The sequence below is a fragment of the Janthinobacterium goodfellowi genome (genome assembly GCF_051380695.1).
GTDB lineage: Bacteria > Pseudomonadota > Gammaproteobacteria > Burkholderiales > Burkholderiaceae_D > Janthinobacterium.
Genome location: NZ_JBNYXN010000005.1, coordinates 57,096 through 112,553 on the forward strand (window position 1 = coordinate 57,096; position 55,458 = coordinate 112,553).

The following is a 55,458-nucleotide window of genomic DNA, read 5'->3' on the forward strand; positions in this document are numbered from 1 at the left end:
TTTTTCTTGCGCGGCAAGGGCGACCGCGAGGGGCAGGTACGGGTGCGCCCGGAACTGCGCCAGATGATCACCTTCAAGCCGCTCAACCTGCTGGCCGACAGCTGGCCATTGACGGGGCAGTTCGACGTCATCTTTTGCCGCAACGTGATGATTTATTTTGACAAGGCGACGCAGCGCAAGATCCTGTCGCGCTTTGTGCCATTGATGAAGCCCGATGCCCTGCTGTTCGCGGGACATTCGGAGAATTTTCTGTACGTGTCGGATTCATTGAAGCTGCGCGGTAAAACAGTCTATGAGCTCGATCAGCCTCGGGGCGCCGCGCCCAAGGTATCGTCGCATCGTACATGAGAGTGAAATATGAGCCTGGAATCCAAAGAGCAATTCGCCACTAACGTCTATTACGACAGGACGTTCAATTGTGACGCCGCCAAGATCTTGCCTGGTGAGTATTACTTCACCAACAAGGACATGCTGATCGTCACCGTGCTCGGCTCCTGCGTCTCGGCCTGCATCCGCGACCGCGTGACGGGCCTGGGCGGCATGAACCATTTCATGCTGCCCGATGGCGGCAGCGATCCGAACAGCCCGATTTCCGCGTCGATGCGCTACGGCACCTACGCCATGGAAATCCTGATCAACGATTTGCTGAAGGCCGGCGCACGGCGCGAGAACATGGAAGCGAAAGTGTTCGGCGGCGGCGCCGTGCTGCGCGGCTTCACGGCGATCAACGTGGGCGAACGCAATGCGGCCTTTGTCATCAATTACCTGAAGGCGGAAAAGATGCGCGTGGTGGCGGAAGACCTCAACGACATCCACCCGCGCAAGGTGTATTTCTTCCCCCGCAGCGGCAAGGTGCTGGTGAAAAAGCTGATGCAGACGCATAACGACACGCTGGTGCGCCGCGAACTCGATTACGCCAGCCGCCTCAAGGTCGCGCCGGTGGGCGGCGAGGTCGAGCTGTTCTGATACATATCGGACCAAACCTGCTGCGCACCGCGTTGTGCGGGGTGCGGCGGTGTGGTCCGGGTACTAATTTAATAAGAAACAAGGGCCGCAAGGCCTGGAAGGATAACTATGAAGATCAAGGTATTGATCGTGGATGACTCGGCGCTGATCCGCAGCGTCATGACGGAAATCGTGAACAGCCAGCCCGACATGGAAGTGGTGGGGGCGGCGCCCGATCCGCTGGTGGCGCGCGAGATGATCAAGCAGACCAACCCCGACGTGCTGACCCTCGACGTCGAGATGCCGAAGATGGATGGCCTGGACTTCCTGGAAAAGCTGATGCGCTTGCGCCCGATGCCGGTGCTGATGGTGTCGTCGCTGACCGAGCGCGGTTCGGAAATCACCATGCGCGCGCTGGAACTGGGCGCCGTCGATTTCGTCACCAAGCCGAAGATTTCCATCCAGAGCGGCATGCGCGAGTACACGGACATGATCGCCGACAAGATCCGCGCCGCCTCGAAGGCGCGCATCCGCGCGCGCACCCTGCCGTCGGCCGGCGACAAGGTCGCCGCGCCGCTGCCTGCGCTGCGCAGCCCGTTGACGTCGAGCGAAAAGCTGATCATCGTGGGCGCCTCGACGGGCGGCACGGAAGCGATCCGCGAATTCCTCATGCAGATGCCGTCCGATTGCCCCGGCATCCTGATCACGCAGCACATGCCGGAAGGCTTTACGCGCTCGTTTGCGCGCCGCCTCGATTCGCTGTGCAAGATATCGGTGCAGGAAGCGGCAGGCGGCGAACGCGTGCTGCCCGGCCACGCCTATATCGCGCCCGGCCATTCGCACCTGACCCTGACGCGCAGCGGCGCCAACTACATGACCAAGATCGACCAGGGCGAACCGGTGAACCGCCACCGTCCGTCCGTCGATGTGCTGTTCCGTTCGGCCGCGCAATCGGCTGGTAAAAATGCCGTCGGCGTGATCCTGACCGGCATGGGCAAGGATGGCGCGCAAGGCATGTTGGAGATGAAGGCCGCAGGAGCGTATAATTTTGCGCAGGATGAAGCCAGTTGCGTGGTGTTCGGCATGCCGCGCGAGGCGATCGCCGTCGGCGCTACGCATGAGGTCGGCGCTCTGACGGCGCTGCCTGGCATGGTGCTGGGACACCTGGCGGCGCACGGCATGCGTGCTTTGCGCGTGTAAGCCACGTTTTATATGATCTGAGGCAAGTTTGTTCGCCTAAAAGCAACGAAAATGCTATCCTACAACTTGCTGCCGTAGTGTCGACCATAATGTCGGCATTCATGTCGATATTATTAACAAACCGCTACAGAAACAACGGAGTTATTCATGGCTGATCCAAAGATGAAATTTTTAGTCGTTGACGATTTTTCGACGATGCGCCGCATTGTCCGGAATCTGTTGAAGGAACTGGGTTATGCCAACGTCGATGAGGCGGAAGACGGCGTGATGGGCCTGGCCAAGCTGCGCGCGGAATCCTACGATTTCGTCGTCTCGGACTGGAACATGCCGAACATGGATGGCCTGACGATGCTGCAGCATATCCGCGCCGATCCCGCACTGGCCAAGCTGCCCGTGCTGATGGTCACCGCTGAAGCGAAAAAAGAAAACATCATCGCCGCCGCGCAAGCTGGCGCCAGCGGTTATGTCGTCAAGCCGTTTACGGCCGCCACCCTCGATGAAAAGCTGAACAAGATTTTCGAGAAGCTGGAAAAAGCCGGCGCCTGATCACGGTTTGATACGCATCAAAAAAACGCTGCCAGTGCGAACTGGCAGCGTTTTTTTTGTTCACCTCGCTTACACCAGGCCGCCATTCGCGCGCAGGGTTTGCCCATTCACCCAGCGGCCGTCGGGGCCCGCCAGGAAGGCCACGGCGGCGGCGATGTCGTCCGGCGTGCCCAGGCGTTCCAGGGGCGCCATCTTGCTCATGCGTTCTATCGTCTCTTCCGTCTTGCCGTTCAAGAACAGGGCCGTGGCCGTGGGGCCCGGGGCGACGGCGTTGACGGTGATGTTCTTGCCGCGCAATTCCTTGGCGAAGATAGCCGTCATCGTCTCGATGGCCGCCTTGCTGGCGCCGTAGACGGCATAGCCGGGCAGGGCCAGCCCGATCACGCTGGTGGAGAAGTTGACCACGCTGCCGCCGTGGCGCAAGCGCGTCGCCGCCTGGCGCATGGTGTTGAAGCTGCCCTTGACGTTGATGGCGAACAGGCTGTCGAAGGTGGCGTCGTCCGTGTCGGCCAGGGCCGGCAGCGCGGGCGGCATGATGCCGGCGTTGTTGACCAGCACGTCGACGCCGCCGAAGGCCGCCTCGGCCGCATCGAACAAGGCTTGCACCTCACCCGCATCGGCCACGTTGGCCTTGAGGGCGATGGCGGCGCCGCCTTCGGCCGCGATGGCCGCCACCAGCGCGTCGGCCGCCTCCTGGCTGCTGGCGTAATTGACGACGACCCGCATGCCGTCGCGCGCCAGGCGGCGGGCGATGGCCGCGCCGATGCCGCGCGAGGCGCCCGTGACGATGGCGACCTTGGCGGAATGGGATGCTGTGTTCATGGTGTTCTCCTGTCGTGGTGGAGGCCCGCATGGGCCAGTGCAGCCATTGTGATCTTTATCGATACATGGATAAAGATGGGGATATTGATTTCAATGTGCAAATTCCATTAACAATGATTGTTGGCCTCGCTGGTATGGACAGGCGTGGTGCCGCTGAGCATAAGTAATTGCGCAAAGGAATTAAATATTTCCCAAAGTTAACTTTACACGTCAAATAATTTGGCCCATGATCGCTGCAGTATTGCCCTTTGTCCCCGACCCCGACAAGAAGGAGCGCAACATGCGCCGAGCACCCGTATTATTTTTTGCCCTGAGCACGGCCTTGCTGGCAGCTTGCGGCGTGAGCCTTGAACAAACCGCAGTCGTGCCTGTCGCGTCCGTCGAGATGCAGGAGCCGGCCGCGCAGTGGCCTGCCGAAGGCGATGGCCGGCATGCCTATCTGCACCGTGTGGGGGGCCGCGATTATGTCAGCCTGAGCCAGCATGGTCCCGAGGGCGGCTTGCCGATACTCACGGGGACGCAGCGCCATGCGCACGCCATCCGCCTGCTGGCAGCCGATCCGGCCCAGGTGCGCGCCATCCTGCGCAGCCTGAGGCTGCCTGCGCACCAGCGCAAGCTGTGGGCGGGAGAGGAAATCGTGCTCGATGCGGCCAGCTATGACATGTTGCAAGCGGCACGCGGCAGCAACAAACCGCTGTTTGCCGAGCTCAAGCTGGTAGGGATGGAGAAGTAATAAAAGAAACGGGGCCGAACGGCCCCGCTGTGACTGCGTTTAAAACATCTAACAAAACCGTAGCGAGCGGCAGAGAGTTGTGGCCGAGAAGCGCAACCGTGCTGAAGCACGGTGAGCATCGCAGGCCGCAAATCGCGACGCGCAGTAGGTTTTGTTGTATGTTAAATTTCCAAGTTGTCGATCAAGCGAGTCTGTCCCAGCTTGGCGGCGGCCAGCACCACCAGCGGTTCGCCCGCGGCCAGTTCGGCGGCGCTCGGCGCCTGCAGGTTGGCGCGCTTGCGCACGGCGATGTAGTCCGATTTCCAGCCGCGGCTGTTCAATAGCTGCATGCTGGCCTGTTCCAGTTCGCCCACGGCCAGGTTGCCCTTGCGCACTTCCTCGGCCACGAAATTGAGGCCCTTGAACAGTTCCGGCGCTTCCGCCCGTTCGCTTTCCGACAAGTACATATTGCGCGAGGACAGGGCCAGGCCGTCGTCGGCGCGGTAGGTTTCGGCGGCGATGATTTCCGTCGGCAGCGCGAACTGGCGCGCCATGTTGCGGATGATCATCAGTTGCTGGTAATCCTTCTTGCCGAACACGGCCACTCGCGGACCCACGCACGAGAACAGCTTGGTGACGACCGTGCACACGCCTTCGAAGAAGCCGGGGCGGAATTCCCCTTCCAGGGTATTGCCCAGGTCATCGGGCGGGCGCACGCGGTATTCCTGCGGCTCCGGATACAGTTCCTTTTCCGTCGGCGCGAACAGCACGTACACGCCTTCCTTTTCCAGCTTGGCGATGTCGGCCGCCATGGTGCGCGGATATTTCTCGAAGTCTTCGTTCGGGCCGAATTGCAGGCGGTTCACGAAGATCGAGGCGACGACGGGGTCGCCATGCTTGCGCGCCAGGCGCATCAGCGACAGATGGCCTTCGTGCAGGTTGCCCATGGTGGGGACGAACGCCGTGCGCAGCTGTCCGCTGAGCTGGTCGCGCAATTCTTCAATGTCGGAAATAATTTTCATGGATTGCTTTCGCTAAAACCCCGTTGTACGGTGGTCAGTGACAAAGGGAAGGATATCAGGCGGGCGAATAGGCCAGCCGGACGTAGATGGGGGCAAACGGTTCTGCCTGCGTGATTTCGATCAGGGTTTCCTTGGCCAGTTCCAGCAAGGCCACGAAGTTGACCACGACCACGGGCACGCCGCCGGCAATGTCGAACAGCTCGCTGAATTCGACGAAGCGCGACGACTGCAAGTGGCGCAGGATGCTCGACATGTGCTCGCGCACGGACAGTTCCTGGCGGCTGATGCGGTGATGCTGGGTCAGCTTGGCGCGCTTCAGCACGTCGAGCCACGCCTGCTGCAAGTCCACCGGCTCCACGTCGGGCCAGGTGGGCGTCAGGCTTTGCTCGATGAAAATCTGCGTGCGCACGAAATCGCGCTCGAACTGGGGAATGGCGTTCAGGTCGTAGGCGGCCAGCTTGATCTGCTCGTACTCGAGCAGGCGGCGCACCAGTTCGGCGCGGGGATCGCCGCCATCTTCCTCGACGTCGCTCTTGCGCGATGGCAAAAGCATACGCGACTTGATCTCGATCAACATCGCCGCCATCAGCAGATACTCGGCGGCCAGTTCCAGGTTGCGCACGCGGATCTGGTCGACATATTTCAGATATTGCAGGGTCACCTGCGCCATCGGGATGTCGAGAATGTTGAAGTTTTGCTTGCGGATCAGGTAGAGCAGCAAGTCGAGCGGGCCTTCGAAGGCTTCGAGGAAGATTTCCAGCGCGTCCGGCGGAATGTACAGATCCGTCGGCATGCGCAGCATGGGCTCGCCATACAGGCGGGCGATGCCCAGCGGGTCGGCGGCGGGCGCCGCGTCCGTGGTTGCGGATGCTGCAGGGTCGCCGCTGCCGTCGCCATCGGCGACAGGTTCGGGCGACTCGATGACTGCGCCGGCACCGGAAGCGTCGGCTTCCGGCGTGACTGCAGACTCTTCAGGCAACATCGTGCCGGTTCCAGATCTTAGTTCTTGTTCTGGTAAACGTAAGCCTGTTGCTTGACGGCCGACGCCAGCTGGCGCTCCTGCTCATCGATGCTGACGGCCGGCTTGTCCCACAGCAGGGCGCGGCCCGCTTGCTGGCCCGCTTCCATGCCAGGGTTCTTGGCCTTCAGTTCGGCGATGAACAAGGTGTGGTCGGATACGTAGTTGTTGTGTTTTGCAGGCAGTTTCATATTCTCTTCTGAGTGTCTTATGGGTAAGGTCAGCCGGCCGTATTTTACCGCGCCGTGCGGCTTGGCGGGTTGTTGTATCGGCAAGTCCGGGGCGAAATTGCTAAAAATCAATAACGCAGCAGGCGTCGCATCACCATCGGCGCCGGTTCGGCGGGGTTGGCGTGCGAATATTCCAGTTCTTCGGCCAGCTCGAATTCGAAGGCCGCATAAAAATCGATCAGCTTGCGCTGGTCGCGCCGCACGGCCAGGCGCAATTCCTCGGCCTGGCACGACAGGCCGTGATGAATGATGGCTTCGAGCAAGTGCTGCGAGACGTGGCTGCCCCGGTAAGCGGGCAGCACGCCCATGCGTGAAATCTTCCAGATGGCGGGGTCGCTGTCGAGCGGCATCCAGCGCAGCGAACCGGCTGGAATGTCGTCGATCAGCAACAGAAAACCGCCGCCGTGGCGCAATTGCGCTTCCACTTGCTGCGCTGTCTCGTGGTGTCCACTGGACGAGGCCGCGACCTTGCCGGCCCACGCGGCGCGGGTCAGCTCGGCCATCAGCTGTGCATCGGCATTTGTTGCTTCGCGCACCACGATATTCATCATCGGTCCTTGTGCGGGCTTAGCGGATGCGCATGCCAGGTTCGGCGCCCGGCCATGGGTTCAGGATGTAGATGCCCGGATTGGCCTTCTCGTCGGCGGCGGAGGCGGCCATGACCATGCCTTCCGAAATGCCGAACTTCATCTTGCGCGGCGCCAGATTGGCCACCAGCACCGTCAGCTTGCCGATCAGTTCTTCCGGCTGATACGCCGAACGGATGCCCGAGAAGACATTGCGCAAGCGGCCTTCGCCCGCGTCCAGGGTCAGGCGCAGCAGCTTGTCGGAGCCGTCGACCAGTTCGCAGTTGACGATCTTGGCGATGCGCAGGTCGACCTTGAGGAAGTCGTCGATCTTGATCTCGGGCGCCAGCTCCTCGATGGCGGCAGCAGCAGGGGCCGCGGCGTCGTTCGCGGCGTCGCCAGCCGGCGCCGCGATGGCGGCGGCTGCTTGCGGCGCGTCAAACAGCGCTTCGATCATCTTCGCATCCATGCGCGTCATCAAGTGGCTGTAGGCGCCGATGGTGCGGCCCAGCATGCTGTTCGAGACGGCGTCGCCGAACACTTGCGTATCGGCCCAGGTGAACTCGGCGTCGTTAAGGAACGATGCCACGTTCTTCGCCACGCCCGGCAGGACCGGCGACAGCAGAATCGTCAGCTGGCGGAACAGGATCAGCGCCGTCGTGCACACGTCGTGCAGTTCGGCCGTCTTTTCGACGTCCTTGGCGAGGATCCACGGCTTGTTTTCATCGACATACTGGTTCGTGATGTCGGCGATTTCCATGATCTCGCGCAAGGCCTTGCCGAATTCGCGGTTCTCGAAGTGCGCGGCGATGCTGGCCTGGCGCTCGACGATGACGCCGTTGACGTCCACCGTCAGCGCGCGGTTGATCCAGCTTTGCGCGCCTTCCGACAGCGTGGATGCCAGCTTGCCGTCGAAACGCTTGGCGATGAAGCCGGCGCAGCGGCTGGCGATGTTGACGTATTTGCCGATCAGGTCGCTGTTCACGCGGGCGACGAAGTCCTCGCCGTTGAAGTCCAGGTCTTCCACTTTCGAGTTCAGCTTGAAGGCGATGTAGTAGCGCAGCCATTCCGGGTTCATGCCCAGGTCCAGGTAGCGCAGCGGCGAAATACCGGTGCCGCGCGACTTCGACATCTTTTCGTTGTTAACCGTCAGGAAGCCGTGCACATTGACTTTCAGTTTGTCGATCACCGGGTGATTGGCAAATTTCAGCATGGCAGGCCAGAACAGCAGGTGGAAGGAAACGATGTCCTTGCCGATGAAATGGATCTGTTCCGTCGTCGGATCGTTCAGGAAAGCGTCGAAATCGATGCCTTTCTTGTCGCAATAGTTTTTCAGGCTGGCCAGGTAGCCGACGGGCGCGTCCATCCATACATAGAAGAACTTGCCCGGTGCATCGGGAATCGGGATGCCGAAGTAGGGCGCGTCGCGCGAGATATCCCAGTCGGCCAGCTTTTCGCCCGCCTCGCCCAGCCATTCGCTGACCTTGTTGACCATTTCAGGCTGCAAGCGGCCTGGCGTGTTGAGCCAATCCTTGAGGAATTCGAAGCAGCGCGGGTCGGACAGCTTGAAGAAATACTGCTCCGACGGCTTCATCACGGGCGTCGCGTTGGTGAAGACCGAGAACGGGTTGACCAGGTCGGTCGGCTGGTAGGCTGCGCCGCACACTTCGCAATTGTCGCCGTACTGGTTCTTGGCGCCGCATTTCGGGCATTCGCCCTTGATGTTGCGGTCGGCCAGGAACATGCCCTTGACCGGATCGAAGAAGCGGTCGACGGTTTTCGTGACGATCAGGCCCGTATCGCGCAGCTTGCGGTAGATCGATTGCGACAGGTCGACGTTTTCCGGCGAATCGGTCGAATACCAGTTGTCAAAAGCGATATGGAAGCCATCGAGGTACTGGGCGCGGCCAGCGGCGATGTTGGCGACGAATTGCTGCGGCGTGATGCCTTCCTTTTCGGCGGCGATCATGATGGGCGTGCCATGCGTATCGTCGGCGCCCACAAAGTGCACTTCACGGCCGGCTTCGCCATCGCGTTGCATTCGCTGGAACCGGACCCAGATATCAGCCTGGATGTATTCCATGATATGGCCAATGTGAAAAGCGGCGTTTGCGTAAGGCAGGGCAGTGGTGACGAACAGCTTGCGAGTCATGATTGATGCACTTTTGGGATGGATAATAGGACATTTTAACAGCGGAAAGGCAATATGAGCAGATGCAGCGCCGGCAAGTGATGCTTTTGCCGCCATCGCACCATGCAAATTTGCGCTAGACTGCGCGTATTGCACATATGTAGTACACACGGAGATTTACATGAGCATCACAGTAGAAGACGTCAAGGCCGCGCTGGCCCAGGTTATTGATCCAAATACACATAAAGATTTTGTTTCCAGCAAAACCGTCAAGAATCTGAAGGTCGATGGCAGCGACATTTCGCTCGACATCGAACTGGGTTACCCCGCCAAGAGCCAGATCGACCTGATCCGCAAATCCGTGCTGGCCGCGTTGCGCGTGCTGCCGGGCGTGGGCAACGTCAGCGTGGGCGTGTCGTCGAAGATCATTTCGCACACGGTGCAGCGCGGCTTGAAGCCGATGAGCAACGTGAAAAACATCATCGCCGTCGCTTCCGGCAAGGGCGGCGTTGGCAAATCGACCACGGCCGTCAACCTGGCCCTGGCCCTGGCCGCCGAGGGCGCCACCGTCGGCATGCTGGACGCCGATATCTATGGCCCCTCGCAGCCGATGATGCTGGGCATCAGCGGCCAGCCGAAGACGCTCGACGGCAAGAGCATGGAACCGATGGAAAACCACGGCCTGCAAGTGTCGTCGATCGGTTTCATGATCGATCCGGACGAGCCGATGGTGTGGCGCGGCCCGATGGTCACGCAAGCCTTGCAGCAACTGCTGGACCAGACCAACTGGCGCGACCTCGATTATCTGATCGTCGACATGCCGCCAGGCACGGGCGATATTCAATTGACCCTGTCGCAGAAAGTGCCCGTCACGGGCGCCGTCATCGTCACGACGCCGCAGGACATCGCGCTGCTGGACGCGCGCAAGGGCCTGAAAATGTTCGAGAAGGTCGGCATTCCGATTTTGGGCGTGGTGGAAAACATGAGCACGCATATCTGCTCGAACTGCGGCCATGCGGAAGAAATCTTCGGCGCCGGCGGCGGCGCGAAGATGTGCGCGGACTTCGGCGTGGAATTCCTCGGCGCCTTGCCGCTGACCATGGCGATTCGCCAGCAGACGGATTCGGGCACGCCCACCGTCGTGGCCGAGCCGGAAGGCCCCGTCGCCGTGATCTACAAGCAGATCGCCCGCACCATCGCCATCAAGGTGGCGGAAAAGGCGAAGGATATGACCAGCAAGTTTCCGTCGATCGTCATCAAGAACGACTAGTGGCTGGGTGGCCTTGCAAACCTACTGCGCAGCTCACTTTCGGGTCGGCGTTACTCACCGTACTAAAGTACGGTTGCGTTACTCAACCCGACATTGAGCTTGCTCGCTACGGTTTTTAAGGCCACCATGGCACCATTGGATTTATCCATTGGCTTAACTCTTCCCTGGCGCCACGACCGCCAGGAATATGGTTTCATGCAGTCCGTGTTGTTATTAACAAGAGGAGACATCATGCAATTGACTACCGTATTCCTGCGCCAGGCCGCAGTCCTGCTCGCCGGCGGCCTGCTGGCAGCCAGCGCCTTCGCCCAATCCGTTTCCTTCGTCGAGCCAGCCGATGGCGCGACGGTGACGAGCCCGTTCAAAGTGAAATTTGCCGTCAGCGGCATGGACGTCAAGCCGGCCGGCGACATGACGGCCAAGACGGGCCACCATCATTTGCTCATCAATACAGGGCCGATGAAGGCGGGCGAGATGATACCCATGGATGACAAGCATTTGCATTTCGGCAAAGGTCAAACGGAAACGGACGTCACCTTGCCGCCGGGCCAGTACACGCTCACCATGCAGTTCGCCAATGGCGCGCACCAGTCGTATGGGCCGGAGTTAAGCAAAAGCATCAAAGTGACGGTCAAGTAAATCGGGTAAATAAATCCGGCATACTCATCTGTTCGCAGAAGGCCGGGTTCCAGCGATGGAGCCCGGCCTTTTCATATTGTTGCTTCTTGTCATTGTTGTGTCATATAGTCGGCGTATGCTGCCCGGTGGCCTAACTTTTGATGAGTGGATATGACGAAACATTTCTCCCTTTCCCGGCAACTGGCGCAGGCGCTGCTGCTGGTCACTAGCGTGGCGGCTTGCCAGGCATATGCGGCCAAGGCCGTACCCTCGGCTGCGGCGCAGCCGAAGCTGGTCGTGGTGCTGGTAGTGGACGGCTTGCCGCAAGAGCAGGTGACGCGCTACCGCGAGCAGTTCGGCCAGGGCGGTTTCCGCCGCCTGCTGGAGCAGGGCGCGTGGTTCAGCGATGCGCACCAGGCGCATGGCATCACGGTCACCGCCATCGGCCACTCGGCCGTGCTGTCGGGTGCCTACCCGTACCAGCATGGCGTGATCGGCAATAACTGGATCGATCCCGTCACGAAAAAATCCGTGTATTGCACCGAGGATGGCAATTTCCATTACATCGGCGAGGAGACGAAGCCGGACGACGGCACCGCGCCGACCAAGCTGCGCGTGAGCACCCTCGGCGACGAGCTGCGCTATGCCACGGGCGACAAGGCCAAGGTCGTCACCGTGTCGGGCAAGGACCGCGGCGCCATCCTGCTGGCCGGGAAAACGGGCACGGCCTATATGTACATGGAAAAGACGGGCAACTTCGCCAGCAGCACCTATTACATGCAGCAGCACCCGCAATGGGTGCAGCGCTACCAGGCGGCCAAACCGCAGGACCGTTATTACGGCAAGAGCTGGACGCCGCTGCTGGCCGACGGGGCTTATGTCAACGATGCGCGCGACGATCTGGTGGCGGCCAAGCCGGGCACGCGCAATACCTTCCCGTTCGCCTATTACAGCGACAGCGGCCAGCTCGATGGCGAGTACTACAGCCGCTTGAAGTCCGGTCCCTTCCTCGATGAACTGACCCTGGAATTTGCCCGCGCCGCCGTCGAGGGCGAGAACCTGGGCCGCAACCCGGCTGGCGTGCCCGACATCCTGGGCGTGAGCCTGTCCGCGCACGACTATGTGAACCATGCCTACGGCCCGGAAAGCAAGATGTCGCACGACCACCTGCAACGCCTGGACCGCATGCTGGCCGGCTTCTTTGCCGACCTCGATAAAAAAGTCGGCATGGACAATGTGCTGGTGGTGCTGACGGCCGACCATGGCTTTGCCAACGTGCCGGAATTTACGGAAGCGCGCGGCGGCTTTACGGCCAAGCGCATCGACGGCGACAAGCTGGTCGCAAGCCTGAACCAGCACCTGGCGACAAGCCTGGGCATCGATAAGCTGGTGACGACGTCGTCGCTGCCGAATATCTACCTCGATTACGCGCTGGCGGAAAAGGGCGGCATCCATCGCGCCGCCCTGGAAGACGCGGCGGCCCGCTTCCTGCTGCAGCAGGACGGCCTGGCGCAAGTCTATACGCGCACGCAGATGGAAACAGGGGCCGTCGCCACGCGCATGGACACGCTGATGCGCCGCGCGTGGAACCGCCAGCTGTCGGGCGACCTGATGGTCGTCACAAAACCGGCCTGGTATTTCGGCAAGGGCAGCGGCGGCACCTCGCACGGCACGCCGTACACGTATGACACCAACGTGCCGCTGATGGTCTTCGGCCCCCGCTGGATCAAGCCGGGCGCCTACGGCCAGTACGCGGAAGTGGTCGACATCGCCCCGACCCTGGCGCATCTGCTGCGCATACGCCAGCCATCGGCGTCGGAAGGGCGGATCTTGACGGAAGCGGTGCGGTAAAGGGCGGTGCTGCGCGCTTGTCGGCTTACGCGCTTTGCGCTAACCCGACCTACGATGACCTTGTGGGTCGGATTAGCGGGGCGCAGCCACGCGTCATCCGACAGCATCGTCGGCAAAACCGCTTACAGCAGCCAGTCTATCGGCAGCACCGACAGAATCGCCACCCCCATGCGCTTCCATACGCTGGTGCCCGGTTCCGTGTCGTAGCGCGTGGTGGCGCCGCTGGCGTCGCGGGCGATCCAGTACAGCGCGCCGTCGTCGCCAAGCAGGACCTGATAGGCGCGCTGCGGGATGGTGGTGCGCATGGCTTGCCCCAGCTGGCTGGCCAGCGCGGGGCTGTCGATGACGAGCCCCATTTCCGTGTTCAATTCGATCGAGCGCGGGTCGAAATTGAACGAGCCGACAAAGATGCGCTGGTCGTCGACGGCAAAGGTCTTCGCATGCAGGCTCGATGCGGAGCTGCCGAAGCGGCCCGTCTGCTCGCGCGCGTCGCCGGCTTCCCACGAGCGGCGCGATTCGTACAGCAGCACGCCCGCTTCCAGCAGCGGCTTCCTCCACTTCGCGTAACCCGCATGCACGGCCGCCACGTCGGTCGCTTCCAGCGCATTCGTCAGGATGCGCACGCCCACGCCTTTTTGTGCCAGGTCGGCAAAGGCTTGCGTGCCGGCCTTGCCGGGCACGAAATACGGCGACACCAGGTCCACTTCCTTTTCCGGCACGCCCAGCAGGTTTTGCAGGTTTTCCGCCACGCCCGTGCCGGGCCTGGCCTTGTCCAGCACCTTGGCCGGGTCGTCGCTGACCATGCGCGTGCGCGCCCATTCGAAGGGCAGGGTGCGTTCCATCATCTGCTTGACGAAGGGCGAGGTGCGCAGCGCCTGCACGTATTCCTCGGCGGCCCTGGTGTCGTCGATGCGGTCCGCCTCGGCGGCGATGGTGGCCGCGTCGCCATCGACAGGGCTGGTCAGCAGCAGGCTGGCCGGGTAGGCCGAGGCGCTGTTCCAGTAGCGGTCGAATTCCTGCGACACCTCGCCGACGACGGGGCCGACGGCCAGCACGTCCAGGTCGGCAAACAGCACGTCGCCGGCCGCGCCAAAATATTCATCGCCCACATTGCGCCCGCCAACGATGGTGGCCTGGTTGTCGGCCGTGAACGATTTATTGTGCATGCGCCGGTTGAGGCGCGAAAAATCCGTGGCAAAGGCCAGCGCGCGCGGCGCGCGGGGCACGAAGGGATTGAACAGGCGGATTTCCAGATTCCGCTGCTTGCCCAGCATGGACAGGGTCGGGTCCAGTCCCGCCGTGTTGTTATCGTCGAGCAGCAGGCGCACGCGCACGCCCCGTTCCGCCGCCTGGCGCAGGGCGTCGAACAGCAGCGTGCCCGTGATGTCCTTGTGCCAGATGTAGTACTGCACGTCCAGGCTGCGCTGGGCGGCGGCGGCCAGCAGGGCGCGCGCGGCAAAGGCGTCGCGCCCGTCGACCAGCGGATAGATGCCGGACACGCCCGGATGCTGCGCCACCATGGGCGCGATGGCCGTGGCCAGCCGGGTATCGGCCGTATCGGTGATGATGGTGGAGGGGATGCGGCCGTCCAGCGAAGGCAGGGAAGCGCAGCCGGCAAGGACGACGGACAGCAGCAAGGGCAGCAGCAGCCGGGTGGCGCTGCGGAAGGGAAGTACTTGAGCGGGCATGGCGGGCTTTCATCGAGTTGCCCCGATGTTAGCAGATGCGCATGCCCGCACGGGGCGCGCCGTTGAAGCGGCTTAGAGTTGTTCCAGCGCGATCAGCTCGGCCACCGTCTGGCGGCGGCGGATCAGGCGCGACGGGTGTTGATCATCGGCGCCATCGACCAGGTATTCGGCCGCATGCGGGCGGCTGTTGTAGTTCGACGACATCGACGCGCCATACGCGCCCGCGCCTTCGAAGACGACGTAGTCGCCCACCTGCGCTGCCGGCAGCAAGCGGGTTTCCACCACGCCGCCATCGCGCTGGGTGAAGACGTCGCCCGATTCGCACAGGGGGCCGCCGACGACGGTGGCGCGCTGGGCGTCCAGGGCGCGGCCGTCGTGCGCGATCACCGACATTGCATGGTAGCTGCCGTACATGGCGGGGCGCATCAGTTCATTGAAGCCCGTATCGAGCAAGGTGAAGTGGTTGCCGCCCATTTGCTTGGTGGCGCGCACTTCGGCCACCAGCAGGCCCGCGTCGGCCACGAGGAAGCGGCCCGGTTCGATTTCCAGGTGCACGCGATGGCCCAGGTGCGCCTCGATCTGCTTGCGCGCCGCATCCCACAGCTGGAAATAGTGGTCCGTGTCGACCGGTTGCTCGCCTTCGCGGTAAGGCACGGACAGGCCGCCGCCCGTGGAAATGGCTTCGATGTCGTGGCCCATGTTTTTCACCAGGTCGACCATGGTGCCGCAGACGGTTTTCAGGTGGCTGTAGTCGACGCCGGAGCCGATGTGCATGTGCAGGCCCACCAGGTGCAGTCCATGCGCGCGGATGACGGCCAGCGCCTCCGGCAGCTCTTCGTGCCAGATGCCGTGCTTGCTGTTTTCGCCGCCCGTATTGGTCTTGTTGCTGTGGCCATGGCCATAGCCGGGATTGATGCGCAGCCAGACGCGGTGGCCGGGCGACACGGGGCCCAGCTGGCGCAGCATGTCGACGGAGCCGCAATTGACTTCAATTTTTGCTGCCGCCACGCGCGCCAGGGTGGCGCGGTCGAACAGGTCGCAGGTGAACACCACGCCGGCGGCGCCATTCGTTTGCGCCGGCGTAAAGCCCGCCTGCAGCGCGCGTTCGATCTCGCCCAGCGAGACGGCGTCCACGTGCACGCCCGCTTCGCGCATCACGGTGAGCAGATGGATGTTCGAATTGGCCTTTTGCGCGAAGCGCACGGTGTCGAATTGCGCCAGCTGCGCGATGCGCGCGCGGATGGTGGCCGCGTCATATACCCACAGGGGCGTGCCGTGTTCCTGGGCGAGTTGGGCGAGGGTGGCGTCTGGCACTGGTTTCATGGCGGTGGTCTTTGTCATTTTATGGAGGGGTGTCGGATTACGCGCTTTGCGCTAATCCGACCTACGTTCCGATCATGATGCGGGTTTTCTTCGCAAACATAAAATATCCATTTAAGGTGACCTTATTCATTTATGATATGGGTATGACCATCTCATTGCGCCACATCGAGGTTTTTCGGGCCATCATGACGACGGGCAGCGTGACGGCCGCCGCCGCCATGCTGCACACCTCGCAGCCCACCGTCAGCCGCGAGCTGGCGCGCCTTGAGCACTTGACGGGCCTGACCCTGTTCGAGCGCGAACGGGGGCGTCTGCGCCCCACGGCCCAGGCGCTGCAGCTGTTCGAGGAAGTGCAGCGCGCGTATTTCGGTCTGGAGCGCATCGTCAGCACGGCGGCGGCCCTGCGCCAGTTCGACCAGGGACAGTTGTCGATCGCCTGCCTGCCCGTGTTTTCCCAATCCTTGCTGCCGCAGGCGTGCAAGCGCTTCGTCGCCGATTTTCCCAAGGTGAGCATCAGCATCACGCCGCAGGAGTCGCCGCTGCTGGAAGAATGGCTGTCGGCGCAGCGCCACGATATCGGCCTGACGGAAGTGGGCAATGCGCCGCCCGGCACCGTGCTCGATGCCTTGATGTCCGTCGATGAAGTGTGCGTGCTGCCCGACGGTCATGCGCTGGCTGGCAAAACCGTGCTGGCGCCGGCGGACTTCGCGGGCCAGCCTTTCATCAGCCTGGCCGCCGTCGACCCCTACCGCCAGCAGATCGACGCCATCTTCGCGCAGGCGGGCGTGGAGCGGCGCATGGCGCTCGACACGCACAGCGCCGCTTCTGTGTGCGCGATGGTGCGCGAAGGCGTGGGGCTGGCCATCGTCAATCCGCTCACGGCCCTCGATTATGCGGGGCAGGGCTTGCAGATCCGCCGCTTTGCCGTATCCCTGCCGTTCACCGTGAATCTCGTGAAGCCTTTGCACCGGCCCCTGTCGCAGCTGGTGGCCCTGTTCGAGCAGGCGCTGCATGCGCAGGCGCACGAGGTGAAAAGGCGCTTGCTGCAGCTGTGACGGCGCTTGTGGAGCGGCGGCGGTCAACAGAGTAAAATGGCGTTTTACTTATTCAAGCCTGATTACTTCGATGACCACAACCGCTACTCCCGTCCGTACCCGTTTCGCTCCCAGCCCGACCGGCTATCTGCACCTGGGCGGCGCCCGCACCGCTTTATACAGCTGGGCGTATGCCCGTCACTTCGGCGGCACCTTCGTGCTGCGCATCGAAGACACGGACGTGGAGCGCTCCACGCCGGAAGCCGTGCAAGCCATCATCGAAGGCATGACGTGGCTGGGCCTGGACCATGACGAAGGCCCGTTCTACCAGATGCAGCGCATGGACCGCTACCGCGAAGTGGTGGCGCAGATGCTGGCCGAAGGCACTGCATACCACTGCTATTCGTCGCCGGAAGAAGTCGAAGCGATGCGCGAGCGCATGCGCGCTGCCGGTGAAAAGCCCCGCTACGACGGCACCTGGCGTCCGGAACCGGGCAAGACCCTGCCTGCCGTGCCAGCGGACCGCAAGCCCGTCGTGCGCTTCAAGAATCCGCTCGATGGCGACGTGACGTGGGACGACGTCGTCAAGGGCACGATCACGATTTCCAACCGCGAGCTGGACGACCTGGTGATCGCCCGCCCGGACGGCACGCCAACCTATAACTTCTGCGTGGCCGTCGATGACTGGGACATGCAGATCAGCCACGTGCTGCGCGGCGACGACCACGTCAACAACACCCCGCGCCAGATCAACATCCTGCGCGCCATCGGCGCGCCGCTGCCGCTGTACGGCCACCTGCCGATGATTCTGGGTTCGGACGGCCAGAAGATGTCGAAGCGCCGCGATGCCGTCAGCGTGATGGATTATCCGGCGCAGGGCTTCCTGCCTGAATCGATGCTGAATTATCTGGCGCGCCTGGGCTGGAGCCATGGCGACGATGAAGTCTTCTCGGTGGCGCAGTTCTGCGAGTGGTTCAACCTCGAGCACCTGACCAAGTCGGCCGCGCAGTTCGACCTGGAAAAACTCAAGTGGCTCAATAATCAGTACATCAAGCAGGCCGACAATACCCGCCTGGCCGACCTGGCGCGTCCGCAAATGGCCGCCGCCGGCGCCGTCTTCGAAGGCGCGCCTGATCTGGCGCAAGTGCTGGGCATGATGAAAGAGCGCGCCAACACCGTCAATGAACTGGCTGACGCTTCGATGCTGTTCTTCCGCGAGCCGCAGCCGGAAGCGGAACTGGTGACGCAGCACATCACGGATGCCATCAAGCCCGTGCTGGCGCAGTTTGCCGAGCGTATCGCCACGGTGGAGTGGAGCAAGGAAGCCGTCGCCGCCATGATCAAGGAAGTGCTGGCCGCCAACACCATCAAGATGCCGCTGCTGGCCATGCCCTTGCGCCTGATTTTGACGGGCCAGCTGCAGACGCCGGCCATCGATCAGGTGGTGGTCATGTTCGGCCGCGATACCGTGCTGGCGCGCCTGACAAAGTGGCTGTAATCGCCGCGCTTGAATAGTCGTAAAAATAGCGTGCAGAAACCGCCCCTATGAAAAGTTGCTCATAGACGAAAAAGGGTATTTGCAGAGTGAAACTTCTTTGCTATACTCTTGTTTCTGCACCAACGGGGGTATAGCTCAGCTGGGAGAGCGCTTGCATGGCATGCAAGAGGTCAGCGGTTCGATCCCGCTTACCTCCACCAGCAGCAAAATCGCAGTCAGGTTTTGTTAGTCGTTGAAGTGGTGCAGATGTTGTTTGGAAGTTCCGCGGTCCCCATCGTCTAGAGGCCTAGGACATCACCCTTTCACGGTGAGTACAGGGGTTCGAATCCCCTTGGGGACGCCAGGTAGTTGTGGTATAGTAGTGGCAGTTGTTTGTACTGATTGTTGTAAGTTCAGGTCCGTAAAAAACGGAATCTGGATGGAAAGCAAGTAGTGGAACAAAGTCGCCAAGTGCGGCTTTTATTATTTCTGCGCCCGGGGGGTATAGCTCAGCTGGGAGAGCGCTTGCATGGCATGCAAGAGGTCAGCGGTTCGATCCCGCTTACCTCCACCAACAGCGCAGAAGTAAGGCCACAAATTGTAGAAGTAAAAGTGCAGTACCGAGGTCCCCATCGTCTAGAGGCCTAGGACATCACCCTTTCACGGTGAGTACAGGGGTTCGAATCCCCTTGGGGACGCCAGTTCAGTCTGGTGTTTGGTAGTAAAGAAGTAGCAGTGTTTCTGCGCCCGGGGGGTATAGCTCAGCTGGGAGAGCGCTTGCATGGCATGCAAGAGGTCAGCGGTTCGATCCCGCTTACCTCCACCAACAGCGCAGAAATCACGTGATAATCAAAGTCGCCTCGGGCGGCTTTTTTTATGTCCGAAATATTTCCGCCATACCCGACAGGGGAGTGTGGCGTAGGTCGGATTAGCGTAGCGTAATCCGACAGCAGCATCTTCTGAAGCCAACATCCGTATCCATGCCGCCTCCACCAACAGCGCAGAAATCACATGATAATCAAAGTCGCCTTGGGCGGCTTTTTTTATTTCCGTGGCACTTATCGCCATACCTGACAGCGGAGTGTGGCGTAGGTCGGATTAGCGTAGCGTAATCCGACAGCACCATCTTCTGAAGCCAACATCCGTATCCATGCCGCCTCCACCAACAGCGCATAAATCACATGATAATCAAAGTCGCCTCGAGCGGCTTTTTTTATTTCCGGGCCAATTTCGCCATACCCTTCGGCGAGCGTGGCCAAGCTGTTAGCGCGCTTGCATGGCATGCAAGACGTCAGTGCTTGGCTCCCGCTGATGCCCATGCATGCGTTGCTGGAAGTCGAGGTGGCCAGCGGGCGGCGCATGGCCGGCAGTTATCAGCGTTCCGTTATGCTGCCCAGCGGTCGCGATAGATCGGCAGTGAAGTCGACATATTGGGTGGAAAGCCCGCGTAGCTGCTCGATCAGTGGACGGTTGTCTCCGCGCCGCCACTGAAAAGAATAGATTACCGGCGCTGGCATTTCGGCGGCGGCGAGCGGGAGCAGCAGACCCTGGTCAACCAGCTTTTGACTCCAGCCAGTGGGCAGTATGCCGATCCCGACAGAGGCAATCAGCATGCCGGCAATGGCCCCCCAATTATTGCAACTTATACGCTCAACGGCAGCGATGCCGTGAGCCAGTAGCCAGTCATCAATCACTCGCGTGGTGCCAGCTGATGGCGGTAAGGCAACGATGGGCTGTCCAGCGTCAAGTAAATCGGCGGCACCACGTAAGCCAGGCGGGCTGTCAGATACAGCCAGGGTTGGCGCGGCAAGCCAGATGAATTGTGCTTGGCTGACTGGTTGCGACAGGATGCCGTGGTGCGATGAGCGTCCGGCAATGATCGCAAAATCGAGCTCGCCCTTGGTGACACGGCTCTCCAGAACTGAGCCCACGTCGACATAGGGTTCGAGCGTCAATTTGGGATGCAGTGCCCGGACTTGCGCAATGAACTGCGGTAACCAGGTCAGCGCGCTGAGTTCGCCAACACCAAAGGTGCAACGGCCAACTAGCCCGGCAGAGGGTGCGAAGGCGGTACGTATTGCGGCGGCGTCATCGAGCAGCGCCAGCGCGCGTGGCAGCAATGCCTGGCCTGCATCGCTGAGTACGGCGCGGTGGCCACTCCGGTCGAACAGATTGATGCCAAGCGCTTCCTCCAGTTCTGAAATGCGCTTGGAGAGAGACGATACGGACAAATGCAGGCGTTCGGCGGCAATCGCAAAGTTGGCGCAGGTGGCGGCCCAGTAGAACGCTTCGAGTTGCTTTAAAGTCATGGACATCACTTGTTCTCTTTTTTCGAAATTAATTGTACATAATTTTTCGCTTTTATCTAAATTGTGGTTGATCAAAAATGCTTAACAGGGCAAATCGCGTTGGTGCCAAGCGTTGGGCGGGCGGCCTATGCAGGCCCTCACCCTTCACCAAAGTGATGCATGTAGCAGTGAAATGACGAGTTTGCCATTTTTTTGAGAGGCGCAATGAACAAGAAGCGTTATGCAGTTATCGGCGGGGGGATAAATGGCCTCGCAGTCGCACGTCAGTTATTGTTGGATTTTCCCGACGCCACGGTGGTGCTGTTCGAAAAGGAGGCGAGTGTCGCCAGTCATCAGTCCAGCCACAATTCGGGTGTGGTCCATGCCGGTCTGTACTATGAGCCGGGGGGGCTCAAGGCACGACTTTGCAGGCGCGGGGGCGAATTGATTGGCAACTATTGCCGCGACAATGCGATTCCCTACGACGAGTGCGGCAAAGTTGTCGTCGCGCTACAAGAGGAAGAGTTGCCTCGCCTAGAGGCGATTTATCGGAAAGCGCAGGCCAACGGTGTGCCTGGCGTGCGGCTGATCGGCTCAAATGAGTTGCGCGAAATCGAGCCCAACTGCATCGGCCTGGGCGCCTTGCATTCACCGAAAACGGCGATTGTCAGTTACGGTCAAATTGCGGCCCGAATCGCCGATGAAATCAGGGAACGTGGCGGGCGCATTTGTCTGAATTCGCCGGTTGGGCGCCTGCTTGAGCAAGGCGGCGAAGTACGGGTCGAACTTGCAGACGGAGAGGTCTTCGATACGGTATTCGATCAGGCAATTGCCTGCGCGGGTTTGCAGTCAGATCGCCTGGCAGAGCGCTCGGGCGATCAGGGCACGCCACGCATCGTACCGTTCTTCGGCCAGTATTACGTGATCGACGAGGCTTTCAAGTCGCATGTCAAAGGCTTGATCTACCCGGTGCCGGACCCGCGCTTTCCTTTCCTCGGGGTGCATTTCACAAAGCGTATCGACGGACAGATGACGATCGGCCCGAATGCTTTCATATCCTTCGGTCGCGAGAACTATGACGGCCGCAGCATGAACCTGGCCGACATCTTCAATTTTGCCAGCTACCCCGGCTTTTGGAAGTTTGCTGCCCGTAACCTGCCGGCGACGCTTCGGGAGCTGAAGACTGTGGTCAGCGAGGCGAGCTTTGTCCGCGAGGCGGCGCGCTATGTGCCGACGCTTGCCTCGGTCGGTATTGTTCCGGCGGTTCGTGGGATCCGTGCCCAGGCAATGGAGGCCAATGGTGCGCTGGTTGACGATTTCGTGATTCGCCAACACGGCAATATTACCCACATCCGCAATGCACCGTCACCAGGGGCGACATCGTCGCTAGCCATTGCTGAATACATTGTGCGTGAAGTGATGAGGCGCTGAGTTTGCGTAGCGGACAACGTACGGTTGTCTGTCGCTCCCCAGCCAGCCCCAACTCGAACGCTCTAGGCGAAAAAGAAAAAAATTAATTCATGAAGGAGACATTTTGAACATTCAAAAAACGGAACAGGAAACCCCGGCACAGACAAAAAGTCGTTTGCGCAAAGTGGCGGCAGCGACCATCGTCGGCTCAATGCTGGAGTGGTATGACTTTTATCTTTACGCGACGATGGCGTCGATTGTCTTCAGCAAGGTCTTCTTCGATACCTCGGACCCGGCGAATGCATCGCTGCAAGCCTTTGCCACCTTCGCCATCGGCTTTGTGGCGCGACCGATCGGGGGGCTGTTCTTCGGCTACTTCGGCGACCGCTACGGGCGCAAGAAAATGTTGTTCGTTACTTTCTGTATGATGGGCTTGTGCACGACCGCCATTGGCCTGGTCCCTTCCTACGCCAGCATCGGCGTTTGGGCGCCCCTGTGCCTGGTGCTGATCCGCATTGTGCAGGGCCTGGGTGCCGGTGCTGAACTGGCGGGGGCGGCGGTAACTTCCTACGAACATGCGGCCGACAACAAGAAGGGACGACAAGGTGCGTGGCCTGCATTGGGGCTGAACCTTGGCCTGTTGCTATCGTCGCTGACCGTTTATCTGCTGACCGTCAATGGCGACAAGTTTTTGCTTGCCGGCGGTTGGCGCATTCCCTTCATCCTCAGTTTCGTGCTGGTACTGGTTGGGCTCTGGGTGCGCGGGAGTCTGCCGGAAACGCCAGAGTATCACCACTTCGAGGAAAGCCATCGCCAGAAGAGGCCGTTCCGCGAATTGTGGAAAACCAATCTTAAGGGCCTGGGCGTCGTCTTCTTTGTCGCCATCGGTTACAACGCACTGAGCTATGTCTTCAAGACCTTCTCGCTGGCCTACCTGACCCAGTTCAAGGGCATTTCGGCCAGCGTGACATCGCTATCGGTGACACTGGCCAGTCTGGTCGCAATCTTTACCGTCCCGCTCTTCGGCTATCTGTGTGACAAGTTCAGCAGCAAGAAGCTGCTGATCGTCGGCGGCCTGCTGTCAGCATTGTTCGCGTACCCGTTCATGCAGTTGCTGGATAGCGGCGAGAACAGGCTGATTTACCTGGCGCTGATCGTCGGCACCGGGGTGCTGGCGCCGATGATGTTCGCCCCACAGGGTTCTTTCCTCAGTCGCCAGTTTGCCGTGCAAAACCGCTCGACGGGGGTCGGTTCGGGGCGTGAAATCGGCACTGCCATTGCCGGCGGTATTGCCCCGTTGTGGGCGTTATCAATGGTTGCCCAGTCTGCGACTCGTGACACGAGCGCAGTGGCCTTGATGCTCACGTGCTCCGGAGCGATCGTCGCATTGGCAGCATACTTCGACCAAGGTTATCGCTTCAGTCATTACAAGAACTGATGGTCAAGGCGGCGGGCCAAGCTTGCTCAGCGCCTCCCGCCGCCCAACCCTTGCATGACGTGGGTTTGGGCCAGTACAAACGAAGGGGGGCAAGAAGCTTTCCTTTTGCTTGTCTGGCTGCTGTTGCCGAGGACCTGTGCCTCGCCCGCGCAGCCGATCGATTGCACATTGAGCAATCGCCGCCGGAAACGGTTTCCTCCGTGGAAAATAAGATGCGCCTGCGGTTGATTTTGTGAATGGCCCCGTGCTATACTTCGCGCACGCTTTTTTGAGGGGCTAAGCAAAGCCTTCAACGAAGAGTCCGCTGAGAGTAAAGCCAGCACAGGTCCCCATCGTCTAGAGGCCTAGGACATCACCCTTTCACGGTGAGTACAGGGGTTCGAATCCCCTTGGGGACGCCAGGATTTAGTTGTAAAGCAAGAGTGCAGTGCTGAACGGGCCTGACAAGTCAGGCTTTTTTTGTTTCTGCCATATTGCTGCAGTACCGGGTCAGGATGCGAAGTAGTGCATTCAGGACAGATTTTGTCCCCATCGTCTAGAGGCCTAGGACATCACCCTTTCACGGTGAGTACAGGGGTTCGAATCCCCTTGGGGACGCCAGATTCGCAAGTAGCAAGCAAGTAACAGGTCGGGATGCAGAGCAGCGCATCCAGGACAGATTTTCTGTCCCCATCGTCTAGAGGCCTAGGACATCACCCTTTCACGGTGAGTACAGGGGTTCGAATCCCCTTGGGGACGCCAGACCGGCTGAATCAGCCAACAAAAAAGCCGCCTGGTAACAGTGCGGCTTTTTTGTTATTGGCCGCCATGCCCATGTTTTTCTCTTCCCGTCGACTATGCCATTACCTACCGATCGCGCACCATCCCTGGCCATCTTCTGCAAAGTCGTCGACAACTACGGCGATATCGGCATTTGCTGGCGTTTGGCGCGGCAGTTGAGCGGCGAGCATGGCGTGGCCGTCACCCTGTGGGTCGATGATTTATCCAGTTTCCGGCGCATCTGCCCCGAAATCGACGTGAAGGCCGAGACGCAGCAGGTGTCCGGCATCACCGTCCGCCACTGGCGCGGCCAGGATGGCGCGTTTGCGCCCGCCGACGTCGCCGACATCGTTATCGAGTTTTTTGCCTGCGACATTCCGCCCGGCTATATCGCCGCCATGGCGCAGTGTTCGCCGCAGCCTGTGTGGCTGAACCTGGAAGGCTTGACGGCGGAAGAGTGGGTCGAGGGTTGCCATGCGCTGACGTCGCCGCGCCACGGCATGATCAAGCATTTCTTCTTTCCCGGTTTTACCGACAAGACGGGCGGTTTGCTGCGCGAAGCGGCGCTCGATGAAAAAAGGCTGGCGTTCCAGGCCGATGTGCCCGCCATGGCGGCCTTCCTCGGGCAGTTCGGCGTCACGGCGGCGCAAATGCGTGCCGTGAAAGTGTCGCTGTTCTGCTATCCGTCCGCGCCCGTCGCCGAACTGTTCGCGACCTGGCAGGCGGGGAGCGAGCCCATCACATGCCTGGTGCCGGAAGGCGTCGCGTTCGATGCCGTTCAAGCGTTTATCGGCGACGATGCGGCGGTGGCCGGTGCGGCGCACACGCGCGGCGCGCTCACCGTGCGCGTGCTGCCTTTCGTGCCGCAGGACGATTACGACCGCCTGCTGTGGGCTTGCGACGTCAATTTCGTGCGTGGCGAGGATTCCTTCGTGCGCGCGCAATGGGCGTGCCAGCCGTTTATCTGGCATATCTACTTGCAGGACGAAAACTTGCATCACGTGAAATTGCGCGCCTTCCTGCAGCGCTATGCGGTGGACGCGGACGGCGCCATCGACAGCCTGGTGCGGGCGGCGCTGGCCTGGAATGGCGCCAGCGCGGACGCCTTGCCGTGGGCGCGGCTGTGGCCCGCATTGCAGGCCGATCTGCCGCGCATCCGGGCGCGGGCGCAGGCCTGGCGGCAGCAGATGCAGGCTCATGGCGATCTGGCAAGTAACTTGCTGGCGTTCGCCGGCGCGACGAGATAGGCGCTTGCCCAAAATTAAGGTAAAATGCCCGGTTATTTCTAACGTATTTTTAACCGATCAAACGCAAGCTTGCGGCGCTGATGGCGCACAGGCGGCAGATGGTCTTCATGCAACCCACTTTTTACGTACATTCCTATGAAACCCGCAAAAGAAATTCGTGTTGGCAATATCATCATGGTCGACAGCAAGCCAATGATCGTGTTGCGTTCTGATGTCAACGGTTCGAGCCGCACGGGCTTCACCTACAAATGGAAGATGAAAAATCTTCTGACGAACACCCCGATGGAAAACGTGTTCCGCGGCGACGACAAGTTCGACGTGGTTGTTCTGGATAAAAAGCCAGTGACGTATTCGTACTTCGCCGACCCGCTGTTCGTCTTCATGGACACCGAGTACAACCAGTACGAAATCGAAGAAGAAAACCTGGGCGATGCACTGCATTACCTGAAGGATGGCATGGAATGCGAAGCCATTTTCTACGACGGCAAGGCTATCTCCGTTGAACTGCCGACGACCATCGCGCGTCAAGTGGTGTACTCGGAGCCAGCGGTCAAGGGCAACACGTCGGGCAACGTCCTGAAAGAAGCCAAGATCGAAAACGCCATCGACGCGCACCGCCACACCGTGCAAGTGCCGCTGTTCGTGGCACAGGACGACGTCATCGAAATCGACACCCGTACCAACGAATACAAGCGTGTCGTGCGCAACTGATACGCGCCAGTGCTTGACCATCAAGAAACGCTGCCTTCGGGCGGCGTTTTTTTTTGCTTGAAAAATAATTCCTTTCAACAACAATTGTGTTGCAAGGACTGCTATGCTATGGCTAGCACATTATTGCGGTAGAAACATTGAAGTTTCCTGGAGATAGCATGCAGCGCAGTCAGATGTCACGCAGTGGCGCGTCCCGGGGCGTGGCGCGTCCCGTATTGGCCCGCGCCACGGCGCCCGCCAGTCCCATGGCCCATCTGCTCGATGCGGGCGTGTTGCCGCAACAGCAGATGATGCAGGCAGGCAAACTCAGTTCGCATGCGCTGACATCGCAGTACCTGAGGCGCATCCGTTCCCTGTGCAGCACCGGCGCGCGCGCCTATCCCGGCATTGAAATCAATCCCGATGCGCTGAAAATCGCGCTGGAAATGGACCGCGAACGGCAGGTGCATAAGGTGCGCGGCCCCTTGCATGGCATTCCCATCGTCTTGCGCGACAATATCGCCACGGGCGACCGCATGAAGACGCGCACGCAGGCAACCCTGGCCACGCATGCCAGCTGCGATTCCTTCGTCGCGGCGCGCTTGCGCGCGGCCGGCGCCGTCATCATCGGCAAAAGCAATTTGCGCCAGTGGGCCGCCGTCAGCGTGCCGCATGCCAGTGCCAGCTGGGCTGGGCTGACCATCCTGGCCGTCGACAGCGCGGCGGACGGCTCCATCGTCGCACCTGCGTCAAACTGCGGCCTGGTCGCCATCAAGCCCACGGGCAGGACTGTCGCGGGGCAGGGCGGCGAGCCAGCCGCGGCCGGACCGATGGCGCCCAGCGTGCGTGAAGCGGCCTGGCTGCTCGCCGCTCTGACGGGCGAAGGCCTGGCCGATGGCATGGCGCTCGACCTTGCCGGCTTGCAAGGGCGCCGCATCGGCGTGGCGCGCAGCCTGTTCGGCCTGTGCGCCGGGACCGACGCCGTGATCGAGCAGGCGCTGCTGGTGCTGCGCGAACTGGGTGCGGAACTGGTCGAGACGCCGCCCGCGCCCGCGCCTGGCGGCATCGAGGCGCTGCTGGGCTCGCATAGGCTCGACGCGCTGGCGGGCCCCACGTGCCATGGCGTGTCGCCGGCGCCGTCGGCCTTGCCGCATATCACGGTGCCGGCAGGCGTTGCCGGGGGCTTGCCCGTCGGTTTATCCTTCATCGGTCCCGCCCACGGCGATATGCGTCTCATTGCGATGGCGTATGCCTACGAGCAGGCGACTTTGCACCGGCGCACGCCCGCACTGCCATCGAGCATCGCCCTGGCGCTGCGTTGACCATGATTTTTCCTTTCGTTTTCTTTTGATAATCTATGCTTGCAACCTTGCTGCTGACTGCGGCCGCGGCCGCCACCCCGACTCCTTTTGATGCCGCGCAACTGTCCGGCAGCTGGTCCGACAGCGTGAATACGAATAGTGTGTGCGAAGAAGCGCGGCACTTTACGCGCATGCAGTTGTCTGATGATCATCAGCGGCTGGCGATCTTCAATGACCGCACGTGGAAAAGCAAGCTGGGCGAAACCAACCGCTTTGCCGCGACGGTCGTGGCGGAAACGGAGCGCAGCCTGACTTTACGCTATGACAATGAAACCCGCCTCAACGACGCTGGCAAGCTGGTGGAATGGCAGTTGATCATCGTCGCGCCCGGCGTGTACCGCTGGCGCGAGACGGGCTGGCCGGAAGGCAAGGTCAACGGGGTGGTCGGCATACGCTGTTCTCCCTGAGGCGCGCACACCAGCATGCCATTCTGCTATGCTTCCGGCATTACTCTATGCTTTTAGGAGATGGCATGCCTGTACGTTTGCTTTTACCCGTGTTTCTGGGCGCCGCCGTGGCGCTGGCCGCCATGCCGGCACAAGCGCGTACGCCCAAACTGTCGCTGATCGAGCAGGCGCAAAGCTGCGACGGCGGCCATACCTGCCCATATTTCCCCGATGTCTACAAGGCGGACTACGCCTTTCGCCAGGCCTTCAATGTGGGCTTGAAAAAGGCGGGCCTGAAGCGCCAGCGCTGGGTGCCAGATGGCGTGGCCAGTCCGCTCAAGCCTGTCGAAATCGACGGCAAGGCGCGCCTGCTGAGCAGTGTCTGCGAACCGCACAATTGCGGTCACCGCTATTCCATTTTGTACGACCCGGTCGCGCGCAGCATGACGGGCGTGTACATGGGCAGCGATGCCAAGGGCGGCTTGCGCACCGTGTATTTCGGCGAGCCCAGCATCGCCGAAGCCGACTTGCTGTACAAGAACTGATGCACGCGCCACTGCGCATCTCCAGCGAGCGCGATGGGCTGGACGTGCCCATGATTCACCGCTACCTGAGCGAGCAGTCGTACTGGAAGTGCGGCGTGGCGCTGGAAACGGTACGCAAGGGCATCGACAATGCGCTGTGTTTCGGTGGCTATGTGGATGGCCAGCAAGTGGCGTTCGCCAGGGTCATCACCGATTACACGGATTTTGCCTACCTGCGCGACGTGTTCGTGCTGCCGCCATACCAGGGGCGCGGCTATGGCAGGCAGATGGTGGCCGCCGTGCTCGGCGATGCGCGCTTGCGCGATGTCGCCTGGATGCTGGGGACCGATGACGCCCATGGCCTGTATGCAAGCTTTGGTTTTGCGCCGCTGGAGGCGCCGCAAAAGTACATGCGCCGCCCCGCGCCGTGAAAATTATCAAAACAACCTTTAGGTGTCAAGAGAACTATTAACATTATTATACTTAATAATGTTGCATTGATAATGACGTCATGTCATTATTCGCGCTCTGCAGCTTGCGGTGCGTTGCTGGTGCTGTGCTTTGCCATCGCCTCCGGGCGCGGGCAAAGGTGGTGAGCGGTCCGATTGGTCGTCCCTGGCACGTTTTCTCGTCACTTTAAAGGAATACATCATGAAACAATATGGCGCCGAATTTCTCGGCACGTTCTGGCTGGTACTGGGTGGTTGCGGCAGCGCCGTGCTGGCCGCCGCCTTTCCCGGCCTCGGCATCGGCTTTGTCGGCGTAGCGCTGGCGTTTGGCCTGACGGTGCTGACCATGGCTTACGCCATCGGCCACATCTCGGGCTGCCACTTGAATCCCGCCGTCTCGATCGGCCTGTGGGCGGGCGGCCGCTTTCCCGCCAATCAACTGCTGCCTTACATCATCGCGCAAGTACTGGGCGCCATCGTGGCCGGTGGCGTGCTGTACGTGATCGCCAGTGGCCAGGCCGGTTTCGACGTCAGCAAGGGCTTTGCCTCGAACGGCTTCGGCGCCCACTCGCCGGGCGGCTATTCGATGCTGTCGGCGCTGGTCATTGAAATCGTGCTGACGATGTTCTTCCTGATCGTCATCCTGGGTGCCACCGACAAGCGCGCGCCGGCCGGCTTCGCCCCGCTGCCGATCGGTCTGGCGCTGACCCTGATCCACCTGATCAGCATCCCCGTGACCAATACCTCCGTCAACCCGGCCCGCAGCACGGGCGTGGCCCTGTACGTGGGCGACTGGGCCACCAGCCAGCTGTGGCTGTTCTGGCTGGCACCGATCATCGGCGCCTTGCTGGGCGCGCTGGCCTACCGCTTGATCGCGGGCGAAAAAGAGTAGGTCGGCTTAGCCCGCAGGGCGTAAGCCGACGATGCCAACAGTAGCTTGTCGGCTTACGCGCGGCTGCGCCGCGCTAAGCCGACCTACGCGGCGCGCCATTCGCTTAGGTAATGCTGCGGCGTGCGGCCCAGGATGCGGCGGAACATGGCGCTGAAGGCGCTGGGGCTGGCGTAGCCCAGCGCATAGGCGATGGCCGCCACGCCTTCGCCCCGGTCCAGGCGGCAGAATGCCTCGGCCAGGTGGACTTGCTGCAGCCATTGGCGGTAGTGCAAGCCCGTTTCCTTCGGGAATAAGCGGATCAGGGTGCGCGCGCTGGCGCCCGCATCCTGCGCCCAGTCCTCGATGCTGCGCCGGCTGCCGGGCGCGCTCATGATGGCCGTGCACACGGCCACCAGGCGCCGGTCGCGAGGCCAGGGGATGGCGAGGGGCACAGTATCGGCCGCCGCCAGTTCCGACAGGATCAGGTGCGCCAGCCAGTCGCCGCGCCCCGCCAGCGCATATTCGATCGGTTCGGCCAGCAAGGCCAGGATCAGCTCGCGCAGCAGCCGGCTCACTTCCAGCACCTTGCAATCGGCGCCGTACGGGGCCGCCACCTGCGCATCGATGTACACGGTGCGCATGCTCAGTTCGCTCAAGATGTGGACTTCATGCACGACGCCCACGGGGATCAGCAGGGCGCGCCGGGGCGGCAAGATCCACACGCCGTGCCCGGTGGAGACGCGCATCACGCCTTCCGTCGCATACAGCAGTTGCGCCCGCACGTGGCTGTGCGGCGCCGTATAGTCGCCGGCCGCATATTGCCTGGACATGGCCGTCACGGGCCGTGGCACATGCTGGTAGTCGTGCGAGCTGGTGCTGCGGCTGAACGGCACGCCATCGGGGTGGGTCTGGGCGGGTGGGTGGGTGTACATATAGATGGTTTGATTGTCACCTGATTGTCACTTAGTTGTCACTTGGGCGACGATTATTGGAAGTTATCAGTTCAGTGACCATACTATACTGGGTTCTTTGCCGGGCCGCCCGCCGAGCCCGATCATTGCGGATGACACATGCATACAACCACAACTGCCCCAGCATTGGCCAAGTCCGTGCCGGCTTCCCCTTCGCTTCATAGTTCCCAACAACAATCCGGTCTGGCCATGCACATCCTGGGCGCCGTCGCCTTCGTGCATTTGCTCAATGACTTGATCCAGGCATTATTGCCGTCGATTTATCCGATGCTGAAAGCCGAGTTTTCACTCAGTTTTACCCAGGTCGGCCTTATAACCCTGACGTTCCAGTGCACGGCATCGTTGCTGCAGCCCTGGATCGGCTTGTACACGGACCGCCGTCCGCTGCCATTCCTGCTGCCTGTCGGCATGTGCTTCACCCTGGCCGGCGTGCTGATGCTGTCCGTCGTCTCGACCTTCCCGACCCTGCTGCTCGCCGCCGGCCTGATCGGCGTCGGTTCCTCGACCTTCCACCCGGAAGCGTCGCGCGTGGCGCGCATGGCCTCGGGCGGGCGCTACGGCTTTGCCCAGTCCCTGTTCCAGGTGGGCGGCAACGTGGGTTCCGCGCTGGGGCCGCTGCTGGCGGCCGCCGTCATCGTGAACCGTGGCCACGGCAATGTCGCCTGGTTCAGCTTGCTGGCCGTGCTGGCCATCGGCGTGCTGTACAAGGTCAGCCACTGGTACAGCGGCCACCTGGCCAGCTTCAAGCCGAAGGCGGGCGGCCATGGCCCGAACTTGTCGCGCAACAAGGTGATTGGCGCGCTGGGCGTGCTGGCCCTGCTGGTATTCTCGAAGTACATCTACATGGCCAGCCTGTCGAGCTACTATACGTTTTACCTGATCGACAAATTCCATTTGTCGCTCGGCGATGCCCAGCTCTACCTGTTCCTGTTCCTCGCCGCCGTGGCGGCCGGCACCTTCATGGGCGGGCCCATCGGCGACCGCATCGGCCGCAAGCGCGTGATCTGGATTTCCATCCTGGGCGCCGCGCCGTTCACCCTGCTGCTGCCGTATGTCGACCTGTTCTGGACGGCTGTCCTGACGGTGATCATCGGCTTCGTGATTTCGTCCGCCTTTTCCGCCATCGTCGTCTTCGCGCAGGAACTGGTGCCGGGCAAGGTGGGCATGATCGCGGGCATCTTCTTTGGCCTGATGTTCGGCGTCTCCGGCATCGCGGCGGCCGCCATGGGCCACCTGGCTGATATCTCCGGCATCGCCTATGTGTATAAAATCTGTTCCTATTTGCCGCTGCTGGGCATTCTGACGGTGCTGCTGCCGCATATCGAGCAGGCGAAAAAATAAGCGGGGGACGCGGGAGGGCTTGACGGCCCGCCCGCGTACATGCGATATTCGTCCCATGATCACTTTCATCCTCCCTCCAGTTTCCGCATCCGGCGCCGCTGCTGCGCTGTGTCCGTGCGCCTGGCCCCGTGAGGATGCGGCTGCGCGCCGCTGACGTTTTACTCCTCAATTGATGGCCACAGTGTTGAAAAACCTGTGGCCATTTTCTTTTTCCGCAGCGTTAATGAAAGCCCCGCATGACACTTCATCTGTACGATACCTATGCGCGCAGCCTGCGCCCGTTTGAACCCATCGCCCCGGGCCAGGCGGGCCTGTACGCCTGCGGCCCCACCGTCTACGATTACGCGCACATCGGCAACCTGCGCACCTACCTGTTCGTCGACGGCTTGCGCCGCGCGCTCGCATTCAACGGCCTGCAGGTGCGTCATGTGATGAACATCACGGACGTGGGCCATTTGACGTCGGACGCGGATAGCGGCGACGACAAGGTCGAAGCGCGCAGCCGGCGCAGCGGCAAGTCGGCCTGGGATATCGCCGCCGCATTCACGCGCGCGTTCGAGGACGATCTGCGCCAGCTCAATATCCTGCCGCCCACCGTCTGGTGCCGCGCCACCGACCACATCGCGGAACAGATCGATTTCATCCTCGACCTGGAAGCGAAGGGCTATACCTACCGCACGGACGACGGCATCTATTTCGACACGACGCGCCAGGATAGCTACGGCAAGCTGGCGCGCCTGAAGCGCGACGGCCTGCAGGCGGGGAAACGGGTGGACTTGGGACAGAAGCGCGATATCTGCGACTTCGCGCTGTGGAAGTTCAGTGGCGTGCCTGGCCAGCGGCAGATGGAGTGGGACAGCCCGTGGGGCCTGGGTTTCCCCGGCTGGCATATCGAATGCTCGGCCATGGCGGAAAAGCACCTGGGCACGTATTTCGACATCCATTGCGGCGGCGAAGACCACGTGGCCGTCCACCACAGCAACGAGATCGCGCAAACGGAAGCGCGCCACGGCACGCGCCTGGCCAACTTCTGGCTGCACGGCGCCTTCCTCAAGACCCAGGATGCGAAGATGTCGAAATCCTCGGGCGACTTCCTGCGCCTGCAAAGCCTGGCGGAGCAGGGCATCGATCCGCTGGCCTACCGCTACCTGTGCCTGGGCGCCCACTACCGCAGCAGCCTCAATTTTACGGACGAGGCCTTGCGCGCCGCCAGCAGCGGCCTGGCGCGCCTGCGCGTGGCCGTGCATGGCCTGGGGGATGCGGACGGCGAGGCCGATGCGACATGGCTGGCGCGTTTTAGGACCTGCATCAACGATGACCTGAATTATCCGCGCGCGCTGGCCGTGGCCTGGGAGCTGCTGAAAAGCGCGCTGCCCGATGGCGTGAAAAAGGCCACCATGGCCCGCTTCGATGCGGTTCTGGGACTCGATCTGCTGGCCTGGCAGCCGGCGCAGGTGGAAGTGCCGCAGCCGGTGCTGGCGTGGCTGGCGGAACGGGCCAGCGCACGCGCACAGCGCCAGTGGGCCGAGGCGGACCGTCTGCGCGAACTGGCGCGCGCGGCCGGCTATGACATCGACGATACGCCGCAGGGCCAGCAGGCGCGCGCTTTGTGACACCCTGTGAGCGTGTGGCCGTATCTGCGGCGGCCATGCATAATGGCCGCATGATAAACGCGGGAGATGCCGTGAAGCGTGGCGTGTTGTTATGGAGTTGCTGTCTTGCCTTTTCTGCCGCGCAGGCGGCCGGCGAGTGTCCGGGCTTTCCCGTGCTGGCCACGTCCGGCGAAGCGCTGCTGGCACAAGTGCGCGCGCTGCCGCCCGTCGGCGTCGACCGCGAACGGCAGGCGTGCGCACCGGCGACCGTCATCGATTTCGCCTACAGCGGCGGTACCCTGTGCCGCTTTGGCGACGCCGAGGACACGGTCGATGCGGCGACGGCCGCCGTCACGCGCCTGGCCGATGGCGGCGAACTGGTCGAATACCTGTATCTGTTCCCGTATGCGCCGGCCACGCACGCGCGTTTGCTGGCGCTGCTGGCCGCGCGTTTTGCGCCAGTCGACAAGGCGGCCTGGCCGGCCTTCCTGCAGCGCGCCACGCCAGGCAAGGAAACCACGGCCCTGTTTACGCATGGCGGCTACTATACTTCGCTGGGCAAGCCCACCGCAGGCGACCCTGCCGAATGGTATTCGAACGTGATCTTTGAAAAGATGGACCAGCCTGCGCTGGGCGTGCGCAAGGTGTGCCGGGAGGGCCGCGATGGCTGAAGCGGACGCCTTTCCGGCGGCATTGGCCGGCACTGTGGCGCAGCTGCTGCCCGCGCTGGGAAGCAGCCGGGCACACCCGCCATTTGCCGTGTATCAGAATGGCGAGGCCTTGCTGATCCCGGCGCGCACTTATTACGACCGCGAGCGGTTGCTGGACTGTACGCGGCTGGCCGGCGACGCGGGCGTGATCGCCCTGTGCCTGGGTACGCGCCACCACGACGGCCATCTGCGCGAAGCGTGTGTCAGGCAGCTGTTGCGGCAGGAGCGGGTGTGGACGGTGCCTTTTTTGGTGCACCTGTGCGGCGAATACGTGCTGGAGATGATCGAGGTCATTGGCGCGGCGCTGCCGGCCTGGAATGGGGAGGCGCTGGCGCGCTACCTGCGGGAGAACCCAGCATATCTCGATACGCTGGAGCGGCGCGCCATCAGCTACTGGAACTGCTACTACCGCTGGCGCTATCCCGTGTGGGAAGATTATCCGGGACGCAGGACCATGGCGGCCCTGCGTGCCTTGCAAGGCCTTACGCCTCGATAAAGCGCATCTTGAAGCTGCGGCCCTTGATGTTGCCGAAGTCGCGGCCCAGGGTATTGCCCGCATTCAGGCGCTTGAAGGCCGCTTCTGCCACCTTGCGGTCGAGCGCCACGTAGGTCATGAACTCGAACACGTTGATCTTGCCCACCTGCTCCTTGGTCAGGCCAGCATCGCCCGTCAATGCGCCCAGCAAGTCGCCCGGACGCAGCTTGTCCTTCTTGCCGCCCATGATGCACAGGGTGACCATGGGCGCCGGCAGCGCCTCCATCCCGTCATCTTCCGCCAGTTCCTTCAGGTCGTGCCATTCGGCGGCGCTGTTCTGGTACTGCTCGATCAGCTTGACCCATTTTTTCTCGTTCGGCGCGCACAGCGACAGGGCCAGGCCCTTCTTGCTGCCGCGGCCCGTGCGGCCGATGCGGTGGATGTGCACTTCCGTGTCCTTCGAGACGTCGACGTTGATCACGGCGCCCAGGTCGGAAATATCGAGGCCGCGCGCGGCGACGTCGGTGGCCACCAGCACGGAGCAGCTGCGGTTGGCGAACAGCACGAGGATTTCATCGCGCTCGCGCTGTTCCAGCTCGCCGTACAGGGCCAGCGCGGAAAAGCCTTGCTGGCGCAGTTCCTCGGCCAGCTCGCGGCAATGCACCTTGGTGTTGCAGAAGGCCAGGGTGGACTCCGGCTTGAAGTGTTTTAACAGCTTGCCGACGGCGCTGTTGCGCTCGTCGAAGCCGATTTCATAGAAACGCTGTTCGATCTTGTCGTTGTCGTGCTGCGCCTCGACCGTCACTTCCAGCGGATTGACGAGGAACGACGCCGTGGCGCGGCGGATGTCTTCCGGATACGTGGCCGAGAACAGCAGGGTCTGGCGGCGCGCCGGGCAGGCGCTGACGATGCCGGCGATTTCCTCATAAAAGCCCATGTCCGTCATGCGGTCCGCTTCATCGAGCACCAGGGTTTGCACATGATTCAGGTTGATGGTGCCGCGGCCCAGGTGGTCGCGCAAACGGCCCGGCGTGCCGACGACGATGTGGGCGCCGTGTTCCAGCGAGGCGATCTGCGGGCGCATCGGCGCGCCGCCCGTCAGTGTCAGGATCTTGATGTTGCCAGCCGCGCGCGCCAGGCGGCGCAGCTCATTGGCCACCTGGTCGGCCAGTTCGCGCGTGGGGCACAGCACCAGGCCCTGCACGGCAAACCAGGCCGGATTGAGCTTGTGCAGGATGCCGATGCCGAAGGCGGCCGTCTTGCCGCTGCCCGTTTTCGCTTGCGCGATCAGGTCGCGGCCATCGAGCACCGCCGGCAGGCTTTGCGCCTGGATGGTGGTCATCTCGTGGTAGCCGAGCGAATCGAGGTTGGCCAAAAAGGCGGGCGTCAGCGGCAGGCTGGAAAAAGAGGTGGTGGCAGTGGTGGTGTTCATAAAGGGCGGAGCCGGTAAAAAGCGGGTGGATGGGCACAGTCTACAGGCGTTCTACGCCCTTGTGCGGATGGTGGTGTGGAAGCCGGCGGCAAACGGCCGCCGGCGTGGGTACTAATTATCGGGCGCCCATATGGGCAAGCCGGTCAGATCGAGGCCGGCGTCGCGCGTCCATACGGGCAAGCCCGTGGCGTCGGTCGGCTCCAGCAATTCGAGCTGCACCTGCTTCAGCGCCGCCTTGCGCACGCGCGCGCGGCGCTGCGGCTCCGGCGCCGGCTCTGGCGCCTCGAGCGCTGGCGGCGGGCCGAAACCGGGCAAGTCGATGGTGGCGTTGTCTTTTTTATCTCTCATTTGCTAACCTCTGTCCCTGGCCTGTGAAAGCCAAGGGGCGGGCAAGGTGCTGCCCGCCTATGTCCAATACGCTTTAACTTCATCCACAAAACAAAAGCCCGGCTACTGGAGTCGGGCTCATTGTGGATGCAACCGTCAGGAATACCTGTCCTGCGGATTTAAGTGCGGCACGCAGTGTATCACAGGCGTGCCGCACCGTGGGTGGCTTATAACGCCTGACAAAACCGTAGCGAGCGGCAGTGAGTTGTGGCTGAGAAGCGCAACTGTGCTTTAGCACAGTGAGCATCGCAGGCCGCAAATCGCGACGCGCAGCAGGTTTTGGATGGCGTTTAGCGGAAGCTGAGGGCGCCCGTCAGGTCACCCGGCGGCAGCGCGCCGCGTGCCGCGAATGCGTCGTTGCGCACTTTCAGGCCTTCGAGCAGGGGCAGGTCGTGCAGGCGCGTGATCAGGCGCAGGATCGACGTCGTGTCGTAGAAACTGTGGTCGACGGCGCCTTTCTTCGCGTACGGCGAGACGACGATGGCGGGAATGCGCGTGCCCGGACCCCAGCGGTCGCCCTTCGGCGGCGCCACGTGGTCCCACCAGCCGCCGTTCTCATCGAACGTGATCACCACGATCATGTCCTTCCACTGCGGCGATTCCTTCAGATGCTGGATGACGTTGGCCACGTGCTGGTCGCCCGACTCGATATCCGAGTAGCCCGCGTGCAGGTTCAGATTGCCCTGCGGCTTGTAGAAGGTCACGGCCGGCAGCTTGCCGGCCACGGCGGCGGCGAGGAATTTGTTCGAGATCGGGCTGTCGCCCGTGCCGCCGTCGCGCAGGTGTTCGGCGCGCGCAGCCGTGCCGGGGGCGAACTGCTTGAAGTAGTTCAGCGGCTGGTGGTGGAACTGGAAATTTGGTTTACTGCCGCCGCCCTTGTGGTCGAGCGCCGCTTGCCAGCCGCCGCCATACCACGCCCAGCTGACGCCCTTGCGCGACAGCAGGTCGCCGATGGTGTCGTAGGTTTGCGGCGGCAGGGTATTCGCGTCGGCCGGGTCGGCGTGCAGCGGGTCGCCGTCGAAGGCGGGGCGGATGTAGCTCGGTTGATATGGCGGCGCCATGGTGTTGACGGCATAGCCGTCCGGCGTGATGGCGCCGTCGTTCACGTATTTCGGCTTGCCGTCCAGCGCCGAGGCGGGGCAGTCGGGCGAGATGGCCAGGCGCACGCCTTGCGGGCCGTCGGACAGGACGGCGATCTTTTTCTTCGCCGCCGTCTCGGCAGCATTGAAGTATTCATTGGCGCGGCCCGTGACGAGGAACTGGTGGTTCATATAGGAGCCGCCGAAGGCCGCCATGAAGAAGTTGTCGCACAGCGTGTACTGCTCGGCGATCTGCCACAGGTTCAGGTTTTTCGACGTTTCGCCGTAGTGACCCATCACCAGGCCGCCGCTGTCGGCCCACGCGGCAAAGCCGTCGTTCTTGCCGCCGTTGATCTGCATCTGGTTGTTATAGAAGCGGTGCACGAGGTCGCGTGTGATGATGCTCTCGGGCAGGGGCTTGCCGGCCGCGTCGCTCAGTTTGTAGGGAGCGTTGGGCAGGCCGGAAATCTGCTCTTCCTTGATCAGGTAATCGGTGCCGCCGATGTTTTGCTGGTTCGGCACCAGGCCGCCCCAGATCTTCGGCAGGCTGGCCAGCGGCTTGCCGTCGCGGTCCATCTGCTGCGCCTGTTCCGCCGTGACGGCGGACAGGGGCGCGCTGGTGCCGGGGAAGTTGGCGAACAGGTTGTTGAAGCTGCGGTTTTCCAGGTAGATCACGACCACGTTCTTGACGTGCGCCTTGAGTTTCGCGTCGAGCGAACCCTTGGCGATGGTCTTCCTGGCTGGCGCGGCGTCGGCCAGCGCCGGCAGGCTGGCGGCCAGGCCGACTGCGGAAGCAGCCTGGAAAATGCGCCGGCGCGAGGGATTGGCGGGTTGGTCGGCCGGATCGGCTGGCAGGGCGGGGGCGAGGTCCTTCACACATTCTCCTTGGGTGTCTCTATGGGCACGGGCGTTGGCGGCAATGGCCGGCAACGCCCGTGAAGCGGGAAAATTGTATCACCGGCCCTGCGCCAGTGCGAAATATTCGGCCTGCCTTAGAACTGGTAGCGGACCTTCAGTGCCACCTTGCGCGCCGGGCCATGCATGCCCGAGTACCACCAGTCCGACACGGAAGCCGTGTACTGCTTGTCGAACAGGTTGGCCACGTTCACGGTGGCCGACAGCTTGTCGCTGACGTCGTAGCGCGCCATCAGGCTGGCCACCGAGTACGCCTTCTGTTCCCAGTGCAGGGTGCGGTCGATCTGCCACGCGTCGATGTCGGAATACACGCGGCTTTGCCAGTTCACGCCGCCGCCCACCGTCAGGCGATGCAGCTCGCCGGGCAGCCGGTAAGTAGTCCACAGTTTCACCAGGTGGCGCGGGAACGTGGTCAGGATCGCCTTGCCGGTATTGTTTTCCGTCTGGCTGTAGGACCACGAAGCCGAGATGTTCCAGTCCGGCGTCAGCGCGCCCGTCGCTTCCAGGTCCACGCCCTGGGTCCTGGCGCCCTTGATGGTGCGGTTGGCGGGATTGTTCGTGCCAGGGACGGTGTAGCCGGGGTCCGATTCGGCCAGGTTGCTCTGGCGGATCTGGTACAGCGCGGCGGAGGTGTTCAGGCGGCCATCGAGCCAGCCGCTCTTGACGCCCGCTTCGAAGGTCTTGCCCTCGCGCGGCGCCAGCAGCTTGCCGTAGCGGTCTTGCTGGGCTTGCGGCTGGTAGATGGTGGTATAACTGGCGTAGGCGCTGTGCGTGGCGTCGATGTCGAACACCAGGCCGCCATACGGCGTGAAGACACGGCTTTCCGAAGCCGGCGACGCGCTGTAAAACGGCACGGTAGGCGCGTCCGAGATGTAGTTCTCGCTGTAGCGCAGCACCTTGGCGCCGGCGATCAGTTTCAGGCGCTCGGACAGGTTGAGGCGCGTGGCGGCATACGCGCTGGCCTGGCGGCGCGTGCTGTCGTAGGTGACGTAGGTATCTCCAAACACGGGTGTTGCCAGGCGATTCCAGCGGTACAGGTTGACGTCGCTGCCCTGGATGCTCCAGTCGAAGCGGCCATCGGTCTTGCTCTGGAATTCGCTGTAGTCCATGCCCAGCACCAGTTCGTGCTGGCGGCCGAAGGCGTTGAACGGCCCGCGCACGTTGACGTCCACGCTGTTGACCTTCAGCTGGTAATCGCGGTAGTCGGCGCTCAAGCCCAGGCCATCGCCCGTGGCCTGGTCGGGGAAGCTTCCGCTCACGTTCATGTAGACGGCGCGCTCTTCCTGCGACGACTGTACGCGGTTGGCCGAGACTTTCAGCTTCCAGTCGTTCGCCAGCGCGTGTTCCACGGTGGCGAAGATGTCGGTTGAATTGGTGTTGAAGCGATTCGACCTGGCCGCCGGGCTGAAGGAGCGGGGCAGGTCCGTCATGACGCCATTGCTGTAGAACAGGGGGAAGCCCAGGTAGGAGAGGGAACCGTCCGAGCGCTTGCGCTGGTGCGTCACGCCGGCCGTCAGTTTCGTGTCGCTGGACAGGTCCGCCTCGACCACGCCGTAGACCACTTTCTTGTCGCGGCTGTAGCCGTCGATGATGCTGTCGCCTTCCTCGTACACGGTCACGAGGCGGCCGCGCACCGTGCGCGCCTCGTTCAGCGGACCCGAGATGTCGGCCATCGCGCGCCGTTCATCGTAGGAGCCCAGCTCGCCCTCGACGGCGGCCTGGAACTGCGCCGTCGGCTTCTTGCGCACCATGTTGATGACGCCCGACGCGTCGCCCGCGCCCGTCATCAGGCCCGAGGCGCCGCGCAGCACTTCGATGCGGTCGTACAGCGCCATGTCGGCCAGGCTTTGCGACGGTATCGCATCGAGGCCCAGGTTTTCCGAATGCGTGCTGACGCCGTCGAGCTGGTAATTGGTGATCGAATAGCCGCGCGAGGTAAAGCCCGTGCGCTCGCTGCCCAGCGAGAACAGGGTGACGCCCGGCGTTTGCGCCATCACTTGCGCGATCGTGCTCAAGCCCTGGTCCTGCATGCGCTGCTGTGTGATGACGCTGACCGACTGCGGCGTTTCCCTGATCGACAGGCCCAGCGGCGTGGCCGTGGCGATCGGCAGGGCGGAGACATACGCGCCCGAGCCTTCGGTGGCGTCCTGCTGCGCTTTGACCGACACCTCCGGCATCATGGCGATGGCCTCCGCGCCGGATTCCACCTGGGCCTGGGCCGGGCGCAGCACGTAGCTGCCATTGGCGCTGCGCTCGGCCTTCAGGCCCGTGCCGCGCAACACGCCGTTCAGGGCGGCCAGCACGTCGTGGCGGCCCGCGAGGCCCGCCGACGTCTTGCCGCGCGTCTGGTCCGGCGTGAAGCTGAGGATGACCCGCGACTGGCTGGCGACCTGGCGCAGCGCCGCCGCCAGGTCGCCGGCCGGCACCTGGAAGTCGAGGCTGGCCGCTGGCGCGGCCACGATTTCCTGCGCCAGGGCTGGCGCGGGGATATTCAGCAGCAGGGCCGAACCGATGAAGATGCATTGGATGGCATGCGCCATGCGCTTGATGCGCGGCCGGGACCGAAACCGGGAAGACATAACTTGGGACATGGTTACCTTGTGGTGTAGTCGTCAAAAAGAACGTTGCCTACACAGGTCACGCGAGAATCGAAAACGGGTACCTTTTTTTGCGCTGGCGTGAAAATACATGTTCAGCGCTTCCGCCGCGCTTCCACCTGCACCCAATAGCGCGTGCGCAGGCGCACGTCCACCGGCAGCGAATCGGGCAGCGACAGCAGCACGGCGTCCAGGTCGGCCAGCGGGAAGACGCCGGAAAGGCGCAGGCCGGCCACCGCGTCGTCGCAGCCCAGCAAGCCGTGGCGGTAGCGGCTCAACTCATGCAGGAAGTCGCGCAGCGGCATGGCGTCGGCCAGCAGCAAGCCCTGGCGCCAGGCCCAGATATCGGGCGAGACGGCGTGCGCGGGCACGATGCTTTGTGCGGTCATGCCGCCGCCCTGGCCCGCCTGGATCACGAGGCTGGCGTGGCCCTGGCGCGGCATCAGCCGCACGGCGCCTTCCTCGACGGCGACCTGGGTGTGGCCCTCGTCCTGGCGTACCGAGTAGCGCGTGCCCAGCGCCTGCGCCCGGCCTTGCGCCGTTTCGACGAGGAAGGGGCGGTAGGGCCGGCCCGTTTCGCGGGCGGTGGCGATGAAGACTTCGCCCCGCACCAGTTGCAGCAGCCGTTGCGTGTCCGTGTAGCGGATGTTGACGGCGCTGCCGCTGTTCAAATGCAGGCGGCTGCCGTCGGACAGGGCCAGCTCGCAGCGTTCGCCCACGCCGGTGGACAGGTCGGCCAGCGCGGCGCGGGCCATGCCGGGCGCATATTCCGAGCGCGCGCCGAACCAGCCGGTGAGACCGATGGCCGATACCCACGCCAGCAGCCGCAGGCTGCCGCGCCGCGAGACGGAACGCGAATGGGGGCTTTGCAGCAGCGCCTGGCGGCTGGCTGGTCCATCGAGTGCGCGCAAGCCGCCGCTGACGTTTTCGATGTGTTTCCATGCCCGTTCATGATCGGGGTGCGCCTGGCGCCACTGCTGCCAGGCCGTTTTTTCCGCCGGCGTGGTTTCGCCGCTCATCAGGGTGGTCAGCCATTCGGCCGCCTGCATGGCGATGGCCAGATCGATGGGCTGGCCCTGGGCGTAGACGGTGGCGGCGCGCATGTCAGGGCGCGGCAAAATCGGGCACGGCAAAAAAGCACAGCAAGTTGGCCTTGCTCAGGTATTTTTTGACGGAATGCGTGCTGGTGCCCAGTTCGGCGGCGATCTCGGCATAGCTCATGCCATCCAGGTGGGCGAGCAAAAAAGCGGCCCTGGCCTTGGCGGACAGCCGTTCCAGCGCGCGGTCGATCAGCTGCAGCGACTCGAGCAGCATGGACATCGCTTCCGGCGATGGCGTGCAGGCTTGTGGCTGGTGCAGCAGGGCGTCGAGGTAGGCCCGTTCCAGCTCTTCGCGCCGGCAGTGGTTGGCCAGCAGGCGCCTGGCGATGGTGGCCAGGAAAGGGCGCGGCTGCGCGATGCCGGCACTGCTGCGCGCGACGAAGATCTTGAGGAAGGTATCCTGCGCCAGGTCGCCCGCCAGCCCCGCATCGTGCAGGCGGCGCTTCAGCCAGTGCAGCAGCCAGGAGTGGTGCTCGGCGTACAGGGCCTGGAAATCGGATGGCGGGGAAGGGGCGGACAGCATGGCTTAATCTAAATGAGAATTGTTCTCATGATAGCCTAGCGGCGCACGCCAGGCAATCGGGAAAACGCGGCGTTGCTGAAATGCGACTGCGCCTGGGCCGCCTGCGGCGAGGGATTTGCGCCTGCGCACGGCAGATGTAAAAGTTTCCTTGGCGCAAGCTTTCATGTGAGAAAATGCGGGCTGTCGATGTGGTGCGGAGCGAAAAATGATGTGGATGGTTGGCGGTGCCCTGGTTCTATTGGTCGCCAGATTTTTATGGTTGGCCTTTTTTCATCGGGTCAACGCGATGTCGCGCCAGGCGGAATTGATGAACTGGCTCGACATCGGCCGCGTGTCGAATGCCGATGGCGGCAAGGATATTTTGTTGGCGAGAAACGAGCGCGGCGCCAGGATAGACTGGCGCACGGGCGAAGTCTGGCTGATGAACCCCAAGGTGGAGGAGCCGTTTGCCGACTTCCTCGCCGTCGAACGCTGGCTCACTTTGCGCGACATGCCAGCGGCGGACAAGCCGGCGCCAGCCGCTCCCGCGCCAGCGGAACCCGAAGCGGCGCCGGATGCCGGCCCCGTGCGCGATACCTTGCCGGCGTTCCAGCAAAAGGTCGATGCTTGCCTGGCCAAGGCGGAAGGCGGCCAGGAATTGCTGGAAACCAAGCAGGCATTCGAGGCGGGCAGCGAGCCTTATCTCGAGGCGTCGACGGAATTGAGCAAGACCGCGCTGGAGCTGGAAGTGTCGCCCGCCATGGTGGCCACGTTTCATATCAGCGCCTTTGCCGCCCTGGCTGAAACGGCGGGCGCCGACAAGCTGGAACGGGTGGCGGCCAGCCTGCATGCGGCGGCCAGGCAGATCAGGGCCAGCGTCACCGCGTAAAAGCGTGGGCCCGGCCCGGAATGAAAAAACCGCTGAAGCCCTTGCAGGCATCAGCGGTTTTTATGTATTGGTTGCGGGGACAGGATTTGAACCTGTGACCTTCGGGTTATGAGCCCGACGAGCTGCCAGACTGCTCCACCCCGCAGGCGAATTATAACCGAGTTTGCTGCATTGCGAAAGAGCGGATGGAAATGAAGGATATTTGGCTTGCAGGATGGTCATTGAGATACTGCGCCGCAATAGAAAAAGCCGCTGATTCTCTTGCAAGAATCAGCGGCTTTCATATATTGGTTGCGGGGACAGGATTTGAACCTGTGACCTTCGGGTTATGAGCCCGACGAGCTGCCAGACTGCTCCACCCCGCAGCCGAATTATAGCGGGGTTTGCTGCAATGCGCAATGGCTGCCTCGATTACGCCGCCGCCAGGCGCCACAGCGAGGTGATTTCCTTCGAGCGGGCCGCGTGCAGGCTGTCGGTGGCGTCCTGCGCGCGCGGGTGCGTGGGTTTCACGTCCAGGCGGTCGACGACCTTCAAGCCTGCCTGTTCTATCCATTCGAGCAATTGCGCGCGCGGGCGCAGGCCCAGGTGCTCGGCCAGGTCCGATAGAATCAGCCAGCCTTCGCCGTTGGCTTCCAGGTGTTCCGCCAGGCCGGAAAGGAAACCGCGCAGCATGCGGCTGTCCGGATCATAGACGGCGTATTCGATCGGCGAGCTTGGACGGGCCGGCAGCCATGGCGGATTGCATACGACGAGCGGCGCGCGGCCGGCGGGGAACAGGTCGGCCTGCACCACCTCGACCTTGTCGATCAAGTCGAGGCGGGCCAGGTTTTCGCGCGCGCAGGACAGGGCGCGCGGGTCCTGGTCGGTGGCGACGATGCGCTTGACGCCGCGCTGCGCGAGCACGGCGGCCAGCACGCCGGTGCCGGTGCCGATGTCGAAGGCCAGGCTGGCGCGCGCGGGCAGCGGCGCTTCCGCCACAAGGCCCACGTACTCGCCGCGGATCGGGGCGAACACGCCGTAGTGCGGGTGGATGCGCTGGCCCAGGGCCGGCAGTTCCACGCCCGTGCGGCGCCATTCGTGCGCGCCGATCAGGCCCAGCAGCTCGCGCAGCGAGGCGACGAACGCTTCCTCGCCGCGGCCATACGCTTCATTGCAAGCCAGTTTCACGTCCGGCGCGCGGCGCAGCGGAATCGTGTAGTCGGCATCGAAAGGCAGCAGCAGAATGGCCAGGGTGCGGGCGCGCTGCGACTGCGCCTGGCGGTGCAAATGGAAGGCTTCCGTGGCCGATGGTTCGGGTTTCGCCAGCTTGGCGGCCTTGGCCTTCTTGCTCGGCTTGTCGTTCTTGTGGTCGGCGCGCCGCGCCAGCGCCTGCAGCAGCTGGCGCGCGTTCTGGAAGTCGCCGCGCCACAGCATGGCCGTGCCTTCGCAGGCCAGGCGGTAAGCCTGGTCGGCCGTCGTGCGGTCGTCGGCGATGACGACGCGCTTGGGCGGCGGCATGCCGCTTTCCGAGCGCCAGCGGGCCGAATGCTCGGCGCCGTTTTCGCTCCAGTGGATCTGCGGATGAACGGTAGGGGAAGAAGTGTCGGACATGGGTTTCAATCGATAGAAGGGGGCGCGCGGCATGGTCGCCTGCGCAGGCCGTCTTCCATTATACGTCGCTGGCCGTGCCGTCAGCAGTGTCCGTGCCATAGGCGAGTGCCAGCGCGCGGGCGCGCGCCTGGTCTTCCGGCGTCGTTTCCACGGCTTTCTGGTCGGCTTTGACCGCCGCGTCCGGCTGCACCAGCTTGAGCAAACGCAAGCTCAGGCTGCCCGCCAGGTCGCCATCGTTGCCGCTGGCGCTGGCGCCATCGGCCTTGCTGTTGACGTTGTTATTAAAAATGTTGCTTTGCAATTGCTGGCCCAGCAGCTTGAACAGGTCGTGCAGATTGCCGGCGAAGGTCGTGGCGGGCAACTCCCTGGCGGGCAGGGAGTCGTCTTCGGATGATGTGGCTTCCGGCGCTTCGCCTTGCGTTTGCTCAAGGACGCCCGCGCTGATGTTCGATTGATATTGCACTTCCAGTTCGAAGTCGAAGGTTTGCCCGTCGGCCGTGGTGATCTTGCCCTTGCCGATGAAATGGGCGTTTTCATCGAGGCTGAAGGCGGCCGCGCGGCTGCTGCTGCCGGCGCCCGAGACGCTGGCGCTGCCGCTGCTGAAGCTGGCTCCCGCTTGCAGGTCGACGGAATCGAAGGCGATGCTGGCGCCGTCGCCGAACATCTGGCGCGTCATGTTGTTCAGGAAATCCTGCGCCGCGTCGACCGTGGCGTTGCCCAGCGCATCGGTCCGTTGCGACAGTCCCTTGGCCGACAGGTCCAGGCCATTCTTCGACAGGGCCACCACGTCTTGCGCCGTGCGCTGCATCAGAGGCGAAGCGGCCAGGCCGGCGCCCGTTTTAGGCGGCGTTTGCCCTGCCGGGGTATTGGCGGCGGGCTGGCGCGAGCCGGGAACGAGGGCGGGAAGCTGGGACATGAACAAATTCCGAATGAGTAAGTACTCAGTTAACGGCAGCCGTGCCCCATTCTTTAACCATTAGTGGTGGTGCGACCAGCTACCGTCCGCCGACTCCAGGTAAGACTTGACGGCATCGGCCTGGCCCGTGGCGTGGCGCTTGAGTTCGCCGCATGCGCAAATGCCCTGGTATGGCTGGATATGCGAGCAGGCGGAGACTTTTTGCAGGTAGACCTGCATGGATTTGTGACATTTTACGCACTTGAAGGTGAGGCTGCGGGCGGCTTTCATGGGTTTCCTTGAACTGTTGCGGGGCGTAGCGGGTCGTTACGCGAAGGCGGCGATTTTAACGCACTCCGTCCATCGTTACACGTTGTTGCATCTGCGCCACGCGCAGGTCAACTGAATCCGCGCCATGACGTTGAGCGTATATAGGAGGTCGTCTGACCGCCATTGAAGAGGTAGCACCATGGACAAGCATGACAAGGAAAAGCCTGTACAGCCCGCCAAGGAGCTGGTCAGGAAGTGGCTGAAAGCGGAGCTGGAACAGCGCCGGCCCCCGCCCGACCCCGAGCAGATCCGCCGCGAACTGGGCTGGGATATGCTCAAGCTGTGCCGGGAGCCGGTCAGCCGCTAGCGACCTAGCGCACCGTCACCACGCTTTTGCCGCCTGAACCGGGCTGCACGAGGATGCGGGTGGCGATGCGCTCCGTCATTTCCTGTACGTGCGAGATGACGCCCACCTTGCGGCCCATCGCTTGCAAGCCGTCGAGCGCATCCATGGCCACGCGCAGGGTTTCCGTGTCGAGGCTGCCGAAGCCCTCGTCGATGAACAGCGATTCCACGCGTACCCGGTTCGAGGACAGCGAGGCCAGGCCCAGCGCCAGGGCCAGCGAGACGAGGAACGATTCGCCGCCCGACAGCGAATGCACGGAGCGCAGTTCGCCGCCCATGTCCTGGTCGCGCACCATCAGGCCCAGCGACGGATTGCTCGGGTTGTCGATGCGTTCGAGCTGATAGCGGCGCGCCAGGTGGTTCAGGTGCGCGTTGGCATAGCCGAGCAGCACTTCCAGCGTGAATTGCTGCGCGTAATTGCGGAATTTCTTGCCGTCGGCCGAGCCGATCAGTTCATTCAGACTGGCCCAGCGCCGCTCGATGACGGCTTGCGCCTCGATCTGCGCCAGCATCGCTTGCGCGCTGTGGCGCCGCGCGTCGTCCTGCGCGATGGCCAGGCGCAGCCGGGTCGCTTCCTGGTTGGCCGCCTGGCGTTCCAGCAGCAGCGCGTCGAGCGCGGCTTGCAGCGCCGCCGCGTCCGTTTCCAGGCCGTCTGGCGGCTGTGCCAGGTGCGCCGCCAGTTGCTGCCGGCGTTCGGCCAGCACGGAGACGGCCGCCGTGTGGCGATCGGCGATCGCTTGCAGGGCGTCGCGCTCGGCGCGCATGGCTTCCGGTGCGATGGCCAGGTGCGTGTGCAAGGCGTCCATGTCGGCAGGCGCATGGGCCGGATGGGCATCCTGGAACTGGCGCAGCCAGTCGTGCAGGGCGGCATTGGCGCCGTGTTCCTGTTCACGCAAGGCGGCCAGGCGCTGCGACAGCTGCGCGCACGCTTCGTCCAGGCGCGTGCGCTGCTGGCCGGCCGATAGCGCCGCCGTTTGCTGCCGCGCCAGCAGCTCCCTGGCCGCCGCGATGGCGCCTGCCAGCGCGCGCTCGACCTCGGCCACGCTCTGGCCCTGCCATAGCGCGTGGCGTTCCGCCTGCATTGCCGTGCGCTGCTTGTCGGCGGCGGCAAAGACGGCGTTGGCTTCCTGCGCCGCTTGCTGCGCCTTGGCGGCGGCCAGCTGTGCCGCTTCCAGCTGCGCAGCCAGGGTCGCCAGCGCGTGGCCGCGGTGGTCCTGGTCCGCCTGCTGTTTCAGCCATTGCCGGCTTTCCGTTTCACGCGCCGCGCGGAAGGCGGCCGGGCCGGCGCGCCAGCTGTCTTTCCAGTCCTCGGCGCCATCGGCGTCGGCGAACGCGCCATCGAGCTGCACCAGCAAGGCGTCGAGCGCGGCGCGCGCCGTCTCGCCCTTGTCGGCGTTGCCCGCTTGCTGCGCTTGCAGCTGCGCCAGCCGCGCTTGCGTTTCGGCGACGGTGCTTGTGCAGCGCGCGTGCTCGCTCGACGCCAGTTCATGCGCCGCCTGCGCCTGCTCGCGCCGCGCGCTGGTCTGGCGCAGCGCCGTTTCCTGCTGCGCCAGTGCCTGCAAGCCGGCCGCATTGGCCGCCAGCTGCTGCGCGAACCAGTCCGCGCGTTGGTTTTCGGGCGGCAGCTGCAAGGTATCGGCATGCGGCTGCCACTGCGCGTTCAGGCTGTCGATGGCGGGCGGCAGGGCCGCCAGTTCGGCCTCCGTTTGCGCCTGTTCGCGCGCCGTTGCGGCCAGCGCCGCCTTGTGCGTGGCCAGCCGCTCCAGATTGCCGCGCGCCTGCGTGCGGCAAGCCAGCACGTCATCCTGCAAACTGGCCAGCATCGCCTGCAAGGCGTGATCGGCGTGGCTGTACGGGTGTTCCAGCGCGCCACAGACGGGGCAGGGCTGCTCGTCCTGCAAGGTGGCGCGCAGCTGCCCGACGCTGGCCGCGCATGCCGCTTCCGCGCCTTTCAAGGATTTTTCCGCCTGCGCCAGGCGCGCTTCCAGCAGCGCCGTTTGCGCCGCTTCCGCCGCCCATGCCGTGTTTTCCGTTTGCGCGGCCTGCGCCAGCTGGGCTGCCCTCGCTTGCCAGTGCGCCAGCGCCTGCTGCTGGCGCGCCAGTTCGCTCCAGATTTTTTCCGCGCTGGTCAACAGGCGCGCGTGCGCCTCCAGCTGGCCGCGCTGTTCCTGCAACCCCTGGCCATCGATGGCTTGCACGGCCGCTTGCGCCTCGCGCCGTTCCGCATCGCGCGCCGCCAGCACGGCAGCGGCGCTGGCCAGCGCCGCTTGCGCCGCCTGCGCGGCGTCAAAGGCCTGGCGCAGCTGCTGTCTTGACTCGGCCATGCTGGCGTCGGCCGCATCGGCTTGCGCGGCCGCCTGGCCTGCCTGGGCAAACAATTGATCCCACAACTGCCATGATTGCGCCAGCGCCTGCCACTGCTGGTGCGATGCCAGCCACTGGCGGCCCGCTTCCTGTTCCGCCTGCGCGGCATGCTGGCGCTGATGCAGATCGTGCAGCGCGGCGCGCGCCGCCTCGTTGGCCTGGTCGGCGGCCAGGGCGCCAGCTTGCGCCTGGCGATGCGCGGGCATGTGCGCCGCAATGCCCGCGTCGAGCGCCTTGGCTCGGTCGAGCAGGGGCGCCGCGTCGCGCTGCGCCGCTTCCCGGGCCAGCAAGGCCGCTGCCGCCTGCTGCACGGCCTGCGCCAGCTGCGCCTCGCTGGCGACGGCCTGCGCCGCCTGCGCGCGCGACGCTTCCAGCGCGGCGCCCGTGCCGGCGATGTCGCCGGCCAGGCGCGCCACGTCGTCGATCAGGGGCCGCGCCGGCTGCAGCAATTCCCACTGCGCCAGCGCCGCGCGGCGTTCCTCCGCGGCGGCCCGTTCGGCATCGGCGCTGTCCAGCGCTTCCTGCGCGGCCGCCACCTGGGTTTGCAGCTTGTGCGTCTCCTGGTGCCAGCGCTGCTGCAATTCCAGCACGGCTTTGCGCAGGTCGATGGTTTGCAGGGCGGTTTCGGCCGCGCCGCTTGACGCTTCGGTCTCGCTGCGCTCTTCCGGCGACAGCGGCCGCTGGTCGGCCAGCTTTTCGCCCAGCCGTTCGAGCACCTGCTTTTCCTTTTTCGCCCGCTCGAAGGCGCGCATGGAAATGTCGGTATAGATGCTGCTGCCCGTCAGGGTTTCCAGCAATTCGCCCCGCTCATTGTCTTCCGTCTTGAGGAAGGTGGAAAACTCGTTTTGCGCCAGCAGCACGGCGCGCGTAAACTGGTCGAAGGACAGGCCGATGCGCTTTTCGATCTCTTCCTTCACTTCCGTCTTGGTGCCGCCGAGGGGCTGCAGCGCGGGCAGCTGGTGCAAGCTCATGGCGGTCGCCTGCAGCGCCCCTTCGGCTTTGGTGCGCGAGCGGCGCACGCTCCAGCGCGCGCGGTAGTGACCGCCATCGTTGCCGACGAAATCGACTTGCGCATAGCCGTCCGGCGTGCCGCGGCGCAGCAGGGTGCGCGTATCCTGCGCGTTGACGGTTTCCTTGCCCACGTCGGGTAGGGCACTGCCCCGGCCCAGCACTTTCAGCAGGCGCGGCGTGGCGTCGTACAGGGCCAGGCACAGCGCGTCGAGCAGGGTGCTCTTGCCCGCGCCCGTGGGGCCGCTGATGGCAAACAGGCCGGCGGAGGCCAGCGGCTCCTGCTGGAAGTCGACTTCAAATTCGCCGGCCAGCGAAGCCAGGTTCTTGCCGCTGATTTTGAGTATTTTCATGATTCTTCAGGTGCACTCAGGCGCCGGGCAGCAGCAGTTCTGCCAGGGCCGACAGTTGTTCGGGCGGTGCGGGCCGGCCGTATTTTTGCAGGTACAGGCGGCGGAAGATGTCGTCGGGCTGCAGCTGGCCCAATTGGTCGAGCGTCATGTTTTCCGGCGCGCTGCCGCGCGCGGCGCTCGACGTTTCGATCTTCGCCAGGCGCACGGGCTTGCCGTCGAGGGCCGTTTCGATGCGCGTGCGCAGGCCCGGTTCGGGCGCGTCCAGGCGCACGCGCACTTCCAGGAACGGTTGCGCTTCGGCCGGTGCGTCGGGCACGTCGAGGGCCGCCAGCTGCGCCAGCACCTCGGCGATGGGCGCCGGCGTGGCCGGCACGCGCAGCAGGGGCACGGTGCGCGGCACCTCGATGGCGCGCACGGATTGCAAGGTTTCGCCGTCGATATCGAGGCACAGCACCTGGTGGCGGTAGTTCACTTCCGCGAAGGACAGCGGGATCGGGCTGCCGCAGTAGCGGATGTGCTCCTGGCCGCCCACGGCCTGCGCCTTGTGCAGGTGGCCCAGCGCCGCATACGCGATGGACGTATCAAAAATCCCCGAGGGCAGCATTTCCGTGCCGCCGATGACGATGCGGCGTTCGGAATCGTTCGACATTTCGCCGCCCACCATGTGGCAGTGGCCCATGGCGATGATGGCTTGCCCGGGCTGGCGGCGCGCCAGGGCCAGGTCGGTCAGCTGGCGGTACAGCAGGGCGATGCCGCCCAGGTAGGCATCCTGGGTGTCGCCGGCCGGCAGTTTCGGCACGTCGCCGGGACGCAGGAACGGTACGGCCAGGCACCAGGCCTGCACCTGGCCATCGCTGCCGGTGAGCGGCAGCAGCAGGCGTTCCAGGTCGATCTGGCCATCGTCGCCGCGCAGCACATGGCCGATCACGTGCGTGCCATGCGCGGCCAGCAGGGGGCCGGGCGCTTCCAGCCGTCCCGCCGAATCGTGGTTGCCGGCGACGACGACCAGCTGCAGCGCGGGCAGGCGCGCGCGCGCCTGCTGCAGGAATACATACAGCTGCTTTTGCGACGCGGCGGAAGGATTGGCATTGTCGAACACGTCGCCCGCCACCAGCAGCACGTCGACCTGCTCGGCCACGAGCGTGTCGAGCAGCCAGTCGAGGAAGCGCTGGTGTTCGTAGCCCCTTTCAAAATTGTGCAGGGTCTGGCCCAGATGCCAGTCGGAGGTGTGCAGCAGGCGCATGGTGGGGCAAGGGTAGGGAAGACAGGCGCCAATATAGCTGAAATGAGGCAGGTACTGGAGAATTGAACGAATTTCGAAGAGCGTTTTCGATTTTTATCGATACATCCAGAGTGCCTGAAAAACGTTCAGGGCAAGGCGTAGTGCCGTAGGCAGTACGAATAGTACGGCAAGGCACTGCAACGCAGCCATGGACGTTTTCTCAGGTGCTCAAGTAGTCAACACGCCGGCGCGATAGGTATTGCGCCCATCCTGCTTGGCCTGGTACAGCAGCACGTCGGCCCGCTGCAGCAGCGCGGCGGGGGAAATGTCTTCGTCGCGGTAGAAGGCCAGGCCGATGCTGGCGGAAATGCGCACGGTGATGCCATCGAGTTCGAACGGCTGCCGCATGGCGGCGACGATTTTTTCCGCCAGTACGGCCGCGTCGTCGGGCCGGGCGATCTGTTCCATGATGATGGTGAATTCGTCGCCACCCAGGCGGGCGACGATGTCGGTGGCGCGCATGGTTTGCGTCAGACGCTGGGCGAAGGCGCGCAGCAGGGCGTCGCCCGTGCCGTGGCCATGCGTGTCGTTGACGGGCTTGAAGCGGTCGATATCCATATACATGACGGCCATCAGGTGCCGCTGCTGGCGGCTCGCGTGCATGGCGTCGCTGAGTTTTTGCTGGAAGCCGGCGCGGTTCGACAGGCCCGTCAGCGCATCGACCTGGGCCAGTTTCAGCAGCCGCTGTTTTTCGCGCTTTTGCACGGTGATATCCTGGCGCATCACGTGAAAACCCACCACCTGCAGCCTGTCTTCGCCGATCTGCGGGATGTAGATCACTTCCATGCAGCGCTCGATGCCTTCCTTGTCGTCTTCTTCCTCGAAGCTCAGGGTTTCGCCCGCCAGCACCCGTTCGATATACGGCGCCACCGTGCGGTAGCGCGCCTCGCCCACCGTGTCGCGCACGCTGCTGCCCAGCGCCTGGCGGGCCGTCAGGCCGAATTCGCGTTCATAGGCGATGTTCAGGAAGCGGTAGACCTGGTCGGCGTCGATGTACGCGATCATGGCCGGCAAGGTGTCGGCGATGGTGCGCAGGCGCGCCTCGCTTTCCAGCAGCGCCACTTCCGATTCGCGCAAGGTGGTGATGTCGTCCAGGCTGCCCACGTAGCCTTCGATACGCCCATCGATGAGGATGGGGGCAATTTTGACGGAAACCCAGACCAGCCTGCCGTCGCGCTGCAGCCAGCGCAGGGTGGACTGGAATGGCGCGTGGCTGCGCGTGAGCTGTTCCAGCGCCACGTGCATCAGCGGATAGTCGTCCGGGTGCAGGGCGCTGGTCCAGCCGGCGCCCAGGGCGGCGGCGCGCGGCAGGCCCGTGATCGATTCGAAGGTGCGATTGACGTAGGTGCAGCGGCGCTGGCGGTCCAGGCGCACCAGCCCGAGCGGCGAGGCGTCGTTGACGGCGGCCAGTTCGGCCTGTTTCTGGCGCAGTTCCAGTTCCTGCTGGCGGCGCTGCGAGATATCCTCGGCGATGCACAGGATATGCTCGATCTGCTGGCGCTCGTCGAACACGGGCACGGAGACGGCGCGCAGGTAGCGCAGGCTGCCGTCCGCCAGGCGCAGCGGCTTTTCCGTGTGGTCGATGACGCCGCGCTCGGCCAGGATGGCGCGGTCGTCCTCGGCGTCGTGCAGACCGAAGTCGGGCGGGAAGGCCTGGCAATCGGTCTTGCCGATGACGTCGGCGGCCAGGTGGCCCGTGATGTCCTCGGCCGCTTTGTTCCACACCTCCATCTGGCCGAAGTTTTCCGGGCGCGCGCTTTTCACGTAGACCAGCACGGGCAAATGGTCGATCAGCGACTGCAGGAAGCTGCGGTTGTCCTGCAGCGCCAGTTCGTCGTGCTTGCGCGCGCTGATGTCGCGCGATGTGACGGCCACGCCGTCGGCGATCGGCACCACCTGGTGGCGCAGCCAGCGCGTGCCGCCCGAGGCCAGCGTCAGCTCGAATTCGTCTTCCAGCGGCTGGCCCGTTTCCATCACGAGCACGAAGCGCTTGAAAAAGCGCTCGCCGCGCAGCAGCGGCACGCGCGGCAGCACGCGCTGGCCCAGCAGTTCGGAGCGTGGCTTGCCCAGCATGTCGGCGGCCCGCTCGTTGACGTCGGCGAAAATGAAGTCTTCCACCGGCTTGCCCGGCGCGGGGCGCCAGGCTTTCAGCAGCAGCACGGCATCGAGGCTGGCCTGGTGCGCCGCGCGCAGCAGCGCCTGCGTTTCCTTGGCCTGGCGGATGCTGCGGCGCAGGCGCGCGCTCTGGCGCATCAGCAGGGCCGTGAAGCCGGCAATGAGCACGCTGGCGGCGAGCAGGGCGCCGACATATGCCAGCCGGCGGTGTTCGAAGCGCGCCAGGGCGACGGCGCGGCTGACGCCCACCACGGCCAGCAGCGGGTAGCGCGGCAGCTCGCGGTAGCTGTAAATGCGCGCCGTCGCGTCGACGGGCGGCTCGATCAGCAGTTCCTCTGGCGCGTGTTCGGGCGGTCCCGGCATGCGGAAGTCGATGCGGTCGCTGAGGATCAATTGCTCGCCGATGCGCCCCGCCGTCAGGCCGCTGTCGCGCGCCACCAGCATCAGCGCGCCCTGCTCGTCGAGGTTCAGGCGGTCGTAATCGTCGACAAAATACGTGGGGTCGACGTGGATGATGATGGCGCCGGCAAAGCGCCCCTGAGCATCGTTCAGGCGGCGCGCCAGGCGGATGGTCCAGTGCCTGCTGCCCGCGTCGAGCATGGGGGTGTCGACCAGCGGCGTGTCGGACGCATTCGCGGCCAGCGCCCTGAAAAATGCCTGGCCGGCCAGGTTTTCCGGCAAGTACGCGTTGGCGCTGTCGATCACGTCGCCATGCGCATCGACCAGCGCGATCGGCAGTTCCAGTTTCGACGGCAGCACGCTGTCGAGCAAACCCTGGCGGCGCGTGAATTCATTGAGGCGCAGGCCGCCGTCCGTTTCCTCGTATTTGAGCTTGAACAATTGCGTCGCGTGGTCCGTCTGGCGCAGGGTGAAACTGGTATGGTCGGCCAGGGTGCGCGCCAGCGACTGGCTGACGGCCACGGCGTCGCGCACGGCGCTGGCCCGTTCCTGGCCCACCTGGTACAAGACGGCCGCCCACAGCGCCAGCAGCAAGATGAGCGCGAACAGGGGTACCAGGCTGAGACGGTACAGGCGGCGGGCGAGGCGTTGCAGGGGTCTTGTTATCGCTATCACGGGCGCTTGCAGGCTAGGGTCATGGAAAGGTGAAGGGCGGCGTGGCGCGCATCATAGCCGAAATATGCTGACCTGCGCGCTGCCTGCTGCCCTAGCGTCTGTTCGTGGTCTGTCGCTGGGCTTATTTTGCGTTAAATCAAGTACCTGTGGCGCTGCGCACGCTAAAAAAAGCACGCCGGGAGCGGCACGGGCTGGCGCCGTGGCAGAAAAAGTACAATTGGGCCCCCATCCTCATT

General features: G+C 63.4%; 48 protein-coding genes and 10 tRNA genes (1 of these 58 cut by a window edge). 33 read left to right on the plus strand and 25 right to left on the minus strand.

Translation table 11 applies throughout. From position 1 onward, the window contains the following. From ACQ4WQ_RS19175 to cheY, 4 genes are all read left to right on the plus strand, one after another. Positions 1 to 348, plus strand: the end of a protein-coding gene (locus ACQ4WQ_RS19175) for a CheR family methyltransferase (protein ID WP_326456260.1). It extends 525 nt beyond the left edge of the window; only the last 348 of its 873 coding nucleotides appear in the window; its start codon lies off the left edge, out of view; it ends in the stop codon at positions 346 to 348. 9 nt (positions 349 to 357) lie between these two features. After that, positions 358 to 966: a chemoreceptor glutamine deamidase CheD gene (cheD, locus tag ACQ4WQ_RS19180; RefSeq protein WP_034758343.1), complete on the plus strand. Its 609-nt coding sequence runs from the start codon at positions 358 to 360 to the stop codon at positions 964 to 966. A 108-nt stretch (positions 967 to 1,074) separates the two neighbouring features. Further along, positions 1,075 to 2,145 carry a protein-glutamate methylesterase/protein-glutamine glutaminase gene (locus ACQ4WQ_RS19185; protein ID WP_035826603.1) on the plus strand — a complete coding sequence of 357 codons (1,071 nt, stop codon included), beginning with the start codon at positions 1,075 to 1,077 and terminating at the stop codon, positions 2,143 to 2,145. 147 nt (positions 2,146 to 2,292) lie between these two features. Continuing rightward, positions 2,293 to 2,691: a chemotaxis response regulator CheY gene (cheY, locus tag ACQ4WQ_RS19190; protein WP_010396677.1), complete on the plus strand. Its 399-nt coding sequence runs from the start codon at positions 2,293 to 2,295 to the stop codon at positions 2,689 to 2,691. A gap of 69 nt (positions 2,692 to 2,760) precedes the next feature. On the opposite strand, the gene ACQ4WQ_RS19195 is transcribed toward cheY, so the two are convergent. Then, positions 2,761 to 3,513 (minus strand): SDR family oxidoreductase, encoded by a 753-nt coding sequence (locus tag ACQ4WQ_RS19195; protein WP_436499250.1) that lies wholly within the window; start codon positions 3,511 to 3,513, stop codon positions 2,761 to 2,763. A 280-nt stretch (positions 3,514 to 3,793) separates the two neighbouring features. Between ACQ4WQ_RS19195 and ACQ4WQ_RS19200 the strand changes: the two genes are divergently transcribed. Continuing rightward, entirely contained in the window at positions 3,794 to 4,246 is a 453-nt protein-coding gene (locus ACQ4WQ_RS19200; RefSeq protein ID WP_326456258.1) for a hypothetical protein, read from the plus strand. 161 nt (positions 4,247 to 4,407) lie between these two features. Here the strand turns inward: ACQ4WQ_RS19200 and panC are convergent, their stop codons facing one another. The 5 genes from panC to metG form a co-directional block, all read right to left on the minus strand. Further along, entirely contained in the window at positions 4,408 to 5,247 is an 840-nt protein-coding gene (gene panC, locus ACQ4WQ_RS19205) for a pantoate--beta-alanine ligase (protein ID WP_070219724.1), read from the minus strand. A gap of 55 nt (positions 5,248 to 5,302) precedes the next feature. Further along, positions 5,303 to 6,229, minus strand: a complete 927-nt coding sequence (locus ACQ4WQ_RS19210) for a segregation and condensation protein A (RefSeq protein ID WP_326456257.1) — start codon at positions 6,227 to 6,229, stop codon at positions 5,303 to 5,305. 17 nt (positions 6,230 to 6,246) lie between these two features. After that, positions 6,247 to 6,456: a DUF3460 family protein gene (locus tag ACQ4WQ_RS19215; RefSeq protein ID WP_034778041.1), complete on the minus strand. Its 210-nt coding sequence runs from the start codon at positions 6,454 to 6,456 to the stop codon at positions 6,247 to 6,249. A gap of 107 nt (positions 6,457 to 6,563) precedes the next feature. Continuing rightward, on the minus strand, positions 6,564 to 7,043 hold the full coding sequence (locus tag ACQ4WQ_RS19220) for a GNAT family N-acetyltransferase (protein ID WP_070219744.1): 480 nt from the start codon (positions 7,041 to 7,043) through the stop codon (positions 6,564 to 6,566). 19 nt (positions 7,044 to 7,062) lie between these two features. Next, on the minus strand, positions 7,063 to 9,213 hold the full coding sequence (gene metG, locus ACQ4WQ_RS19225; RefSeq protein WP_436499253.1) for a methionine--tRNA ligase: 2,151 nt from the start codon (positions 9,211 to 9,213) through the stop codon (positions 7,063 to 7,065). A 160-nt stretch (positions 9,214 to 9,373) separates the two neighbouring features. Here metG and apbC point away from each other — a divergent pair, with 160 nt between their 5' ends. From apbC to ACQ4WQ_RS19240, 3 genes are all read left to right on the plus strand, one after another. Beyond that, a complete protein-coding gene (gene apbC, locus ACQ4WQ_RS19230) occupies positions 9,374 to 10,462 on the plus strand; it encodes an iron-sulfur cluster carrier protein ApbC (RefSeq protein ID WP_070219730.1) in 1,089 nt (362 codons plus the stop codon). 231 nt (positions 10,463 to 10,693) lie between these two features. Further along, on the plus strand, positions 10,694 to 11,101 hold the full coding sequence (locus tag ACQ4WQ_RS19235) for a DUF4399 domain-containing protein (RefSeq protein ID WP_436499255.1): 408 nt from the start codon (positions 10,694 to 10,696) through the stop codon (positions 11,099 to 11,101). A gap of 150 nt (positions 11,102 to 11,251) precedes the next feature. Next, complete coding sequence (locus ACQ4WQ_RS19240) at positions 11,252 to 12,931, plus strand: alkaline phosphatase family protein (protein ID WP_436499257.1); 1,680 nt, start codon at positions 11,252 to 11,254, stop codon at positions 12,929 to 12,931. A 122-nt stretch (positions 12,932 to 13,053) separates the two neighbouring features. Here the strand turns inward: ACQ4WQ_RS19240 and ACQ4WQ_RS19245 are convergent, their stop codons facing one another. Further along, positions 13,054 to 14,619 (minus strand): phospholipase D family protein, encoded by a 1,566-nt coding sequence (locus tag ACQ4WQ_RS19245; protein WP_436499259.1) that lies wholly within the window; start codon positions 14,617 to 14,619, stop codon positions 13,054 to 13,056. A gap of 72 nt (positions 14,620 to 14,691) precedes the next feature. Continuing rightward, on the minus strand, positions 14,692 to 15,942 hold the full coding sequence (lysA, locus tag ACQ4WQ_RS19250) for a diaminopimelate decarboxylase (RefSeq protein WP_436499261.1): 1,251 nt from the start codon (positions 15,940 to 15,942) through the stop codon (positions 14,692 to 14,694). 143 nt (positions 15,943 to 16,085) lie between these two features. On the opposite strand from lysA, the gene ACQ4WQ_RS19255 reads away from it, so the two are divergent. The 7 genes from ACQ4WQ_RS19255 to ACQ4WQ_RS19285 all read left to right on the plus strand — a co-directional run bounded on the left by ACQ4WQ_RS19255 (position 16,086) and on the right by ACQ4WQ_RS19285 (position 19,279). Then, positions 16,086 to 16,997 carry a LysR family transcriptional regulator gene (locus ACQ4WQ_RS19255; protein WP_436499263.1) on the plus strand — a complete coding sequence of 304 codons (912 nt, stop codon included), beginning with the start codon at positions 16,086 to 16,088 and terminating at the stop codon, positions 16,995 to 16,997. 70 nt (positions 16,998 to 17,067) lie between these two features. Continuing rightward, the gene (gene gltX, locus ACQ4WQ_RS19260) at positions 17,068 to 18,474 is read left to right on the plus strand and encodes a glutamate--tRNA ligase (protein WP_436499265.1); all 1,407 of its coding nucleotides are present in this window, start codon (positions 17,068 to 17,070) and stop codon (positions 18,472 to 18,474) included. Positions 18,475 to 18,598: 124 nt separating this feature from the next. Beyond that, positions 18,599 to 18,674 (plus strand) — tRNA-Ala (locus tag ACQ4WQ_RS19265). A 67-nt stretch (positions 18,675 to 18,741) separates the two neighbouring features. Continuing rightward, positions 18,742 to 18,817: transfer RNA gene (locus ACQ4WQ_RS19270), tRNA-Glu, on the plus strand. A gap of 134 nt (positions 18,818 to 18,951) precedes the next feature. After that, positions 18,952 to 19,027: transfer RNA gene (locus ACQ4WQ_RS19275), tRNA-Ala, on the plus strand. A 51-nt stretch (positions 19,028 to 19,078) separates the two neighbouring features. Next, positions 19,079 to 19,154 (plus strand) — tRNA-Glu (locus ACQ4WQ_RS19280). Positions 19,155 to 19,203: 49 nt separating this feature from the next. After that, positions 19,204 to 19,279, plus strand: a tRNA-Ala gene (locus tag ACQ4WQ_RS19285). Positions 19,280 to 19,511: 232 nt separating this feature from the next. On the opposite strand, the gene ACQ4WQ_RS19290 is transcribed toward ACQ4WQ_RS19285, so the two are convergent. Beyond that, positions 19,512 to 19,712: a hypothetical protein gene (locus ACQ4WQ_RS19290; RefSeq protein WP_436499267.1), complete on the minus strand. Its 201-nt coding sequence runs from the start codon at positions 19,710 to 19,712 to the stop codon at positions 19,512 to 19,514. Between the two features lie 114 nt (positions 19,713 to 19,826). Then, on the minus strand, positions 19,827 to 20,762 hold the full coding sequence (locus tag ACQ4WQ_RS19295; protein ID WP_436499740.1) for a LysR family transcriptional regulator: 936 nt from the start codon (positions 20,760 to 20,762) through the stop codon (positions 19,827 to 19,829). Positions 20,763 to 20,966: 204 nt separating this feature from the next. On the opposite strand from ACQ4WQ_RS19295, the gene lhgO reads away from it, so the two are divergent. The 12 genes from lhgO (at position 20,967) to aqpZ (ending at position 29,897) form a co-directional block, all read left to right on the plus strand. Further along, positions 20,967 to 22,172, plus strand: a complete 1,206-nt coding sequence (gene lhgO, locus ACQ4WQ_RS19300; protein ID WP_436499268.1) for an L-2-hydroxyglutarate oxidase — start codon at positions 20,967 to 20,969, stop codon at positions 22,170 to 22,172. 103 nt (positions 22,173 to 22,275) lie between these two features. Further along, positions 22,276 to 23,589 (plus strand): MFS transporter, encoded by a 1,314-nt coding sequence (locus ACQ4WQ_RS19305; protein ID WP_227742140.1) that lies wholly within the window; start codon positions 22,276 to 22,278, stop codon positions 23,587 to 23,589. Positions 23,590 to 23,914: 325 nt separating this feature from the next. Next, positions 23,915 to 23,990, plus strand: a tRNA-Glu gene (locus ACQ4WQ_RS19310). A 123-nt stretch (positions 23,991 to 24,113) separates the two neighbouring features. After that, positions 24,114 to 24,189 (plus strand) — tRNA-Glu (locus tag ACQ4WQ_RS19315). A gap of 65 nt (positions 24,190 to 24,254) precedes the next feature. Next, positions 24,255 to 24,330, plus strand: a tRNA-Glu gene (locus tag ACQ4WQ_RS19320). A gap of 95 nt (positions 24,331 to 24,425) precedes the next feature. Beyond that, on the plus strand, positions 24,426 to 25,595 hold the full coding sequence (gene earP / locus ACQ4WQ_RS19325) for an elongation factor P maturation arginine rhamnosyltransferase EarP (RefSeq protein WP_436499269.1): 1,170 nt from the start codon (positions 24,426 to 24,428) through the stop codon (positions 25,593 to 25,595). 135 nt (positions 25,596 to 25,730) lie between these two features. Further along, positions 25,731 to 26,306, plus strand: a complete 576-nt coding sequence (locus ACQ4WQ_RS19330) for an elongation factor P (RefSeq protein WP_070223695.1) — start codon at positions 25,731 to 25,733, stop codon at positions 26,304 to 26,306. Between the two features lie 158 nt (positions 26,307 to 26,464). Beyond that, on the plus strand, positions 26,465 to 27,607 hold the full coding sequence (locus tag ACQ4WQ_RS19335) for an amidase family protein (RefSeq protein ID WP_436499271.1): 1,143 nt from the start codon (positions 26,465 to 26,467) through the stop codon (positions 27,605 to 27,607). 35 nt (positions 27,608 to 27,642) lie between these two features. Beyond that, a complete protein-coding gene (locus tag ACQ4WQ_RS19340) occupies positions 27,643 to 28,053 on the plus strand; it encodes a hypothetical protein (protein WP_326459345.1) in 411 nt (136 codons plus the stop codon). Positions 28,054 to 28,118: 65 nt separating this feature from the next. Next, a complete protein-coding gene (locus tag ACQ4WQ_RS19345; protein WP_436499274.1) occupies positions 28,119 to 28,577 on the plus strand; it encodes an Ivy family c-type lysozyme inhibitor in 459 nt (152 codons plus the stop codon). Further along, positions 28,577 to 28,987, plus strand: a complete 411-nt coding sequence (locus ACQ4WQ_RS19350; RefSeq protein ID WP_436499276.1) for a GNAT family N-acetyltransferase — start codon at positions 28,577 to 28,579, stop codon at positions 28,985 to 28,987. The genes ACQ4WQ_RS19345 and ACQ4WQ_RS19350 overlap by 1 nt, the downstream gene beginning before the upstream one ends. A 220-nt stretch (positions 28,988 to 29,207) precedes the next feature. Beyond that, positions 29,208 to 29,897: an aquaporin Z gene (gene aqpZ, locus ACQ4WQ_RS19355; protein ID WP_058048505.1), complete on the plus strand. Its 690-nt coding sequence runs from the start codon at positions 29,208 to 29,210 to the stop codon at positions 29,895 to 29,897. An 83-nt stretch (positions 29,898 to 29,980) separates the two neighbouring features. Here the strand turns inward: aqpZ and ACQ4WQ_RS19360 are convergent, their stop codons facing one another. Continuing rightward, positions 29,981 to 30,808 carry an AraC family transcriptional regulator gene (locus tag ACQ4WQ_RS19360; RefSeq protein WP_436499278.1) on the minus strand — a complete coding sequence of 276 codons (828 nt, stop codon included), beginning with the start codon at positions 30,806 to 30,808 and terminating at the stop codon, positions 29,981 to 29,983. A 228-nt stretch (positions 30,809 to 31,036) separates the two neighbouring features. Between ACQ4WQ_RS19360 and ACQ4WQ_RS19365 the strand changes: the two genes are divergently transcribed. The 4 genes from ACQ4WQ_RS19365 (at position 31,037) to ACQ4WQ_RS19380 (ending at position 34,986) form a co-directional block, all read left to right on the plus strand. Next, positions 31,037 to 32,188 carry an MFS transporter gene (locus ACQ4WQ_RS19365; protein WP_326459349.1) on the plus strand — a complete coding sequence of 384 codons (1,152 nt, stop codon included), beginning with the start codon at positions 31,037 to 31,039 and terminating at the stop codon, positions 32,186 to 32,188. A 236-nt stretch (positions 32,189 to 32,424) separates the two neighbouring features. After that, positions 32,425 to 33,801, plus strand: coding sequence for a cysteine--tRNA ligase (cysS, locus tag ACQ4WQ_RS19370; RefSeq protein WP_436499280.1), 1,377 nt, complete (start codon positions 32,425 to 32,427; stop codon positions 33,799 to 33,801). A 71-nt stretch (positions 33,802 to 33,872) separates the two neighbouring features. Then, positions 33,873 to 34,451: a hypothetical protein gene (locus ACQ4WQ_RS19375; protein ID WP_436499282.1), complete on the plus strand. Its 579-nt coding sequence runs from the start codon at positions 33,873 to 33,875 to the stop codon at positions 34,449 to 34,451. Next, on the plus strand, positions 34,444 to 34,986 hold the full coding sequence (locus tag ACQ4WQ_RS19380; protein WP_436499284.1) for a hypothetical protein: 543 nt from the start codon (positions 34,444 to 34,446) through the stop codon (positions 34,984 to 34,986). Before ACQ4WQ_RS19375 ends, ACQ4WQ_RS19380 begins: the two co-directional genes overlap by 8 nt. Here ACQ4WQ_RS19380 and dbpA read toward each other — a convergent pair. The 6 genes from dbpA to ACQ4WQ_RS19410 form a co-directional block, all read right to left on the minus strand. Next, entirely contained in the window at positions 34,973 to 36,397 is a 1,425-nt protein-coding gene (gene dbpA / locus ACQ4WQ_RS19385; protein WP_326459353.1) for an ATP-dependent RNA helicase DbpA, read from the minus strand. The two genes, ACQ4WQ_RS19380 and dbpA, sit on opposite strands and share 14 nt — an antisense overlap. Positions 36,398 to 36,508: 111 nt before the next feature. Beyond that, the gene (locus ACQ4WQ_RS19390) at positions 36,509 to 36,745 is read right to left on the minus strand and encodes a hypothetical protein (RefSeq protein WP_436499286.1); all 237 of its coding nucleotides are present in this window, start codon (positions 36,743 to 36,745) and stop codon (positions 36,509 to 36,511) included. A 329-nt stretch (positions 36,746 to 37,074) separates the two neighbouring features. Then, positions 37,075 to 38,739 (minus strand): acid phosphatase, encoded by a 1,665-nt coding sequence (locus ACQ4WQ_RS19395; RefSeq protein ID WP_436499288.1) that lies wholly within the window; start codon positions 38,737 to 38,739, stop codon positions 37,075 to 37,077. Between the two features lie 116 nt (positions 38,740 to 38,855). Next, positions 38,856 to 41,318 carry a TonB-dependent siderophore receptor gene (locus tag ACQ4WQ_RS19400; protein WP_436499290.1) on the minus strand — a complete coding sequence of 821 codons (2,463 nt, stop codon included), beginning with the start codon at positions 41,316 to 41,318 and terminating at the stop codon, positions 38,856 to 38,858. A gap of 152 nt (positions 41,319 to 41,470) precedes the next feature. Then, positions 41,471 to 42,478, minus strand: a complete 1,008-nt coding sequence (locus tag ACQ4WQ_RS19405) for a FecR domain-containing protein (protein ID WP_436499292.1) — start codon at positions 42,476 to 42,478, stop codon at positions 41,471 to 41,473. 1 nt (position 42,479) lies between these two features. Then, the gene (locus ACQ4WQ_RS19410) at positions 42,480 to 42,998 is read right to left on the minus strand and encodes a sigma-70 family RNA polymerase sigma factor (RefSeq protein WP_436499294.1); all 519 of its coding nucleotides are present in this window, start codon (positions 42,996 to 42,998) and stop codon (positions 42,480 to 42,482) included. Between the two features lie 307 nt (positions 42,999 to 43,305). Between ACQ4WQ_RS19410 and ACQ4WQ_RS19415 the strand changes: the two genes are divergently transcribed. Continuing rightward, entirely contained in the window at positions 43,306 to 43,866 is a 561-nt protein-coding gene (locus ACQ4WQ_RS19415) for a hypothetical protein (RefSeq protein WP_436499296.1), read from the plus strand. 68 nt (positions 43,867 to 43,934) lie between these two features. On the opposite strand, the gene ACQ4WQ_RS19420 is transcribed toward ACQ4WQ_RS19415, so the two are convergent. From ACQ4WQ_RS19420 to ACQ4WQ_RS19440, 5 genes are all read right to left on the minus strand, one after another. Continuing rightward, positions 43,935 to 44,011, minus strand: a tRNA-Met gene (locus ACQ4WQ_RS19420). Positions 44,012 to 44,154: 143 nt separating this feature from the next. Then, a tRNA-Met gene (locus ACQ4WQ_RS19425) sits at positions 44,155 to 44,231 on the minus strand. Between the two features lie 46 nt (positions 44,232 to 44,277). Beyond that, positions 44,278 to 45,456, minus strand: a complete 1,179-nt coding sequence (locus ACQ4WQ_RS19430) for a methyltransferase (RefSeq protein WP_436499298.1) — start codon at positions 45,454 to 45,456, stop codon at positions 44,278 to 44,280. Positions 45,457 to 45,514: 58 nt separating this feature from the next. After that, entirely contained in the window at positions 45,515 to 46,372 is an 858-nt protein-coding gene (locus tag ACQ4WQ_RS19435; protein WP_436499300.1) for a hypothetical protein, read from the minus strand. Positions 46,373 to 46,432: 60 nt separating this feature from the next. Next, on the minus strand, positions 46,433 to 46,642 hold the full coding sequence (locus ACQ4WQ_RS19440; RefSeq protein ID WP_034755039.1) for a hypothetical protein: 210 nt from the start codon (positions 46,640 to 46,642) through the stop codon (positions 46,433 to 46,435). Between the two features lie 178 nt (positions 46,643 to 46,820). On the opposite strand from ACQ4WQ_RS19440, the gene ACQ4WQ_RS19445 reads away from it, so the two are divergent. Beyond that, positions 46,821 to 46,988 carry a hypothetical protein gene (locus ACQ4WQ_RS19445; RefSeq protein WP_326459362.1) on the plus strand — a complete coding sequence of 56 codons (168 nt, stop codon included), beginning with the start codon at positions 46,821 to 46,823 and terminating at the stop codon, positions 46,986 to 46,988. A 4-nt stretch (positions 46,989 to 46,992) separates the two neighbouring features. On the opposite strand, the gene ACQ4WQ_RS19450 is transcribed toward ACQ4WQ_RS19445, so the two are convergent. From ACQ4WQ_RS19450 to ACQ4WQ_RS19460, 3 genes are all read right to left on the minus strand, one after another. After that, positions 46,993 to 50,751, minus strand: a complete 3,759-nt coding sequence (locus ACQ4WQ_RS19450) for an AAA family ATPase (protein WP_436499302.1) — start codon at positions 50,749 to 50,751, stop codon at positions 46,993 to 46,995. Positions 50,752 to 50,767: 16 nt separating this feature from the next. Then, positions 50,768 to 51,994, minus strand: a complete 1,227-nt coding sequence (locus tag ACQ4WQ_RS19455; protein ID WP_436499304.1) for an exonuclease SbcCD subunit D C-terminal domain-containing protein — start codon at positions 51,992 to 51,994, stop codon at positions 50,768 to 50,770. Between the two features lie 207 nt (positions 51,995 to 52,201). Further along, positions 52,202 to 55,222: a PAS domain S-box protein gene (locus ACQ4WQ_RS19460; RefSeq protein ID WP_436499306.1), complete on the minus strand. Its 3,021-nt coding sequence runs from the start codon at positions 55,220 to 55,222 to the stop codon at positions 52,202 to 52,204. Positions 55,223 to 55,458: the final 236 nt, after the last annotated feature.

What these genes read in the sequence shown, in the direction of transcription:
- ACQ4WQ_RS19215 (WP_034778041.1), bottom strand. Translation starts at nt 6,456, where the DNA reads ATGAAACTGCCTGCAAAACACAACAACTACGTATCCGACCACACCTTG.
- ACQ4WQ_RS19445 (WP_326459362.1), top strand. Translation starts at nt 46,821, where the DNA reads ATGGACAAGCATGACAAGGAAAAGCCTGTACAGCCCGCCAAGGAGCTG.
- lhgO (WP_436499268.1), top strand. Translation starts at nt 20,967, where the DNA reads ATGAACAAGAAGCGTTATGCAGTTATCGGCGGGGGGATAAATGGCCTC.
- ACQ4WQ_RS19400 (WP_436499290.1), bottom strand. Translation starts at nt 41,318, where the DNA reads ATGGCGCATGCCATCCAATGCATCTTCATCGGTTCGGCCCTGCTGCTG.
- ACQ4WQ_RS19415 (WP_436499296.1), top strand. Translation starts at nt 43,306, where the DNA reads ATGAACTGGCTCGACATCGGCCGCGTGTCGAATGCCGATGGCGGCAAG.
- ACQ4WQ_RS19365 (WP_326459349.1), top strand. Translation starts at nt 31,037, where the DNA reads ATGCACATCCTGGGCGCCGTCGCCTTCGTGCATTTGCTCAATGACTTG.
- ACQ4WQ_RS19245 (WP_436499259.1), bottom strand. Translation starts at nt 14,619, where the DNA reads ATGCCCGCTCAAGTACTTCCCTTCCGCAGCGCCACCCGGCTGCTGCTG.
- ACQ4WQ_RS19200 (WP_326456258.1), top strand. Translation starts at nt 3,794, where the DNA reads ATGCGCCGAGCACCCGTATTATTTTTTGCCCTGAGCACGGCCTTGCTG.
- cysS (WP_436499280.1), top strand. Translation starts at nt 32,425, where the DNA reads ATGACACTTCATCTGTACGATACCTATGCGCGCAGCCTGCGCCCGTTT.
- ACQ4WQ_RS19430 (WP_436499298.1), bottom strand. Translation starts at nt 45,456, where the DNA reads ATGTCCGACACTTCTTCCCCTACCGTTCATCCGCAGATCCACTGGAGC.
- ACQ4WQ_RS19235 (WP_436499255.1), top strand. Translation starts at nt 10,694, where the DNA reads ATGCAATTGACTACCGTATTCCTGCGCCAGGCCGCAGTCCTGCTCGCC.
- ACQ4WQ_RS19440 (WP_034755039.1), bottom strand. Translation starts at nt 46,642, where the DNA reads ATGAAAGCCGCCCGCAGCCTCACCTTCAAGTGCGTAAAATGTCACAAA.
- ACQ4WQ_RS19220 (WP_070219744.1), bottom strand. Translation starts at nt 7,043, where the DNA reads ATGAATATCGTGGTGCGCGAAGCAACAAATGCCGATGCACAGCTGATG.
- ACQ4WQ_RS19435 (WP_436499300.1), bottom strand. Translation starts at nt 46,372, where the DNA reads ATGTCCCAGCTTCCCGCCCTCGTTCCCGGCTCGCGCCAGCCCGCCGCC.
- ACQ4WQ_RS19255 (WP_436499263.1), top strand. Translation starts at nt 16,086, where the DNA reads ATGACCATCTCATTGCGCCACATCGAGGTTTTTCGGGCCATCATGACG.
- ACQ4WQ_RS19240 (WP_436499257.1), top strand. Translation starts at nt 11,252, where the DNA reads ATGACGAAACATTTCTCCCTTTCCCGGCAACTGGCGCAGGCGCTGCTG.
- panC (WP_070219724.1), bottom strand. Translation starts at nt 5,247, where the DNA reads ATGAAAATTATTTCCGACATTGAAGAATTGCGCGACCAGCTCAGCGGA.
- ACQ4WQ_RS19185 (WP_035826603.1), top strand. Translation starts at nt 1,075, where the DNA reads ATGAAGATCAAGGTATTGATCGTGGATGACTCGGCGCTGATCCGCAGC.
- ACQ4WQ_RS19330 (WP_070223695.1), top strand. Translation starts at nt 25,731, where the DNA reads ATGAAACCCGCAAAAGAAATTCGTGTTGGCAATATCATCATGGTCGAC.
- ACQ4WQ_RS19195 (WP_436499250.1), bottom strand. Translation starts at nt 3,513, where the DNA reads ATGAACACAGCATCCCATTCCGCCAAGGTCGCCATCGTCACGGGCGCC.
- metG (WP_436499253.1), bottom strand. Translation starts at nt 9,213, where the DNA reads ATGACTCGCAAGCTGTTCGTCACCACTGCCCTGCCTTACGCAAACGCC.
- ACQ4WQ_RS19390 (WP_436499286.1), bottom strand. Translation starts at nt 36,745, where the DNA reads ATGAGAGATAAAAAAGACAACGCCACCATCGACTTGCCCGGTTTCGGC.
- cheD (WP_034758343.1), top strand. Translation starts at nt 358, where the DNA reads ATGAGCCTGGAATCCAAAGAGCAATTCGCCACTAACGTCTATTACGAC.
- ACQ4WQ_RS19450 (WP_436499302.1), bottom strand. Translation starts at nt 50,751, where the DNA reads ATGAAAATACTCAAAATCAGCGGCAAGAACCTGGCTTCGCTGGCCGGC.
- ACQ4WQ_RS19345 (WP_436499274.1), top strand. Translation starts at nt 28,119, where the DNA reads ATGCCTGTACGTTTGCTTTTACCCGTGTTTCTGGGCGCCGCCGTGGCG.
- ACQ4WQ_RS19340 (WP_326459345.1), top strand. Translation starts at nt 27,643, where the DNA reads ATGCTTGCAACCTTGCTGCTGACTGCGGCCGCGGCCGCCACCCCGACT.
- ACQ4WQ_RS19350 (WP_436499276.1), top strand. Translation starts at nt 28,577, where the DNA reads ATGCACGCGCCACTGCGCATCTCCAGCGAGCGCGATGGGCTGGACGTG.
- earP (WP_436499269.1), top strand. Translation starts at nt 24,426, where the DNA reads ATGCCATTACCTACCGATCGCGCACCATCCCTGGCCATCTTCTGCAAA.
- ACQ4WQ_RS19210 (WP_326456257.1), bottom strand. Translation starts at nt 6,229, where the DNA reads ATGTTGCCTGAAGAGTCTGCAGTCACGCCGGAAGCCGACGCTTCCGGT.
- ACQ4WQ_RS19360 (WP_436499278.1), bottom strand. Translation starts at nt 30,808, where the DNA reads ATGTACACCCACCCACCCGCCCAGACCCACCCCGATGGCGTGCCGTTC.
- lysA (WP_436499261.1), bottom strand. Translation starts at nt 15,942, where the DNA reads ATGAAACCAGTGCCAGACGCCACCCTCGCCCAACTCGCCCAGGAACAC.
- cheY (WP_010396677.1), top strand. Translation starts at nt 2,293, where the DNA reads ATGGCTGATCCAAAGATGAAATTTTTAGTCGTTGACGATTTTTCGACG.
- apbC (WP_070219730.1), top strand. Translation starts at nt 9,374, where the DNA reads ATGAGCATCACAGTAGAAGACGTCAAGGCCGCGCTGGCCCAGGTTATT.
- gltX (WP_436499265.1), top strand. Translation starts at nt 17,068, where the DNA reads ATGACCACAACCGCTACTCCCGTCCGTACCCGTTTCGCTCCCAGCCCG.
- ACQ4WQ_RS19405 (WP_436499292.1), bottom strand. Translation starts at nt 42,478, where the DNA reads ATGCGCGCCGCCACCGTCTACGCCCAGGGCCAGCCCATCGATCTGGCC.
- aqpZ (WP_058048505.1), top strand. Translation starts at nt 29,208, where the DNA reads ATGAAACAATATGGCGCCGAATTTCTCGGCACGTTCTGGCTGGTACTG.
- ACQ4WQ_RS19295 (WP_436499740.1), bottom strand. Translation starts at nt 20,762, where the DNA reads ATGACTTTAAAGCAACTCGAAGCGTTCTACTGGGCCGCCACCTGCGCC.
- ACQ4WQ_RS19335 (WP_436499271.1), top strand. Translation starts at nt 26,465, where the DNA reads ATGCAGCGCAGTCAGATGTCACGCAGTGGCGCGTCCCGGGGCGTGGCG.
- ACQ4WQ_RS19380 (WP_436499284.1), top strand. Translation starts at nt 34,444, where the DNA reads ATGGCTGAAGCGGACGCCTTTCCGGCGGCATTGGCCGGCACTGTGGCG.
- ACQ4WQ_RS19410 (WP_436499294.1), bottom strand. Translation starts at nt 42,998, where the DNA reads ATGCTGTCCGCCCCTTCCCCGCCATCCGATTTCCAGGCCCTGTACGCC.
- ACQ4WQ_RS19455 (WP_436499304.1), bottom strand. Translation starts at nt 51,994, where the DNA reads ATGCGCCTGCTGCACACCTCCGACTGGCATCTGGGCCAGACCCTGCAC.
- dbpA (WP_326459353.1), bottom strand. Translation starts at nt 36,397, where the DNA reads ATGAACACCACCACTGCCACCACCTCTTTTTCCAGCCTGCCGCTGACG.